Source organism: Natroniella sulfidigena (genome assembly GCF_023223645.1).
Lineage (GTDB): Bacteria > Bacillota > Halanaerobiia > Halobacteroidales > Halobacteroidaceae > Natroniella > Natroniella sulfidigena.
This window is the reverse complement of the sequence record NZ_JALKBY010000019.1, coordinates 1-45,219: the sequence shown is the minus strand read 5'-3', so window position 1 is coordinate 45,219 and position 45,219 is coordinate 1. Positions and strand designations below refer to the sequence as shown.

The 45,219-nt window shown below is 35.4% G+C and carries 44 protein-coding genes, 1 pseudogene and 1 riboswitch; of the genes and pseudogenes, 43 read left to right on the top strand and 2 right to left on the bottom strand.

Translation table 11 applies throughout. The features are described from left to right. The first annotated feature begins 130 nt into the window (after positions 1–130). The 31 genes and pseudogenes from MWH28_RS11580 to MWH28_RS11435 all read left to right on the top strand — a co-directional run bounded on the left by MWH28_RS11580 (position 131) and on the right by MWH28_RS11435 (position 32,756). The gene (locus MWH28_RS11580; protein ID WP_248619541.1) at positions 131–1,087 is read left to right on the top strand and encodes a Na/Pi cotransporter family protein; all 957 of its coding nucleotides are present in this window, start codon (positions 131–133) and stop codon (positions 1,085–1,087) included. A gap of 199 nt (positions 1,088–1,286) precedes the next feature. Continuing rightward, the gene (locus MWH28_RS11575) at positions 1,287–3,686 is read left to right on the top strand and encodes an FtsK/SpoIIIE family DNA translocase (protein WP_248619540.1); all 2,400 of its coding nucleotides are present in this window, start codon (positions 1,287–1,289) and stop codon (positions 3,684–3,686) included. A 64-nt stretch (positions 3,687–3,750) separates the two neighbouring features. Continuing rightward, on the top strand, positions 3,751–4,488 hold the full coding sequence (locus MWH28_RS11570; protein ID WP_248619539.1) for a GntR family transcriptional regulator: 738 nt from the start codon (positions 3,751–3,753) through the stop codon (positions 4,486–4,488). Between the two features lie 347 nt (positions 4,489–4,835). Continuing rightward, positions 4,836–5,723, top strand: coding sequence for a helix-turn-helix domain-containing protein (locus MWH28_RS11565; RefSeq protein WP_248619538.1), 888 nt, complete (start codon positions 4,836–4,838; stop codon positions 5,721–5,723). Positions 5,724–5,785: 62 nt separating this feature from the next. Beyond that, on the top strand, positions 5,786–6,526 hold the full coding sequence (locus tag MWH28_RS11560; RefSeq protein ID WP_248619537.1) for a CPBP family intramembrane glutamic endopeptidase: 741 nt from the start codon (positions 5,786–5,788) through the stop codon (positions 6,524–6,526). A gap of 125 nt (positions 6,527–6,651) precedes the next feature. Then, a complete protein-coding gene (locus tag MWH28_RS11555) occupies positions 6,652–7,038 on the top strand; it encodes a TIGR04086 family membrane protein (protein WP_248619536.1) in 387 nt (128 codons plus the stop codon). A gap of 97 nt (positions 7,039–7,135) precedes the next feature. Next, positions 7,136–7,585, top strand: coding sequence for a hypothetical protein (locus tag MWH28_RS11550; RefSeq protein ID WP_248619535.1), 450 nt, complete (start codon positions 7,136–7,138; stop codon positions 7,583–7,585). 179 nt (positions 7,586–7,764) lie between these two features. Then, positions 7,765–9,276 (top strand): DEAD/DEAH box helicase, encoded by a 1,512-nt coding sequence (locus MWH28_RS11545; protein ID WP_248619534.1) that lies wholly within the window; start codon positions 7,765–7,767, stop codon positions 9,274–9,276. A 332-nt stretch (positions 9,277–9,608) separates the two neighbouring features. Further along, positions 9,609–9,788 (top strand): hypothetical protein, encoded by a 180-nt coding sequence (locus tag MWH28_RS11540; RefSeq protein ID WP_248619533.1) that lies wholly within the window; start codon positions 9,609–9,611, stop codon positions 9,786–9,788. Between the two features lie 125 nt (positions 9,789–9,913). Further along, complete coding sequence (gene argC, locus MWH28_RS11535; protein WP_345894775.1) at positions 9,914–10,951, top strand: N-acetyl-gamma-glutamyl-phosphate reductase; 1,038 nt, start codon at positions 9,914–9,916, stop codon at positions 10,949–10,951. 20 nt (positions 10,952–10,971) lie between these two features. Next, positions 10,972–12,183, top strand: a complete 1,212-nt coding sequence (gene argJ / locus MWH28_RS11530) for a bifunctional glutamate N-acetyltransferase/amino-acid acetyltransferase ArgJ (protein WP_248619531.1) — start codon at positions 10,972–10,974, stop codon at positions 12,181–12,183. A gap of 312 nt (positions 12,184–12,495) precedes the next feature. Then, positions 12,496–13,365: an acetylglutamate kinase gene (gene argB / locus MWH28_RS11525; RefSeq protein WP_248619530.1), complete on the top strand. Its 870-nt coding sequence runs from the start codon at positions 12,496–12,498 to the stop codon at positions 13,363–13,365. Positions 13,366–13,477: 112 nt separating this feature from the next. Continuing rightward, positions 13,478–14,665, top strand: coding sequence for an aspartate aminotransferase family protein (locus MWH28_RS11520; protein ID WP_248619529.1), 1,188 nt, complete (start codon positions 13,478–13,480; stop codon positions 14,663–14,665). 180 nt (positions 14,666–14,845) lie between these two features. Continuing rightward, positions 14,846–15,811, top strand: coding sequence for a 1-phosphofructokinase family hexose kinase (locus MWH28_RS11515; RefSeq protein WP_248619527.1), 966 nt, complete (start codon positions 14,846–14,848; stop codon positions 15,809–15,811). Further along, a complete protein-coding gene (locus tag MWH28_RS11510; protein WP_248619526.1) occupies positions 15,798–16,256 on the top strand; it encodes a CBS domain-containing protein in 459 nt (152 codons plus the stop codon). The genes MWH28_RS11515 and MWH28_RS11510 overlap by 14 nt, the downstream gene beginning before the upstream one ends. Beyond that, positions 16,253–17,536, top strand: a complete 1,284-nt coding sequence (locus MWH28_RS11505; protein ID WP_248619525.1) for a cation:proton antiporter — start codon at positions 16,253–16,255, stop codon at positions 17,534–17,536. The genes MWH28_RS11510 and MWH28_RS11505 overlap by 4 nt, the downstream gene beginning before the upstream one ends. Positions 17,537–17,769: 233 nt before the next feature. After that, a complete protein-coding gene (locus MWH28_RS11500) occupies positions 17,770–18,504 on the top strand; it encodes an alpha/beta hydrolase (protein ID WP_248619524.1) in 735 nt (244 codons plus the stop codon). A gap of 97 nt (positions 18,505–18,601) precedes the next feature. Then, entirely contained in the window at positions 18,602–19,057 is a 456-nt protein-coding gene (locus MWH28_RS11495) for a NusG domain II-containing protein (RefSeq protein WP_248619522.1), read from the top strand. 298 nt (positions 19,058–19,355) lie between these two features. Further along, positions 19,356–20,621, top strand: a pseudogene (locus MWH28_RS13005) (ammonium transporter); the annotation flags it as partial. 51 nt (positions 20,622–20,672) lie between these two features. After that, positions 20,673–21,608: a methyl-accepting chemotaxis protein gene (locus tag MWH28_RS13000; RefSeq protein ID WP_345894774.1), complete on the top strand. Its 936-nt coding sequence runs from the start codon at positions 20,673–20,675 to the stop codon at positions 21,606–21,608. A 393-nt stretch (positions 21,609–22,001) separates the two neighbouring features. After that, positions 22,002–22,235, top strand: a complete 234-nt coding sequence (locus tag MWH28_RS11485) for a hypothetical protein (RefSeq protein ID WP_248619519.1) — start codon at positions 22,002–22,004, stop codon at positions 22,233–22,235. A gap of 35 nt (positions 22,236–22,270) precedes the next feature. Further along, positions 22,271–22,510: a MerR family transcriptional regulator gene (locus tag MWH28_RS11480; protein ID WP_248619518.1), complete on the top strand. Its 240-nt coding sequence runs from the start codon at positions 22,271–22,273 to the stop codon at positions 22,508–22,510. A 132-nt stretch (positions 22,511–22,642) separates the two neighbouring features. After that, complete coding sequence (glnA, locus tag MWH28_RS11475) at positions 22,643–23,977, top strand: type I glutamate--ammonia ligase (RefSeq protein ID WP_248619516.1); 1,335 nt, start codon at positions 22,643–22,645, stop codon at positions 23,975–23,977. A gap of 20 nt (positions 23,978–23,997) precedes the next feature. After that, on the top strand, positions 23,998–24,660 hold the full coding sequence (locus tag MWH28_RS11470; RefSeq protein ID WP_345894773.1) for an NAD+ synthase: 663 nt from the start codon (positions 23,998–24,000) through the stop codon (positions 24,658–24,660). A 149-nt stretch (positions 24,661–24,809) separates the two neighbouring features. After that, positions 24,810–26,147, top strand: a complete 1,338-nt coding sequence (locus tag MWH28_RS11465) for an ammonium transporter (RefSeq protein WP_248619514.1) — start codon at positions 24,810–24,812, stop codon at positions 26,145–26,147. Positions 26,148–26,164: 17 nt separating this feature from the next. Next, complete coding sequence (locus MWH28_RS11460; RefSeq protein ID WP_248619513.1) at positions 26,165–26,503, top strand: P-II family nitrogen regulator; 339 nt, start codon at positions 26,165–26,167, stop codon at positions 26,501–26,503. 343 nt (positions 26,504–26,846) lie between these two features. Further along, complete coding sequence (locus MWH28_RS11455; protein ID WP_248619512.1) at positions 26,847–27,944, top strand: class II glutamine amidotransferase; 1,098 nt, start codon at positions 26,847–26,849, stop codon at positions 27,942–27,944. After that, a complete protein-coding gene (locus MWH28_RS11450) occupies positions 27,941–29,443 on the top strand; it encodes a glutamate synthase-related protein (RefSeq protein WP_248619511.1) in 1,503 nt (500 codons plus the stop codon). The genes MWH28_RS11455 and MWH28_RS11450 overlap by 4 nt, the downstream gene beginning before the upstream one ends. 92 nt (positions 29,444–29,535) lie before the next feature. Beyond that, entirely contained in the window at positions 29,536–30,273 is a 738-nt protein-coding gene (locus MWH28_RS11445) for a GltB/FmdC/FwdC-like GXGXG domain-containing protein (RefSeq protein ID WP_248619510.1), read from the top strand. A 161-nt stretch (positions 30,274–30,434) separates the two neighbouring features. Next, entirely contained in the window at positions 30,435–31,289 is an 855-nt protein-coding gene (gene dapF / locus MWH28_RS11440) for a diaminopimelate epimerase (RefSeq protein WP_248619509.1), read from the top strand. Between the two features lie 225 nt (positions 31,290–31,514). Beyond that, positions 31,515–32,756, top strand: coding sequence for an LL-diaminopimelate aminotransferase (locus tag MWH28_RS11435; RefSeq protein ID WP_248619508.1), 1,242 nt, complete (start codon positions 31,515–31,517; stop codon positions 32,754–32,756). 53 nt (positions 32,757–32,809) lie between these two features. Here MWH28_RS11435 and MWH28_RS11430 read toward each other — a convergent pair whose 3' ends face one another. Then, a complete protein-coding gene (locus tag MWH28_RS11430) occupies positions 32,810–33,169 on the bottom strand; it encodes a four-helix bundle copper-binding protein (protein WP_248619507.1) in 360 nt (119 codons plus the stop codon). Between the two features lie 274 nt (positions 33,170–33,443). Here MWH28_RS11430 and nrdG point away from each other — a divergent pair, with 274 nt between their 5' ends. Then, on the top strand, positions 33,444–33,941 hold the full coding sequence (nrdG, locus tag MWH28_RS11425) for an anaerobic ribonucleoside-triphosphate reductase activating protein (protein ID WP_248619506.1): 498 nt from the start codon (positions 33,444–33,446) through the stop codon (positions 33,939–33,941). A 13-nt stretch (positions 33,942–33,954) separates the two neighbouring features. Next, entirely contained in the window at positions 33,955–34,614 is a 660-nt protein-coding gene (locus MWH28_RS11420) for a hypothetical protein (protein ID WP_248619505.1), read from the top strand. A 214-nt stretch (positions 34,615–34,828) separates the two neighbouring features. On the opposite strand, the gene MWH28_RS11415 is transcribed toward MWH28_RS11420, so the two are convergent. Beyond that, positions 34,829–35,107, bottom strand: coding sequence for a hypothetical protein (locus tag MWH28_RS11415; RefSeq protein WP_248619504.1), 279 nt, complete (start codon positions 35,105–35,107; stop codon positions 34,829–34,831). A 183-nt stretch (positions 35,108–35,290) separates the two neighbouring features. Further along, positions 35,291–35,434, top strand: a riboswitch (cyclic di-AMP (ydaO/yuaA leader). 126 nt (positions 35,435–35,560) lie between these two features. Between MWH28_RS11415 and MWH28_RS11410 the strand changes: the two genes are divergently transcribed. Genes MWH28_RS11410 through MWH28_RS11365 form a run of 10 tightly spaced genes read left to right on the top strand, consistent with a single transcriptional unit; the run spans position 35,561 to position 45,130 of the window. Continuing rightward, complete coding sequence (locus MWH28_RS11410; protein WP_248619503.1) at positions 35,561–37,408, top strand: sensor histidine kinase; 1,848 nt, start codon at positions 35,561–35,563, stop codon at positions 37,406–37,408. An 11-nt stretch (positions 37,409–37,419) separates the two neighbouring features. Continuing rightward, positions 37,420–37,782 carry a response regulator transcription factor gene (locus tag MWH28_RS11405; RefSeq protein ID WP_248619502.1) on the top strand — a complete coding sequence of 121 codons (363 nt, stop codon included), beginning with the start codon at positions 37,420–37,422 and terminating at the stop codon, positions 37,780–37,782. Positions 37,783–37,800: 18 nt separating this feature from the next. Next, entirely contained in the window at positions 37,801–38,493 is a 693-nt protein-coding gene (locus MWH28_RS11400) for a sigma-54-dependent transcriptional regulator (RefSeq protein ID WP_248619501.1), read from the top strand. Further along, complete coding sequence (locus MWH28_RS11395) at positions 38,493–38,897, top strand: potassium channel family protein (protein ID WP_248619500.1); 405 nt, start codon at positions 38,493–38,495, stop codon at positions 38,895–38,897. The genes MWH28_RS11400 and MWH28_RS11395 overlap by 1 nt, the downstream gene beginning before the upstream one ends. A 2-nt stretch (positions 38,898–38,899) precedes the next feature. Continuing rightward, positions 38,900–39,562, top strand: a complete 663-nt coding sequence (locus MWH28_RS11390) for a potassium channel family protein (protein ID WP_248619499.1) — start codon at positions 38,900–38,902, stop codon at positions 39,560–39,562. Positions 39,563–39,590: 28 nt separating this feature from the next. Beyond that, positions 39,591–41,069 carry a TrkH family potassium uptake protein gene (locus MWH28_RS11385; RefSeq protein WP_248619498.1) on the top strand — a complete coding sequence of 493 codons (1,479 nt, stop codon included), beginning with the start codon at positions 39,591–39,593 and terminating at the stop codon, positions 41,067–41,069. Positions 41,070–41,090: 21 nt separating this feature from the next. Beyond that, positions 41,091–42,425 (top strand): TrkH family potassium uptake protein, encoded by a 1,335-nt coding sequence (locus MWH28_RS11380; RefSeq protein WP_248619497.1) that lies wholly within the window; start codon positions 41,091–41,093, stop codon positions 42,423–42,425. A 17-nt stretch (positions 42,426–42,442) separates the two neighbouring features. Further along, positions 42,443–43,099, top strand: a complete 657-nt coding sequence (locus MWH28_RS11375; RefSeq protein ID WP_248619496.1) for a potassium channel family protein — start codon at positions 42,443–42,445, stop codon at positions 43,097–43,099. A gap of 55 nt (positions 43,100–43,154) precedes the next feature. Continuing rightward, positions 43,155–43,805 (top strand): potassium channel family protein, encoded by a 651-nt coding sequence (locus MWH28_RS11370; protein ID WP_248619495.1) that lies wholly within the window; start codon positions 43,155–43,157, stop codon positions 43,803–43,805. Positions 43,806–43,819: 14 nt separating this feature from the next. Beyond that, a complete protein-coding gene (locus MWH28_RS11365; RefSeq protein WP_248619494.1) occupies positions 43,820–45,130 on the top strand; it encodes a chloride channel protein in 1,311 nt (436 codons plus the stop codon). Positions 45,131–45,219 lie beyond the last annotated feature (89 nt).

Below are 45,219 nucleotides of genomic sequence, written 5' to 3'. Positions count from 1 at the left end.
AAGCCCATTCAAAAGTAGCTTAAAGTGGGACTATGAAATTATTTTTAGAAAATACTTGATTTATCAGAAACAATGCAATAAAGAGTAATAGATTAACTTCCTATATAATATGGTTAGAAAGGAGTGATAGTTGAAAGGGGTCTTTAAATTGTTAGCTATATCTATAACTCAATTGTTAGGTGGACTTAGTTTATTCTGGTTCGGGATGCAGCTGGTTAAAGATAGCTTCTATCAGGCAGCGGGCGATAATTTAGAAAGGATAATGAGGCTATTAACGATTAATACATTGGCTAGTATTGTAACTGGGACTTTGATAACAATGGTTATTCAAAGTAGTAGTGCGACCAGTGTGCTTATTGTCAGTTTAGTTAATGCTAACTTGTTATCATTAGAACAAGCTTTTGGAGTGATTATGGGGGCCAACATTGGAACTACAGTGACTATTCAACTACTCTCTTTTCAATTAGAAGATTATTTGTGGCTAATTACTCTTAGTGGCTTGCTTATTTATTTCTTGTATTTAATAACTAAAAGAAGGTTTTTAAAGTATATTGCTAGAGGAGTATTGGGTTTTAGTATTTTATTTGTAGGGCTTGAGCTGATGGCTTTGACCATGACCAGTTTTAAAGAAGCAGAATGGTTTATTAACCTACTAGCAAAATCTACAGCTGTTCCTATGGTAGGAATTATTTTAGGGATTATAATTACAGCATTAATTCAAAGTAGTAGTGCTTTAACGGGAGTGATTATTGTGTTAGCCAAGCTGAATTTGATCAGCCTACCTTTGGCCATCACCTTATCATTAGGAAGTAATATTGGAACCTGTATTACTGGTGTTTTAGCTGGGGTGGGTAGCTCTCAAGCAGCTAAACAGACAGCTTGGGGACAGGTTTTATTTAATGTTGTGGGAGTAGTAGCTATATTACCAATTTTGCCGTTATTTATTCAGTTGGTTAGAGAAACAAGTACGAGCCTGCCCCGGCAGATTGCTAATGCTCATACTATATTCAATATCTATAATGTTGTTATTGTGTTGCCGGTTAAAGGATTATTTATCAAAGCAATAGTCAATTTAGCTAAGGATTAAATTGATTATTTTTGGTTTTACTTAAATTCAATCTTAGACTCAAGCTAAGTTGCCGGAGGAGCAACTTTTTTTATGTATATTTTATATCTAATGGGAAAATATATTATAGTGGAATATGAATAAATGGTTCAATTTGTAGGTGATTCAAGAAGGAATTTTTTAGTTAAAGTAGAAATAGTCAATGTGAGGTGAGAAATAGATGAAGGAGACATTACAAGAGATTTTTGCTAAAAGAAAATATGAGTTTTTTGGTATTATTTTAATAGTATTGGCTATTTTAAATGCAATTAATTTATTATCTCAAGATACAGGAATTATAGGTGATAGTTTAGCACGAGGGTTGAGATTTATAATTGGACAAGGTATCTATACTATACCTTTTTTGTTATTGATATGGGGAATTAAGATGATCTATAATAGCAAAATCAAGGTAAAGATCAGCTCTAGGATGGTTGGAGTTATGGTTATTGTATTAAACTTTTTAATTGCTTCTCATTTAGGAATTGAGCATCCCCAAGAGTTTGAAGCAGGTTTACAAGGTCAAGGTGGGGGTATAATTGGGGCTGTCTTTTTATATATCTTACGCAAGTTTTTTGCTGAAGTGGGGGCATATGTTGTTTTGGCTGCTCTCTTTTTGATAGGAATACTGTTACTAACAGATGTATTATTAATTAATTTATTATTAAAAGCTAAAGTTAAGATTGAAAAGATATTTACTATCTTTAAGGATAAATCTATTGCTAGAAAGGAAAAACTAAAGGATAAGCTCAGTAATTTTATTCCGTCAGTGAAAGCTTTTTTTGCTAAATTGAAGAAAAATAATACTACTTCTCAGCAGAATAAAGAAAAAACTGATTCTAAGTCAAAGCAGGCTGCTGGCTCAAATAAAAAAGAAAAGAATAAAAGTAGGATTAGCAAGCAGAAAAAGAAAGCTAAGAAGAAGCCTAAACGAGCAAAAAAGATTAAGAAAAAGAAGAAAGTAAAAAAGTCTAAAGATAAGACTGCTTCTAAGCAACCGACTACTAGTTCTAGTAATTTGCAAGCTAGACAAGAAGTAGCTGCTACAGCGGAGAAAGTAAAGCAGGATACTACTGAGCAAGAAGTTGTAACCAACAAGGACAACCAGCCTAAAAAGCGGATCAAAAAGAGATTAGAGACTGATTCGGCTAAACAAGAGCAGTTAGATTTTGATGAATATCAACTGCCAGATTTATCATTGTTGAACTTGGATGAAAAAGAGGTAGATGGATTTGTTGATAAGACTGAAATTTTAAAGGAGACACTCGATAACTTTGGGGTTCGAGCAGAGATTACAGATGTTAATTACGGGCCAACGATTACTCGTTACGAGATTCATCCAGCACCTGGAACTAAGGTGAGTAAGATCTTAAATTTAGCGGATGATATTGCCTTATCATTAGCAGCTACTGATATTAGGATTGAGGCTCCAATTCCTGGTAAATCTGCTGTAGGAATCGAGATTCCTAACCAAGAACAATCATTAGTTACTTTAGGAGCGATTTTGGAAAAAGAGGAGTTTCAAGCTGCTGAATCTAAGTTGACTATCGGTTTGGGGAAAGATATAGATGGTAACCCTGCTGTAGCTGATTTGGCAAAGATGCCTCATATGTTGGTAGCAGGGGCGACTGGTTCTGGTAAGAGTGTCTTCATTAATTCAATAATTAGTAGTATTCTTTATAAAGCTACTCCTGATCAAGTTAAGTTCTTATTGATCGATCCTAAAATGGTGGAGTTGACAATCTATAAAAAGATTCCTCACTTGGTTGCTCCAGTAGTGACAGATCCTAAGAAGGCATCATCTGCCTTGCGATGGGTTGTCCAAGAGATGGAAAATAGGTATGAATTATTTGCAGCTAGTGGAGCACGGGGGATTGATAGTTATAATAGATATCTTAAAGAGAAAGATAAAGATCCATTACCTTATGTAGTGGTGATTATTGATGAGTTGGCCGATTTGATGATGGTATCTGCTGCTCAAGTAGAAGATGCTATCTGTCGGTTGGCCCAGAAGGCTAGGGCAGCAGGAATTCATTTGGTCCTAGCTACTCAAAGACCTTCAGTAGATGTAATAACAGGTGTGATTAAGGCCAATATTCCAACACGTGTTTCGTTTGCCTTATCATCTCAAGCAGATTCAAGGACTATTTTGGATACTGGAGGGGCAGAGAAGTTGTTAGGTAAAGGGGATATGTTGTTTGCTCCAGTTGATGCTAATCAACCTCGTAGATTACAGGGGGCATTTATCTCTGATGCTGAATTGAATCAAGTTGTTGACTTTATTAAAAAGCAAGATACGCCAGAGTATGCTGGTAAGATAGCAAAAATAAAGAATAAAGATGTTGATATTAAATTAGAGGATGACAAAGATGAGCTGTATGAGAAAGCAGTCAGGTTAGTAGTTAATAATCGAGCTTCAATCTCTATGTTACAACGCAAATTGAGGATTGGTTATAACCGAGCTGCCAGAATGATTGATACGATGGAAGAAGAAAATATTGTTGGCCCGCATCGGGGCAGTAAGGCCCGAGAAGTCCTAATCAGTAAAGAGGAGATGGAAAAGATGCTAGCCGACGATTAATCTAAGTAAATATTACTTAATAGTAAAGACTAAATAAAAATAAAAAGGTAAGGAGAATGATAAGATGAATTTGATTAGAGAAGATTCTAGACCATTATATATACTAGTTAAGGAGAAGATTGATGAGAAGATTGATGATGGTACTTATCAACCAGGTGATCGTTTGCCATCGGAAGCAAAATTATCTCAAAACTTTGGGGTCAGTCGAGCTACTTTACGTGAGGCATTACGGGTTTTAGAAAAGGAAGGTAAGGTTAATCGGCGTCAAGGAGTAGGAACTTTTATTACAGAGAAATTGGCATTATTTAAAAGTGGGATTGAAGAGTTGATCAGTATTACTGAGACGATTGAAGCAATGGGTTTAAAAGCGGGAACGATAGATTTAGGGGTTAAATTAGATTATCAAGAGAAAGATTTAGCTAAAGAACTTGATCTAAATGAAGATGAAAAACTGACTGTTTTACAACGGACTAGAACTGCTAATGAAGAGCCGGTAGCTTTTTGTAAAGATTATTTGCCACAAGAGTTATTACCGGATGACTTTAGTTCAGAACAGATGACAGTCTCTTTGTTTAATTATTTACAAAAGCAGTGTAATATTTATATTAGCTATGCTGTAACAGATATTGTTCCTGTAGTAGCTGATGAACTATTGGCTGAAAAGCTGAATTTATCAGTTGGCACTCCTGTATTGTTATTAAAACAGATGCATTATGATGATCGAGATAATCCTGTTTTATATTCTAGAAATTATTTTCGAAGCGATAAATTTGAATTTCATGTTTTAAGAAATCGAGGCTGATTTGGGATATAAGGTCGTAAATTGACGACCTTATATTTTTGTATGGATTGTGATTTGTTTAACAATAAACTCAATATTGTACTACTTTTGTGTCACAATATTGAGTTTGCGGTTTACAGTTGAAGGTCAAAATCTTAAGAGCTATGAAAAGCCTTAGAATTATAGCTTTAGATTGGTTTTGGGTTTAAGTTTTAAATGGTTTTAACTGTCAACCGTCAACTGTTCACTGTCAACTGATATAAAGTGGCAAAGTGCCACTTTATATCAATTTACTCTTTGTTAAAAAAAGGATTTTAGATGGAAATGTCGAAATATTAAGAGGAGTGCCAAGAGGAGGGATGGATAGAATGCCTGAATTTGTAAAAAAATTGAAAGATAAGAGAGAACAATTGGGAATCACTCTAGAGCAAGCTGAAAATGATACTAAAATCAGAAAGGATTACTTAAAGTCAATTGAAACAGGCAATTTTGAGCAGATAAAGCAGGAGACTCATATAAGAGGGTTTTTGAAGGTTTATTCTAATTATTTAGGTTTAGATCAAGAAGAGATTTTGGCAGATTATAAGAGCTTTAAGAAGGAGCTAGAAGGAGAAGTTGAAGAAGAGATTACCTTCAAAGAAAAGCTGGTTGATCGAATGGATAAAAATCAAAACATATTACTTATTTTCACTATAGTAATATCTGGGATATTAGCTGTAGGAGTGCTTGGTTTTGTGGGTAATCGGGTCTATCATTTGATTGATAATCCAGAAACTTTTAATTTCCAGCCGTTGCAAAGAATTCAGCAGGTTGTTGGTGACATTGAAGAAGAGGTTGATGAGGAACTTGAAGAAGAAGTTGAGCAAGATTTAGGAGATGATCTTGTAGATGAATTAGAAGAGCCAGAAGAAACTATAACTGAGTTAGAAGGAGAAGAAGAATATATAGAACAAGAAAATATGGAAGAGGAAGGTATAGAAGAAGAAAGAGAGTTTAGTCAAACTGAAGAGTTAGACTTAAAAATTGAGACTATTGAAGATACATGGTATCTAGTTATTGTTGATGGTGAAGAAGTTTTTGAAGGTTCTACAGTTACTGGAGAAGTAAATTCCTTTTTAGGTAGTGAAATTGAAATAAGGATTGGTAATGCAGCAGGAGTTATAGTAATTAAAAATGGAGAAGAATATGGGCCATTTGGAGAAGAAGGAGAAGTAATTACACAAACTTTCTCAGTTACTGAGGATGAAGAAGAATAATCAATTAGGGGCTAGAATATTATTGATATAAAAGGAAGTGATATTAGGAAGGCGGTATTTGGATGGCTGAGATGTTAACTGACTCTAAGGTCAAATGGGATTTAGCAGATATTATATTAATTTTATCATTAACATTTGGTCTAACATTTATAGTTTTTTTGGGCTTGGAATGGTTAATAGAAACTTTTTTGCAATTTGATTATTTGAGATTAATTAAGCCTTTATTGCTTAATTTAATTCAAGCTTTGCTGTTAGCAGGGTTGACATTGTTTTTGGCAGTAGTTAAATATGGAGTAACCTTACAGGAATTTGGCTTGAAAAATAAAAATTTTAGGGTTAGTTTGAAGTATGGTTTTTTAGGTGGGGTAATCATCTGTTTGATGATTATAACTATAAATAACTTCTTTTATGGTTTAGTATCTAACTTATTTGGAATTGAAGTTCCAGCTCAGCAAGTTATTTATAATTTGTTGAATTCTCAAACTCTATTATTTTTTTTATTACAGAGTTCTATAATAATTATCATTGCTCCAGTTACTGAGGAGATTTTTTTTAGAGGTTTTGTCTATCCTTATTGTAAGAGTAAAATGGGTAAAACTAGAGGTTTAATTTTAAATGGAGCTTTATTTGGGTTGGCCCATTTCAGCTTGTGGGTTTTTCTACCTACTTTTTTAGGTGGAGTTATTTTGGCGTGGCTATATGAAAAGACAAATTCACTTTATTCATCCATTATAGCTCATAGTGTTTGGAACTTATTAGTAGTCATTGTAATTTATATTGTTTGGTACCTAGATGTTATTTAAACTTGAATAGGATTAAATTTAGTGGCTAAGCAGCCACTTTTTTTAATTTGGGGAGGAGAAAAAATTATTTTAGAGTCATAATTAGTTTTTTGCTGAATATTTTATAATAAATGGAGGGGAGTATGATGACTAGATCACAAAATAATATGTCTTTTATAAAAACAAGTAGTATTCTGCGAGGTCTAATAGTAAGTTTGATTATTTTGTTGAGCAGTAGTATTTTTTTAGGAGTGATTATTAGTTTAACTAATATTACTAGTAATTCAGTTAATACAATTTTATTTGCTTTAAATTATTTGGCGTTATTTGTGGGAGGAGTTGCTGCATCTTATTCTGCTCAAAATAATGGTTGGCTCAATGGAGGGCTGGTAGGGGTAATTTATATGGCAGTTATTATTTTATTGGGGAGTTTATGGACACCTATTACTATTTCATTAGGATTGGTAACAAGAGTAGCAATTGGCTTTGCAGTTTCAGCTTTAGGTGGCATGATTGGGATCAATGCTGTTTAATATGATTAGATTTTGACTTTAGGGGTGTCAACTATCAATTATTAATTTTTAACTGTAAACTGTCAATTGTAAATTGTACATTGTACATTGATATGGGGTGGGGATAAGGATTAAAGATAAACATTTAGAGGTTGAAGTTAAATTAGAGGGCCAATTAGATGATGTTTCTGAAGTAGTGCAAGGAGGCTTTTTAAGTTTACAGAAAAAATCAAAAAAGCAGTTTGTTGAGAGTGAACAGGTATTATTGATTATAGTTAAGTATGTTTTAGGAGCAGTTAGTAGTGGTTTTTTAGAAGAATTAGGCAAAGAATTATGGGAAAGATTCAAAGAAATTTTTATTGAAGGTGATGAACAGCAAGTAGTACCTGATTTTAAAATTCAGTTTGATTATGCTGACAAATCAATTTTAGCAGAAATAAAGGCAGATCAATTTGCTAAATTGGAAGCAGCATTTAAAGAACTAGAGGGTATTTTAGATAATTTAGAAGAGGATGAGGATGAAGTACATTTTATCTTAAAAGAAGATGGTTGGGTCAGAAATAACTAACCCTAATGGATACTTATGTATCTATTGGGGTTAGTTTATTTTAAAGTATAGTTTATAAAGGTTGTTATAATAATCTTAATTTAAACTAAAATTAACTCTATTTCATTAATTTAAATTTATGGAATAAGTTTTTAAGGTAACAATAATAAATAATAGAAGCAAATATTGAGGTGAGAGAAATGGAAATAGATACACTAGAGCAAACAGAATTAGTAGCTATGGAGGAATTAGCAGACCATTGGCAGGAGAAAGAATTTGAACTCTTGCCTCATCAAGTTAAGACTGTAGATCGAGTAGTAAATGAAATGGATGGTAGAGCTTTATTGGCAGATGAAGTTGGTTTAGGAAAGACTATAGAAGCGGGAATGATTTTAAAGGAGTATCTTGCTAGGGAAGAAATAGAGACCTGTTTAGTATTGACACCAGCTTCTTTAGGGTATCAATGGTGGAATGAGTTAACTGATAAATTTAAGATTGATGTTTTTAATAATCGTAAAGGAAGAGGCTGGCATTATTTTAATGTAATTATCTCTTCGTTAGATAAGGCTAAAAGGGAGCCTCATGCTGACTTTATTTGTGAGCGAGGTTTTGATTTAGTGATTGTTGATGAAGCACAACGCCTTAAAAATTCTGAGACGATGAATTGGAAGTTTGTCAATAAAATTCCTAAAAAATATTTATTATTATTGACTGCTACTCCAATCCAAAATGATTTAGAAGAGTTGTATAACTTAGTATCATTACTGCGACCTGATCTTTTTGGAGATTATTCGCAGTTTAAAGAAGAGTATGTTAAAGATAAGCATCAAGCACAGAATTTAGATCAGCTGCAGGAGTCTTTATCTGAAGTAATGATTCGTAATCGTAGAGAAGATGCTGATTATGAAGCTACAGATAGAGATGTGGAGTTAATTTCACTCGATTTGACAGATGAAGAGAAGAAGCTTTATGATCAAATAACTGAGTTGATTAAAGTAGAGTACCAAAAGAATCCTAGTAATAATAGTATCTTTAACCTATTGACCTTACAACGTGAGGTCTGTAGTAGTGCTTATGCTGCAGCTCATACTTTAGAGAAGATGTGCAAAAAAAAGAGTTATAGTGCGATTCAAAGCCAACTTCAATCTTTGTTAGAGATGGCAATTGAGATTCAAGAGAATGAAAAGATCAAGGTTTTAGAAGAGATATTGAATCAAACTGAAGGAAAAGCAATCGTCTTTACTGAATATCGAGCTACTCAGGAGTATATCTGCTATTATTTATATCATAAAGGGTTTCAACCTGTTGTCTTCAGTGGAGGATTATCAGATAACCAAAAAGAACGGGCCAAACGCATGTTTATGGAAAATGGTGATGTTTTAATCAGTACAGAAGCAGGAGGAGAGGGGATCAATCTACAATTCTGTAATACGATCATCAATTATGATCTACCCTGGAACCCAATGAAGGTAGAACAGAGGATTGGTCGAGTGCATAGATTAGGACAAGATAAAGATGTACAGATTTATAATCTATCTACTCAAGATACAATCGAAGAAAAGATTGTAGAATTATTAGATAAGAAGATTAATTTGTTTGAAGATGTAATCGGTGATTTGGATCTTGTTGTCAAAGAGGAGACTGATCAATCATTAGAACAGAGCATTCTCAAAAGCATTATTGAAACTGAGATTAAGGATCAAATTTCATGATATAAAGTGGCATTGTGCCGCTTTATATCAGTTGACAGTAGACAGTTGACGGTTGACAGTAGATAGAAAAAATCTAAATTCAAAATCACTCTAACCCCCTAAGCATAAAATTTTTTAAAGGTCTTAAACTTTTAAGGTTTTGCTTTTCAACTGTAAACTGTACCTACGGGTCTTTATCAAGACCCTTCGTGAAAATCACAAAAATCGTATCCACCGTAAACTGTCAATTCAATATTGTGGCACGGAAGTGCCATAATATTGCATAATCCCTTGCACAGATTGAGGTCAAACTACATATAGTAATTATACCTCAATAAAAAGGTGGGGATATTATGCTAACTAAGCTAAAGAGGATGGTAACTCGTAATAGCTTGAAGGTAAGAAGTGGAGTTGGTTTCGTATTATGTTTAGTTGGAGCAGGTTTGATTATTAATTTAGTACCTAGTTGGGCGTTAGGGATTATTGCCGGTGGAGGGAGTCTCTTTTTAGGAATTCAGCTATTGAAGGGGTGATTTAAAGGTTGAACAGACTTTTGTTTGAAATTAATCTTAGTAGAAAGTGAGACTTTTGCTTGTATTTTTATTCTTTTTTCTGTATAATTATTAATAATTACTAGGTATGTACTAGGAGGGGTTAAATTATGAATGTAAGTGTAGTTGGAGCTACTGGTTATACTGGAGTGGAATTAGTTAGATTATTAGCAGATCATCCAGAAGTAAAGTTAAAGACCTTAACTTCTAATAGCTTTTCGGAAGAGAAGATATCAGATATATATCCTCATCTGTCTACTAAGATTGATATTGAATGTCAAAAATTAAATATTGAACAATTACAAGAAGAGTCAGATGTTGTTTTTACTGCTTTACCACATGGGATTTCGATGACAGTCGTTCCTAAGTTAGTTGAGGCAGGGCTGAAGGTGATTGATTTAAGTGGTGATTATCGTTATCAAGAACTTGCTAAGTATGAAGAATGGTATCAAGAACATAATAGTCCTCAGCTGTTGGAGCAAGGGGTTTATGGATTGCCAGAGTTGAATAGAGAACAAATTGCTACAAGTGAGCTAGTGGCCAATCCAGGTTGTTATCCAACGGCTTCTATTTTGGCCCTTGCCCCATTATTGGACAAGGGTTGGATTGATCAAAATAGTATCATTATTGATGCTAAATCAGGTACGACTGGAGCGGGAAGAAAGGTCAGTTTGGGAACCCATTTTTGCGAGGTTGATAGTAGCTTTAAGGCTTATAAAGTTGCTAATCATCGCCATACTTCTGAAATTGAAGAAAAATTATCTTTAGTAGCAGACAAAGAAATTAATTTATCTTTCACCCCACATCTATTACCAATTAAACGGGGGATTTTGGCTACTATTTATGCTGATTTGAAGGAGGATCTTTCTTCATCTACAATAATAGATTATTATAGACAGTTTTATAAAGGAGATCAATTTGTTAGAATTATGCCTGGAGAGAGATTACCAGAGATAAAGTTTGTAGCAGGTTCTAATTATTGTGATTTAGGGCTTGAGGTTGATCAAGCTACTGGTCGAGTGATTATTATTTCAGCTATTGATAATTTGGTTAAAGGCTCAGCGGGCCAAGCAATTCAGAATTTGAATCTAATGGCTGGTTGGAGGGAAGACTTAGGTTTAGAAGATGCTGGGTTATATTTATAAGTGACTGGGGGGATAAGTAAATGGCAGAAGATTATCAAGATGTTATAGGAGGAATAACTGCACCACAAGGTTTTTTGGCAGCAGGAGTTGAAGTAGGAATTAAGAGTGAAGGTAGGGATGTAGCCTTAATTTATAGTCAGAATTCAGCTAAGGTGGCTGCCGTCTTTACTACCAATCAATGCTCAGCAGCTCCGGTTAAGTTGAGTCGAGAAAATTGTGAAGATGGATTGGCCCAAGCAATAGTAGTCAATAGTGGGAATGCCAATGCCTGTACGGGAAAGAGAGGTTGGTCTGATGCTGAACGCATGGAAGAGTTGGCAGCAGAAGAGTTAAACCTAAAGCAAGATCAGATCTTGGTTGCTTCAACAGGAATTATTGGTGAGTTTTTGGAGATGAATAAGGTTGAAGAAGGGATTAAGAAGGCAGCAGCTAACTTGAGTGAGACGGGAAGTGCCCATGCTGCAGAAGCGATTATGACGACCGATACATATTCTAAGGAGTTAGCAGTAGAGGTTGAGATTGGAGGAGAAACTGTTACGATTGGAGGGATAGCTAAAGGTTCAGGAATGATAGAGCCAAATATGGCAACAATGTTATCTTTTCTAACGACTGATCTAGCTATTGATGCTCAACTGCTAGATCAAGCTTTGCGCAAGGCAGTTAACAACTCCTTTAATAAGATCATTGTCGATGGAGATCAAAGTACTAATGATATGGTATCTATTCTAGCGAATGGCCAGGCAGGTAATTCTTCAATTCAAGAGCAAGATCAAGATTATGAGAAGTTTGTAGCAGCTTTGCAGTATGTTACTAAGGTGTTGGCCCATCAGATTGTACTGGATGGTGAAGGAGCTACTAAGTTTGTAGAGGTAGAGGTAGCTGGAGCAAGAAATAAATCTGATGCAGAAGTAGTTGCTAGAAAGATAGCTAACTCCAATTTAGTTAAGACTGCTTTATTCGGTGAAGATCCTAACTGGGGAAGAATAGTAGCAGCAGTTGGAGCTAGTGGGATAGATATTGATTTAGCTAAACTGGAGATCAGAATGAATGACCTATTATTACTTGATCAAGATGAGACCGTACTTAATTACGAAGAGGAGCTAGAAGAGCTATTAACCACTGATGAGATCAAGTTAAAGGTTAATCTGAATTTAGGAGAAGCTGTCGATCGGGTCTGGACTTGTGATCTCTCTTATGAATATGTTGAGATCAATGGGGAATATCATACTTGAGTTTAAGTATGAGTCTAAGTTTAAGTTTGAGTAAGAATAAGAGCAAAAAAAGAGTTTAAGCCAAAATTAATTTTGTAGGGATCAATCTTTGTGTTAATTCTATTAGGAATAAGATGTTTGCTATATTAAAGCCTTAAGTTTAAGTATAAGTTTAAGGCTAAGTTTGAGTAAGAGCAAAAAAGATTTACAATCAAAAGAATGCTATTGTTTTATAAATAGAAGTAGAATTTTATTTTTATGAATTAAAGGTTTTTAACTGTACACTGTAAACTATACACTGTACACTAAATTAAGTAAGGATAGGTGAGATTAATGGAAGAGTTAATTGAGAAGGCGGATATTTTAATTGAAGCGTTACCATACATTAGAGAGTTTTCGGGCAAGACTGTCGTAATTAAATATGGTGGTAATGCAATGGTTAATCAGGATTTGATGGAATCAGTTTTAAAGGACATTACATTATTAAAATATGTAGGAGTCAATCCAGTGATTGTTCATGGTGGCGGGCCAGCAATCAGTCAGACCTTGGATAAATTAGGAGTTGAGAGTGAATTTCATCAAGGCTTGCGGATTACAACTAAAGAGGTTATGGAGGTTGTAGAGCAGGTCTTAATTGGACGAGTAAATAGCCAGATTGTTTCTTTGGCCAATCTAGCAGGAAATAAAGCAGTTGGCCTATCAGGTAAGGATAATAATTTGATCCAAGCTCAAAAATATAAGGTAGATGATGTTGATTTGGGTTATGTAGGAGAGGTTGAACAGATCAATCCTGAAGTCTTAAAGGCAATAATTAAGAGTGATTATCTACCGATAGTAGCTCCTGTTGGAGTTGATTTAGAAGGGAATAGCTATAATATCAATGCTGATCTGGTAGCTGGCAAATTAGCTGGAGCTTTACAAGCAGAGAAATTGATCTTATTGACTAATGTGGAAGGGATTATGACTGATCCTGAGGATGAGGACTCCTTAATATCAAGATTGACAATTGAGGAAGCAAGTAGAATGATCGAAGGTAATAGAATCAAAGGTGGGATGATTCCTAAGGTTGAGGCTTGCATGGATGCTTTAGAATCTGATGTCAATAAGACACATATCTTAGATGGACGAGTGCCTCATTCATTATTATTAGAAATATTTACTGATCGCGGAATTGGAACAATGCTGACGGATAAGAGCATTTAGTGACTAGTAATTAGTAATTGGTGATTAGTAAATATTAAAACTTAGAAAAGAAATTATGTTTTTAACTGTAAATTGTCAATTGTAAACTGTCAATTGTTTTAGGGGGGATATTATGCTAAAAGAAGATGTAATTCAAGCTGATCAAGATTATTTTATGAATGTTTTTGGAAAAAGATTTCCAATTGTTTTAGAAAAAGGAGAAGGCGTTTATCTATATGATAATGAAGGAATTGAATACTTAGATTTTGCTGCTGGAATTGCTGTTAATGCCTTAGGTTATAAGCACCCTCAGGTAACTGAAGCACTTAAAGAGCAGGTTGATAAGTTATTACATGCTTCTAACTTATATTATTTTGAGATTCAAGCTAAATTATCTAAGTTATTAGTTGAGAATTCTTGTGGAGATAAAGTGTTTTATGGAAATAGTGGGGCTGAAGCGAATGAAGGAGCGATTAAGTTAGCAAGGAAGTATTTTAAGGAGCAGGGTGAGGAGAAATACGAGGTTATAACAGCTAAGGAGTCTTTTCATGGTCGAACCTTATCTACCATAGCTGCCACCGGTCAGACTAAATATCAAAAGGCCTTTACTCCTCTGCCAGAAGGATTTAAACATGTTCCTTATAATGATCTAACTGCTGCTAAAGAAGCAATTACAGAGCAGACAGCAGCAATTATGGTGGAGCCGATTCAAGGTGAAGGGGGCGTAAACCCAGCTCAAAAGGAATACTTACAAGGTTTAAGGGAGTTATGTGACCAAGCAGGCATCTTATTGATCTTTGATGAGATCCAAACAGGAATTGGACGAACAGGAGAGTTATTTGCTTATCAAAATTATGGTGTTGAACCTGACATCTTTACTTTGGCTAAGGCATTAGGCAATGGTATGCCGGTCAGTGCTTTTTTAGCTAAAGATCAAGTTGCCCAAGCTTTTAAACCAGGCGATCATGCATCAACATTTGGAGGTAATCCATTGGCTTGTCAGGCGGCTTATACAACATTGCAGGTTATTTTTGAAGATAATATTTTGGAGAATGCAAAAGAGGTTGGATCTTATTTTAGGGAACAATTGGAGCAGTTGGTTGAAGAGTATGATTCAGTTGTTGAAGTCAGAGGGAAAGGTTTGATGATTGGGGTGGAGTTAGAGATTGATGGCAAGGAAGTTGTAGGGAAGCTGTTAGATGAAGGGGTGTTGGCCCTGACTGCAGGTAAGAAGGTACTTAGATTTTTACCGCCATTGATTATTACTACAGAAGATGTTGATCAATTAATTGGAGCATTAGATCAGATATTAGTTGAATAAAAATAATTTCAGAATCAAATAACTGTCAGAATAGCACTCTTCTAGAGTGCTATTTTGAGTTGTAAGCTTTACAAGAAATTAAAGAAGTAATATAATAAAAGGTAGTGAATAAAGATAAATTAGTTAGAGCTTAGTAATGTGAATTCACTAAATCAGAAAGATTAAGTGAGGTGGCCGACAATGATAACAACAGTTACTTTAAATCCAGCAATAGATAGGGAGTTTTTTGTAGAGCGGGATAATATCAATTTAAATCAATATATTTATCATGAGCAAAATATAAAAGTAACTCCTGGAGGAAGAGGGTTATTGAGTGCAATAAATTTAAAGAAGTTAGGCTATGCTGATGTTCAGAATATAGGATTTGTTGGTGGTAAGCAAGGGTTGTTCTTTGAAAAAATGGTTCAAGAGTATGGAGTTACTACCAATTATGTTTATACAGAAAATGAAATGAGAAATAATATTTTTGTTATTGGTAAGAATCCTGTAACGTATACTCATTATAATGATTATACTTATCGAGTTGAACCTAATGATATAGAAGTTTTACTGGAAAGATTTAAGCGTGGAATTGTAGATAGTGATTTAGTTATGATTGCTGGCTCTGTTCCAGAGGGAATTAATTTTGATATTTATCAAAAGCTAATTCAAATTTGTCATCAGGAAGGTAAAGAAGTTTATTTACATGCTAGTGGGGAAGAGTTAAACAGAGCTTTAAAAGAGGAGCCACAAGTGGTTGCACCTTATTTTAGACATATAAATAAGATATTAGATATCAGGACAGTGCGGTTTGAAGATTATTATCGTGTAGGACGTAAGTTACAGGAGGCAGGGGCAGTTCATGCAATAGTTCCATATCATAATAAGCAATTGCTTTTTGATAAAAGAAAGGTTTATATATTGAGTGCTAAGAATTTTAGGCAAAGGAATTTATTAGGAGCAAGTGATGCTTATCATGCAGCTTTCTTTAATTATATTTTTAGGAATGGATTTGATTTTGTTGAAGCTAATAGACATGCTGGAGCAGCAGCCTTGGCAGTAGCAGAGAGAAAAGAGATTTTTCTTGAGGATCGAGCTCAGGTTGAAGAAAATTTAGCTAGAATTACTATTGAAGAAGTGGAGGTCGATATAGATGAGTTTAGTTAAAAAGTATATGATGCGAACGCTTAATTCAGTCTGTGCTAATGAAAATGTTGCTGAAGTAATTAAACTTATGTATAAAATTGAGGCAAGTGTTTTGCCTGTAGTTGATAAAGATAATAAATTCTTAGGTACGATCTATAGTGAAAATATTTTAAAAAATGTTATTCCTGAACAGTATGGTGTCTTAAAGGTGCATAAGTTATTACCTGAAGTTAATCAAGCTGTACAAAATTTGCAAGAAATTAAGAGTAGGGAGATTAAGGAGTATATGTCTCCTACTAAAATAGCTATTAGAGAGACTGATTCGATGAATAATGTAGCTGAAATTATGCTAGAAAATGAAGAGTCTCGATTATATGTAGTTAATCATGAAGAAAAATTAAGAGGCTATATTTCACGAGCAGATCTACTATGTTATCTATTAGAAATGGAGGAAGTTGAAAAATGAATTTAGAAGCAGTTAGTACTTTGACAGAATTACAAAAATGGATGATGCTTAATCGAGCTAGTAATAAGGCGATCTATTTAATTGGTGGTTTGATGTTCTTAGGATTAATTATGGTACTTTTGACTAAGAGAATCAGGATGCCAATTATAGTTGGGTATGTCTTTTTAGGGATCTTTTTAAGTGTTAGTTTAGTGGAAAGGTTACCTTTTTTAACAGAAGTACAAAAAGAATGGTATGCTTACACAATTAGCAGTTTTGATTATGTAGGAGATTTGGCTTTATCATTTATTGCATTTACTATTGGAACGGAACTTTCAATTAAGATGTTTAAAAACTTTGGCAAGACGATTTTTTGGATAGTAATTATACAAGCTTTAGCAGCATTTATATTAGTAACTTCGGGTATCTTATTATTGGGCCAACCTATTTATGTTGCTTTAATTTTTGGAGGATTAGCTACAGCAAGTGCACCTGGTTCTACTGTAATGGTTTTACAAGAATATAATGCTCAAGGAATTTTGACATCAATGATTATGGCTGTTGTAGGTCTTGGAGATGCTGCAGCTTTGATTATCTTTAGTCTGGTTAAGCCAATTGCTCTGATTAAGTATTCAGGGGTAGGAGAGATTTCTTTTAGTAATGTTATTTTATTTCCTATGGTTGAAATAGTAGGTTCAGCAATCCTTGGACTTTTATTAGGATATATTTCTCAGAGGTTTATGGTTAGTTTGCATGATAAGACTAAAAAAGTACTGACATTAGTAGCTACAATATTTGGAGCTACGGCTAGTGCAACACTATTACACCTATCGCCATTGCTTACTAATATGGCGGTTGGTTTTGCTTATCAAAATTTTGCTCGTAAGAATTTAGAAATCAGTGCAGAACAGGAGACCTTAAGTATTCCATTGTATGCTATGTTCTTTATTTTAGTAGGGACTAAAATAAAGTTATCAACGTTAACTTCTGGTGTCTTTTTACTGGTTGCTTTAGTATATACTTTGTCTAGAGTTAGTGGTAAGATAGGGGGATCATATTTAGGAGCTTGGTTAGGTGGTGCCCAAGAGAAGATTAAGAAGCATATCGGAATGGGTTTGTTATCGCAAAGTGGTCTATCTTTGGCTTTAGCATATAGGGTACAACAAGATTTTGCAGATGATCCTAGAGTTGGCTTATTGATCTTTAATATTATCCTGTTTGCCAGTATACTAAGTGAAGTTTATGGGCCATTGTCTACTAAGCATGCAATTACTAAGGTAGAGGAAGCTAATGTTCAATAATATCGGCGTTAACTTAAGATAATTTTTTGTATTATAGGGATTCGAAGTGAAGCTTTATTACAATTATGTGTCAGTGTCCGTAGTCTGTGTCAGTAAAAAATCAAGGTCAAAATCCTTTGGTTTAGAAGGTTTAAAGGACTTGAACTTCACAGACACAGACACGAACCACTGACACTATATATCAATTATGTGTTAAGTTGACGCACATGTGTAATTATAGGGGTGTTAAGTTAATGGACTATCTTTCTGAATATGCGAAACCATTTTATTTTGAAGGAAATCAGACTGCTTGCTTGTTGATTCATGGATTTACAGGTTCTCCAGCTCATATGAGATTGTTAGGAGAAGCTTTACACCAAGAAGGTTATACGGTTAAGGGGATTTTATTACCTGGACATGGGACTTCTATGGAAGACATGGAGCAGACAGATTGGCAGGATTGGTTAGCAGCAGTTGAAGAGGAATATCAGAAGTTAAGAGCAGAATATAGTAAGGTGTATTTACTAGGTTTATCAATGGGTGGGATACTATCTTTATTATTAGCACAAAATTATGCTGTGGATAAGGTAGTCTCTATAGCTGCCCCAATCAAGATTTACAATAAATTGGCTTATTTGACTCCAGTCTTGAAATATTTGAAACGTTTTAACTATTCTAGCGGTGGAGAGAAGCTGGAATATGAAACATATGATGTTGGTTATTCGGCTACTCCGGTCAGAACTGTACCTTGTTTGTTGAAATTAATGAAGTTAGCTAAAAATAACTTAGAACAAGTAGAATGTCCTACTTTAATTATTCAATCGCACCAAGATCAGACGGTAAAACCGGTTAGTGCAGAAATGATTTATAATCAGGTAGCGAGCCAAGAAAAGGATATATTATGGTTAGAAGAATCTGGACACGTAGTTACCTTAGGGCCAGAGAAAGAGTTAGTTCACCAGCGGATAATTGAATTTTTACAGGATTAAATTATTCTTATCAACCCTTTATTTTAATGTGAATATGATATATAATGGTTAAATGAAGGATATGTGATAAAAATAATTATCTAAGATGGTGATAATAATGATAAAAAAGCTAGGATTGGATAAAATTAATAAGATAATGACTGTTGCGGACAAAGTGGTTGTAGTTTTAGTTATCTTGATTAGCTTATCAATGTTAGTATTAACTCCTAAGGTAATAACTAAGGAAGTTGATGGTAGTAAGGATGTCGTTGTTACGATGGATAATGAGGAAGTTTATCGGCATGAGTTACTTGAAACTGAAGAGCTAGAACGGGTAGAGTTTGACTTTAGCTTTGAAGGTGAGAAGTATCAAGGGGTTTTGCTGATGCAGGATGGGGAAGTAAGATTGGATCGCTTGAGTAGCGAAATTTCTCCGTTGCCGATTCATCATGAGATGGGCTGGATTAGTGAATCGTATGAGATGATTGTTTCAATGCCAATTAAGATGGTGGTTACAGTTGAAACAGTTCAGGAAACAGAAACAGAAGAGGATATTGATGCAATGACTTTTTAAGATTTATGGGACAAGCTAGGATTCAATCTGAATTCTAGCTTGTCTTTTTATTTTCTTAGGTATTGAGAAAGAAAATCATTATCAAACATATAATATAATTACCTATTATTTGCTTATTTAATCCAAATTAATATCTGGTTAACAGAGTATGATGTTAAAATAATGTAAAAGAGTGAAAAATAATTATCTAAACCCTTGATAAATATCTCTGTTTGGCTTATAATTAACACTAACATAACATTAACCTAACATATGACTTAAAGGAGTGAGTAGGGTGCAGAAAAAGGTAATTATATTAATGGTAGTATTGGTTCTACTTGGAGCGTTACCTATTACTGTTGAAGCAGTAGAGGAAGTAGGAGCAGCAGAAAGGGTAGCAATAGACACAATGTGGACATTGCTGGCAGCATTTTTGGTCTTCTTTATGCAAGCTGGTTTTGCAATGGTAGAAGCAGGTTTTAGTCAAGCTAAGAATACAGGGAATATTATTATGAAGAATTTAATGGATTTCTCAGTTGGTTCATTGATTTATTGGATCTGTGGATTTGCCTTTATGTTTGGAGCAGGGAATAATTTCATTGGTTTAGAAGGTTTCTTTTTGAGTGGGGGATTTGAGCATTTAGGCTTAGAGATTCCAATCAGTGCTTTTTGGATCTTTCAAGCTGTTTTTGCAGCGACTGCAGCAACAATTGTCTCTGGAGCAATGGCTGGCAGGACAAAGTTTAGTGGTTATTTAGTCTATAGTATTGTGATTACAGGGTTTATTTATCCAGTTGTTGGTCATTGGATCTGGGGTGGTGGTTGGTTATCAGAAATGATTGATTTTGCTGGTTCAACCGTTGTTCATTCAGTAGGTGGCTGGGCAGCATTAGCAGGAGCAATTGTACTCGGGCCAAGGTTGGGTAAGTATAATGAAGATGGCTCAATCAATGCCATTCCAGGTCATAACTTATTGATGGCTGCTTTAGGAGTCTTTATTCTTTGGTTTGGTTGGTTCGGTTTTAATGCAGGTAGTACAGTGGCAGGGACTGATTTGAGTATTGCTGAAATTGCAGTAACGACCAACTTATCAGCAGCTACTGGAGCAACTTTGGCGATGATTACTAGCTGGATTAAATATGGTAATGCGGATGTCAGTATGACTTTAAATGGTGCTTTAGCTGGTTTGGTAGGCATTACAGCAGGAACGGCAAATGTTAGTAATTTAGGAGCGATCATAATTGGTGGCTTAGCTGGAGTTCTTGTGATTTTTGCAATTGAGTTAATTGATCAGTTACATGTTGATGATCCAGTAGGAGCAATTGCAGTTCATGGTGTTTGTGGTAGCTTTGGTACTTTGATGGTCGGTTTATTAGCAGTAGAGAGAGGATATTTTTATGGTGGAGGAATTGAGTTATTATTGATTCAAGCTAGAGGGGTAGTCAGTGTAGCTATTTGGACATTTCTGACAGCTTTCTTATTATTCAAGGGGATTGATCTGGTAATTGGATTAAGAGTTTCGGAGAAAGAAGAGATAGAAGGGCTAGATTTAGCAGAGCATGGTGCTAGTACTTATTCAGATTTTGGAGCAGCGAGTTGGGAGACGATTGAGAAGGTGTTAGTGGGATTGAAGAAGATGGCTCAGGGAGATTTTAGTACTAGATTGGATACGACTGATGATGGAGAAGCAGGTTTGTTAAGTACTTTCAATCGGACTAATCAACGGGTCAGTTCATTAATTACTGATTTAACTGAATTGATTGAGATCTTATCTAACTCTAGTCAAGAGTTATCTACTTCAGCTCAAAAAGGTAATTCGATCACTGAAAGTACTGCTGGAAATGTGACTGAAATGGCTGCTAGTATTCAGCAGATTTCAGCGAGTAGTCAACAGGTCAGTAGTTTGGCTCAGCAAGCAGCAGCACAGACTGAGTTGGGGAGTGATAGTTTGTCTGCTGCTATTAAGCAGATGGAAGAGATCAATAGCTCAATAGAAGAAGGAGTTGATTTGATCAATCAGTTGAATAATAATTCTGCTGAAATAGAAGAAATTGTTAATTTTATTACTAATATAGCAGAACAGACTAATTTATTAGCTTTGAATGCTAGTATTGAGGCAGCAAGAGCAAGTTTTACTACGGAGAGTTCTGAAAGAACTCGTAGGGGCGAAGCTGGGAAAGGGTTTGCGGTTGTAGCTGATGAGATTAGGGCTTTAGCAGATAATACAAATCAAGCTACAGATAAGATTGCGAATTTAATTAGAGAGACATTAAATAAATCAGAATCGAGTTTGCAAGCTGTACTTGATATTGAAGAGAAAGCAGAGGAAGGTAAAGATATAATTGAAGATGCAGGAGAATCTTTTGAGGAGATTGAGGATTATATCCTTAATACTTCAGTTAATATTCAGCAGACTTCTGCTGATACACAAGAGTTGTCTATTAGAGGGGAAAAGATTAAAGATGATACAGATGAGATTAATCAAATCTCACAGGATTTAATGGAGTCTTCACAGACGTTAGCTGAGATGGTAGAGAAGATAGAGGTTTCTATAGCAGGTTTTAATGTTTAAGCAAAAGTCCGAGCCATTATGGTTCGGACTTTTTTGTGGGTTAATTACAATTCAGTTTAAGTTTGAGTCTAAGTCTAAGTAAGAGCTAAGACCTTATGTTTTTAATGGTTGACTTAAACTCACCTTCGGGTTTATAAAAACCCTTCGTAATAAAACCATTTCCTCAGCCTTAAACTTAAGCTATTTATCAATTTAATGTAATTTTCTACCTAGTGCAGTAGTTGATAGAGTTAAATAGCTAAGGCGAAGCTAACATGATATGTTATCTTCATGGTATAATCCTGAACAAAACTGAAAATAAATGGTATTATAACTTGACAAAGCCGAATACAAGGTTTATAATTAACATATAGTTAACATGAAGATAACATAAAACAGTGTGGAGGGGTTTAAATGTGTACTGAAATAGAAAGATCTAAAATGGAATATAAGGGTAGAAAATATATGAATCTTAAAGAGGTTGCTATTTTGGTGGGTAAGCCTCTAATTGTACTAGAAAATAGAGTTAAAAATGGAGAGTTGGCAGCGAAGAAGGTTAAGGGTGAGTGGTATGTACCCCAAAAAGAGTACAAGAAGCTGACATCATATGCGATGCTTAATCAGGGGAGGCATTATAAATCAACTTAAATTAAACAAATAAAATACAGTTAGGAGGGGATATAATGACTGGAGATAATCCTACAACTTCAATTTATTCTATTGGTGTTGCTGAGAAGAAGACTAAGTTAACAGCTCGGCGGGTCCGTTATTATGAAAAAGCTGGCTTGGTTGATCCTGAACGAACCCAAGGGAACCAGAGGCTTTATTCTCAAGAGGATATTGAAAAGTTAAAAGAGATTAAAAGCTTATTGGAGCAGGGGTTAAACCTTGCTGGGATCAAAAGAAAGTTGAAGGATAAGTGACTTAAATGTAAACTTTATGTTAAGAATAAAAACTTTTTATGTTTTTCTCTTGACAAAGTAAAGCTCAAAGATTATAATTAACACAAAGTTAACATAAAACTTACACGAAAATAATTTTAAGGAGGAATAAAAATGAGTCAATTATGTAAAGAAGATGTATTACAACAAGCAGAGGAGTTGGATGTTAAGTTTATTAGGTTACAGTTCACAGATATTTTAGGAGTTATTAAGAATGTAGCAATTACGGTAGAGCAGTTGGAGGAAGCTTTGGATGGACAGATAATGTTTGATGGTTCATCGATAGATGGTTTTACTCGAATTCAAGAATCTGACATGTATTTAAAGCCTGACTATGATACTTTTACTATCTTTCCGTGGAGGCCAAAAACTGGTGGGACAGTTGCTCGATTGATCTGTGATGTTTATACTCCAGATGGAGAACCGTTTATTGGCGGGCCAAGAAATGTACTGCAAAAAGCATTAGAAGAAGCAGCAGAGATGGGTTATGAGATGTATGTTGGCCCGGAACCAGAGTTCTTCTTATTTGAAAAGGATGAAGATGGGAATCCGACTACAGTTACAAATGATCAAGGTGGTTACTTTGATTTAGGGCCAGCTGATACAGGTCAGGATGCTCGTCGAGATATTGTATTAGCTTTAGAGAAGATGGGTTTTGAGATGGAGGCTTCACACCATGAAGTAGCTCCTGGTCAACATGAGATTGACTTTAAATATTCTGATGCATTAACGACAGCAGACAATATTGCTACTTTTAGATTTGTTACTAAGGCGATTGCTAATGAACATGGATTGCATGCTACCTTTATGCCAAAACCAATCTTTGGAGAAAATGGTTCTGGAATGCATATGAATCAGTCATTATTTAAAGATGGAGAGAATGTATTCTATGACCCAGATGATGAGTTAGGGTTAAGCCAAACAGCTTATTATTATATTGGAGGGTTATTAAAGCATGCTAAAGCAATTACTCCTATAACTAATCCAACAGTTAATTCTTATAAGCGGCTAGTACCAGGTTATGAAGCTCCAGTTTATTTGGCGTGGTCTGCTTCGAATCGAAGTGCGTTGATTAGAATTCCTGCTGCTCGAGGAGCTGGGACTAGAGTAGAGATGAGAAATCCAGATCCTTCTGCAAATCCTTATCTAGCAACTGCTGTGATGTTAAAAGCTGGATTGGATGGAATCAAGAATAAAATTGAACCACCTAAAGAGATAGTAGAAAATATCTTTGCTATGGAAACAGGAGAAAAGGAAGAAGCAGGAATTGAAAGTTTACCAGGTAATATTAATGAAGCAGTTCAAGAGTTATTGGCAAATGAATTAATTCAAGATGCATTAGGAGAGCATGTACTAGAACATTTTGTTGAAGCTAAGCAGATAGAGTGGGATATTTATCGAACTCAGGTTCACCAGTGGGAATTAGACGAATATTTGAAAGTCTATTAATTGATGAGGAAGGTCAAAATATGTTCAACAAAGATTATGAATTGACGGTAGAGAAGCTAGTAAACTGGCTTAGACAGAAGGTGGAAGAAGCTGACTGTAAAGGTGCAGTAGTTGGATTATCAGGAGGGATAGATTCTTCAGTAACTGCGATCTTAGCTAAGAAAGCATTCTCTGAGAATATGTTGGGAGTGATTATGCCTTGTGTTAGTAATCCTCAAGATCAGAAGGATGCCCAGTTAGTAGCAAAGCAGTTTGGAATAGAGACAGAAGTGATTGATCTAATTGAAACTTATAAAAATTTAGTAACAAGGTTAGATACCCAACAGAAAAGTAAATTAGCTTTAGCTAATATTAAACCTCGCTTGCGAATGACTACATTATATTATTATGCTAATTTAAGAAATAGTTTGGTTGTGGGGACAGATAATCGCAGTGAATTGAAGTTGGGCTATTTTACTAAGTATGGTGATGGGGGTATTGATTTGGCCCCCTTGGGTAATTTGGTTAAGACTGAAGTTAAGGAAGTAGCAAAGATATTAGGGATTCCCGAGAAGGTTATAAGTAAACCGCCTTCAGCTGGGTTATGGGCCAACCAAACAGATGAAGAAGAGTTAGGAGTAAGCTACAAAGAGATAGATCGTTATATCTTAACGGGGAAGCTGACGAGAAGGTTCAACAAGTAGTAGAGCAGTTAGCAGCTAAGAATGAACATAAGTTACAGCTACCCCCAATACCTAATTTTTAATTGATTATTAGTTTAATGGTTGACTCAACCTCAACCTTAAACTTAAGCTATTATTTATAAGTAAACAAGAATAGAGGAGTGGAGAAGATGAGAAGGAATTTATTTGTTTTGAGTTTGGTGGTTATGGTAGTGGCATTCAGTTCTACAGCTTTTGCAGCAGAGGTGACTGCTGAGAGTAATGCAGTAGCAATTAATACTATTTGGGTCTTATTAGCTGCATTTTTAGTCTTTTTTATGCAGGCAGGATTTGCAATGGTAGAAGCTGGTTTTACTCGGGCCAAAAATGCAGGAAATATCATCATGAAGAATTTGATGGATTTTTCTGTAGGTTCCTTGATTTACTGGGCAGTTGGTTTTGCTTTTATGTTTGGAACAGGCAATCAATTTATTGGACTAGAGGGTTTTTTCTTAAGTGGAGGATTTGAACATCTAGGACTGGATATCCCGATTAGTGCTTTCTGGATCTTCCAAGCTGTCTTTGCAGCGACAGCAGCTACAATTGTTTCAGGAGCAATGGCTGAACGAACTAAGTATAGTGGCTATTTAGCTTATAGTATAGTAATTACTGGATTTATTTATCCTGTAGTTGGTCATTGGATTTGGGGTGGTGGTTGGTTAGAAGGAATGGGTATGATCGATTTTGCTGGTTCGACCGTTGTTCACTCAGTAGGTGGCTGGGCAGCTCTAGCAGGAGCTATAGTCTTAGGGCCAAGAATTGGTAAATATAATGAAGATGGTTCAATCAATGCTATGCCAGGTCATAACTTATTGATGGCTGCTTTAGGTGTCTTTATCCTCTGGTTTGGTTGGTTTGGGTTTAATCCAGGTAGTAGCTTAGCTGGGATCGATCTAAGCATTGCTGAGATTGCAGTAACAACTAATTTAGCGGCAGCAGCAGGAGCAACTTTGGCAATGATTGTCAGTTGGATTAAGTATGGTAATGCAGATGTCAGCATGACCTTAAATGGTGCTTTAGCTGGTTTAGTAGGGATTACTGCTGGAACTGCAGATGTGAGTAATGTTGGAGCAGTAATTATTGGAGCATTAGCTGGAATGATTGTAATTTATGCAGTAGAGTTGATTGATCAATTACATGTAGATGATCCAGTAGGAGCGATAGCAGTTCATGGGATTTGTGGAGCTTTTGGAACCTTAGCAGTTGGTTTTTTAGCAGTAGAAGGTGGATTGTTGTATGGTGGAGGATTTGATCTGTTAGTTGTGCAGGCAATCGGAGTAATCAGTGTAGCAGTGTGGACATATACAACAGCCTATATTTTATTTGAAGTGATAGATGCTGTGATTGGATTACGTGTCTCCCCTGAAGAAGAGAAAACAGGTTTAGATTTGACTGAACATGATTCAATTTCCTATCCTGACTTTGTGTCACCACATTGGAAGACTGTTGAAGTCAATAAGAAAGAATAAGAAAGGGGAGCTGACTGATGAAAAAAGTAGAGTGTATTGTTAGACCAGAGAAGTTGGAGGAGTTAATCCAGGGTTTTGAGGAATTGGGGATTAATGGATTAAATATTACTCAAATTACAGGTTATGGTGAACAAAAAGGAGCTACTAAGATCTATCGTGGGGTTAAGTATGAAGTTAAATTAAAGGAAAAATTAAAGATAGAGATTGTTATTTCTGATGATAAAGTTGAAGAATTGATTGATACGATTGTCAAGACGGCAAGGACAGGTGAGGTTGGGGATGGTAAGATCTTTATCTATGATATTGAAGAGGCGATTAAGATTAGGACTGGAGAAACAGGGCAAGATGCTGTTTAGTGGTATGAGCATCTGACTTCAAAGTTAAGCTTAATTACAAAATAGCTTAAGTCTAAGGTTGAGTAAATGGTTTTTATTACGAAGGGTTTTTATAAACCCGAAGGTAAGTCTAAGTCAACCGTTAAAAGCATAAGGGCTTAGGTTTTACTTAAACTTAGACTTAGCCTTAAACTTAATATTAATAATGCTGGAACAGGTTTAGCTACCTGTTCTAATTTTTTTGATTTTTATTGCATATCATGAAAATTTACTTGCATATCATGAAAATATATCATATAATATTTATACAATATGAAAACTGACTTTTATATAATGAAAATATAATTCTAAGGGGGGAAGGCAGATGAAAGGTAGTAGAGCAGAAGAGAAGATTATGTCTGGTTGTGCTATCAGTGGTATCTTAAATAGAAAAGGTAACAGATTTTCTGGAGAAGAGATTATAGATTCGATTGCCCTGATGCATGATCGTTCTAATGGTTTAGGAGGTGGATTTGCAGCATATGGTATCTATCCTGAATTTAAGGAGCAATATGCAATTCATATGTTTTATGATGATTTAGATGCTAAAGAAGAAGTGGATTATTTTTTAAATCGCCACTTTAATATTGTTGTAGCAGAAAAAATACCAACTAGAGAGGTAGATAAGGTTAGTAATCCACCGATTATTTGGCGTTATTTCGCTACACCAAATGAGCAGAAATTAGCAGAGTCTGGCTTAGCAGATGATGAGTATGTTGCCCAATCGGTGATGAATATCAATGCCAATTATCGGGGAGCCTTTGTAGTTTCAAGTGGTAAGAATATGGGAGTCTTTAAGGGAGTTGGTTATCCTGAAGATATAGGGGAGTTTTATAAGTTAGAGGAGTATGAAGCATACCTCTGGACTGCACATGGAAGATTTCCCACCAACACTCCAGGTTGGTGGGGAGGAGCTCACCCGTTTACCTTATTAGATTGGTCAATTGTCCATAATGGAGAGATTTCATCATATGGGGCCAACAAGAGATATTTAGAGATGTTTGGTTATAAGTGTACGATGCAGACCGATACTGAAGCAATCACTTATCTATTTGATTTGATGTTAAGAAAGCATAAATTATCTTTAGAATCAGCTGTTAAAGCAGTGGCTGCACCTTTATGGAGTCAGATTGAAAGGATGGAGCCAAAGGAGAAGAAGATAGTTACTACAATCAGAACCATTTATGGTAATGCTTTATTGAATGGGCCATTTTCAATTATCTTGGGCCATAAAGATGGCTTTTTAGCTTTGAATGACAGAATTAAGTTACGACCTTTAGTCGTTGCTGAGGATAAGGAGAGAACATATGTAGCTAGTGAAGAGTCAGCAATTAGGGAGATCTGTCCTGAACCAGAAAAGGTTTGGACTCCTAGAGGTGGAGAGCCAGTGATTGGATTACTAGAAGGGAGGAGAGGAGTATGAGTTTAGACTATAAAGTTCCAGAATTTATAATTGAGCGGGATCGAGATAAATGTATTGATTGTCAAGTCTGTGAACGGCAGTGTGCTAATCAGGTTCATATTTATGATCAAGATTTAGAGAAGATGGTAGCTCAAGATATCGATTGTGTCAACTGTCAGCGATGTGTGAAATTATGTCCTACGAATGCTTTAACAATTAGAGAGAATCCATCTGAATATAAGAAGAATAAGAACTGGACTGGAAATATGATTGAGAATATTCAAAAGCAGGCTGCTAGTGGTGGAATCTTATTGACGGGGATGGGAAATCCGACTGCTAAAAAGATCTATTGGGATCATATCCTATTGAATGCTAGTCAGGTAACTAATCCATCAATCGATCCATTAAGAGAGCCGATGGAGTTGAAGACCTTTTTAGGTCGTAAGCCTGATCAGATTGAGTTTGATGAGAGTGGAGAGCTAAAGGATTTACCACCGCAATTAGAGTTGGATATTCCGATTATGTTTGGTGCGATGTCTTTTGGTTCGATCAGTATCAATGCTTGTAAGTCATTAGCTCAAGCAGCTAGTGATTTAGGATTGATGTATAATACCGGTGAGGGTGGATTCCATGAAGATTTATACCAGCATGGTGAGAGGACTATTGTTCAGGTTGCTTCTGGTAGATTTGGGGTTCATAATGAATATTTAAATGCTGGAGCAGCTGTTGAGATCAAGGTTGGACAGGGGGCCAAGCCAGGAATTGGAGGTCATCTACCAGGTGAGAAGGTAGGAGCAGAGGTCTCTAAAACGAGAATGATTCCTAAAGGATCAGATGCTTTATCTCCAGCACCTCATCATGATATTTACTCGATTGAGGATTTAAGACAGTTAATCTATGCTTTAAAGGAAGCTACCGATTACAAAAAGCCAGTCTCTGTTAAGATAGCTGCTGTTCATAATGTAGCTGCTATTGCAACAGGAATCGCTAGTGCTGGTGCTGATATTATTGCAATTGATGGTTATCGGGGAGGGACTGGAGCAGCACCGACTATGATTCGTGATAATGTAGGAATTCCAGTTGAATTGGCTTTAGCTGCTGTTGATGATCGGTTACGTCAAGAAGAATTAAGAAAGAATGTTTCTTTGGTTGTCAGTGGGAGTATTAGAAATAGTGCTGATATTGTCAAAGCAATTGCTCTAGGGGCAGATGCAGTCTATGTTGCTTCTGCAGCTTTAATTTCTCTAGGATGCCATATGTGCCAAAAATGTTATACAGGTAAGTGTAATTGGGGAATTGCTACCCAACGACCTGAATTAGTGAAGAGATTAAATCCTGAAGTCGGTGCCCAGCGAGTTAAGAACTTGATTACAGGTTGGTCCCATGAGATTAAAGAGATTTTAGGTGGAATGGGGATTAATGCGTTAGAGAGTCTACGAGGTAATCGTTTAATGTTACGGGGGATTGACTTAACTGATAAAGAATTAGAAATTTTAGGAATTAAACATGCGGGAAAGTAATTGATAATTGATAGTTGACAATTTATAGTTAAAGATCAAAATAAAATTTAATCGCTTTTAAATTTTTAATCATAAAGAAAGGGTGAATGGTTATGGCTGTAATTGATGCCCAGGGGGTTTATTATAGAGAGTTGAATCAAAGGATTAAGGAGCTGTTGGCCCGAGGTGAACGGGAGATAACCTTGAATAATATCAATGGCCAACGATATATTGGTGATGGATTAACGGAGCAGGCTAAACTGATTATTAATGGTACACCAGGCAATGATCTAGCTGCTTTCGGTAATGGAGCAGAATTAGTTATTAATGGGAATGGTCAAGATGGGATTGCTAATACTATGAATGGTGGTCAGATCATAATTCATGGTAGTGTAGGTGATACATTAGGTTATAGTATGCGTGGAGGAGAGGTTTATGTCAAAGGAGATGTAGGTTATCGGGTTGGGATCCATATGAAAGGTTATCAAGACAAACAACCTTTGATTATTATTGGGGGTACAGCAGGTGACTTCTTTGGTGAGTATATGGCTGGAGGAAGAATGATTTTATTAGGATTAGACAGAGCTGAAGCTCAGGATATTGTCGGTAATTATGTAGGTGCTGGGATGCATGGAGGAGTAATTTATATTCGAGGGCAGGTAGAAGATTATCAGGTTGGTCAAGAGGTTAAAATCAGTGGTCTTGATGAAGATGATCGTAAAGAATTGAAAGGTTATTTGAGTGGTTATTGTCAGGAGTTTGATTATGATTTAGAAGAGGTATTGAATGCTGAGTTTTGTAAGCTAGCGCCTTGTTCTGCACGGCCTTATGGAAATTTGTATGCGTATTAAGTTAAGTTTAAGGTTGAGTCTAAGTCTAAGTAAGACTAAGGCCTTATGTTTCTAGTGATTGACTTAAACTCACCTTCGGGTTTATAAAAACCCTTCGTAATAAAACCATTTCCTCAGCCTTAAACTTAAGCTATTTATCAATTAAGAAGAGGAGGAGTCGGATGCAATTTACTAAAATGCACGGGCTAGGTAATGATTTTATTTTGATTAATCAATTAGAAAAAAAGATATCTAATCCAGAGCAGTTGGCTCAAAAAATGTGTGACAGGCATTTTGGAGTGGGAGCTGATGGATTGGTCTTGGTTTTACCAGCTAAAAAAGATGAAGCGGATTTTAGGATGAGAATCTTCAACCCTGATGGCAGTGAACCGGAGATGTGTGGTAATGCGATCAGATGTTTTACTAAGTATCTTTATGAGCGGGGCTTGACTGAGCAGACAAAGATTAAAGTAGAAACATTGGCGGGAGTTATAATTCCAGAATTAATTATTGAGAATAATAAGGTAGAGGCTGTCAAGGTCGATATGGGCCAACCCCGCCTAAAGAGCCAAGAGATTCCGATGGCTGGAAGTGAGCAGGAGCAAGTAGTTAAGCAACCTCTAGAGGTTGATGGCCAAGAGTATGAAATGACGGCTGTTTCGATGGGCAATCCCCACTGTGTAATCTTTGTAGATCAAGTGGATGAATTTCCGGTTAGTGAAGTTGGCCCGTTGATTGAGGAGCATCCTTTATTTCCTGCTAAGACCAATGTAGAATTCATAGAAGTAGTTAACTCTGGGGAATTAAAGATGAGAGTCTGGGAAAGAGGAGCAGGGGTTACTCTAGCTTGTGGAACCGGTGCTTGTGCTTCAACAGTAGCAGCTATCTTAAATGGGTTGACCGATAGAGAAGTAGTAGTCCATTTACTCGGTGGTGACTTATTGATTGAGTGGGCTGAGGATAATAATCGCGTTTATATGGTTGGCCCGGCTGAAGAGGTCTTTGTAGGAGAGTGGAAAGAGCAGTTGATAGTTTAAAATTGACAGTTGATAGTTAAAAAAATAAAGTCAAATACTAGATCTTTATTACAATTCAGTTTAAGTTTGAGTCTAAGTCTAAGTAAGAGCTAAGCCCTTATGTTTCTAGTGGTTGACTTAAACTTAACCTCAGCCTTAAACTTAAGCTTTATATCAATATAGGTTTAATTAGAAGAACAAGTATCAAATTTGACGTATATGAAAAAATAAAAAGAGGTGATTATTATGTCACAAGAAAGCTATATTCAACAATTATTTGCCGATAGAATCGGTGGTAAGCAGTTTGGTAAAGAAGATGTAATCTATAAATTTGAAAAGATAAAACGGGCCAAACAGGCAGCTAAAGAAGAACATCCTGATGTTGAGTTGATAGATATGGGTGTTGGTGAGCCGGATTGGATGGCAGATGAGGGAGTAGTAAAGACACTTTGTGAAGAAGCTAAGAAATGGGAGAATAGAGGTTATGCTGATAATGGAATCTTTGAATTTAAAGAAGCAGCAGCTGAGTATCTGAAAGAGTTCTATGGTGTTGAAGGTTTAGATCCTGAGACTGAAATAAATCACTCTATCGGTTCTAAGCCTGCTTTAGCTATGCTTCCAGCAGCCTTTATCAATCCTGGTGATATTACGATTATGACTACACCTGGTTATCCAGTAATGGGAACCCATACAGAATGGATGGGTGGTGAGGTAGTCAATTTACCATTATTGAAGGAGAATGAATTTTTACCTGACTTATCTACTTTGACTGAGGAGCAGATAGAACGGGCCAAACTCCTATATTTAAATTATCCTAATAATCCTACTGGAGCGGTAGCTAATAGAGAGTTCTTTACAGAGATAGTCAGTTTTGCTAAAGAGAATGATATTATAGTAATTCATGATGCAGCTTATGCTGGTTTAACCTTTGATGACTATCAACCTCTATCATTCTTATCAATTCCAGGGGCCAAAGAGGTCGGTATTGAGATTCAATCTCTATCCAAAGCCTTCAATATGACAGGATGGAGGATGGCCTTTGTAGCAGGCAATCCTTTAGTAGTTAATGCTTTCGCTACAGTCAAGGATAATAATGACTCAGGTCAATTCAAAGCAATTCAGCAGGCTGGTGTCTATGCTCTTAACCATCCAGAGATTACAGAAAAGACATCTAGCAAATACTCTAGAAGGCATGAAATGTTAGTGGAGGTTCTAAAAGAGGTCGGTTTTGATGTTACCAAACCTAAGGGTTCTTTTTATCTCTATGTTCAGGTTCCCAAAGGGGTCAAAGGTGGAGTTGAGTTTACAACGGCAGAAGAGTTTTCCCAATACTTAATTAAAGAACATCTGATTTCGACAGTTCCCTGGGATGATGCTGGGGCTTTTGTTAGATTTTCTGTGACTTTTGTAGCTGATGATGAAGAGGAAGAAAAAGAGGTGATTGAAGAGATTAAAGCTAGACTATCTAGCGAAGAATTTATCTTTTAATCATTGAAACGAGCAGACTGGATGATAATTTCAGCCTGCTCGTTTTGGTAAACTTAAAATTGATGAGCTTCTGCCATATTACGACATTCAGCAGCACAGTCACGACAGATTTGAGCACAGGTTTGACAATGAGTATCCTCGAACTTTTCACATTCAGCTGCACAAGCATCACAGATCTCAGCACATAATTCACAGATTTGACTAGCAAATCTACTATTACCTGCCATATATTTAGCAGAGATAGAACAGATCTCAATACAATCCTTTAATAACTCTATACATTCTACTCTCTTATCCACATCAGGTGCATGCAAGCAAGCATCCAAGCAGAATTCACACTCTGTGATACATTGGTTACAGATATCGATACATTTTTGATACTTATCCATATGAGTTTTCATCATAGTTGGCATTAATGAAATTCCCCCTTTTAATTTTAGTAGCCTATTATTATTATTTGATAAGCTATTATGATTTATTATTGTAATTAAAAGGAGGTTTTAAGGTTATGTCCACCTTTAGTTTTATTTACTTATTTCACTAAAAGTTCAATAAAAACATCATTATTAGGCAGGGAAATTGAACTTTATCTTTAATTAATAATCGAATACTGGCTTATTTTTAATTAGCCCCAGAGGAATTATCCTCTGGTTTTTCGTTGACACTATTAATTGAGGAGTGAGATTGATGAAACTTAGATTAGCAGGAATTACACCTGAGAGTGTAGTAGATGGCCCAGGAGTGAGATTTACTATCTTTGCCCAAGGATGTGAGCATCAGTGTTCAGGATGCCATAATCCAGCCACACATTCTTTTACAGGAGGTAAGTTATTTAAGATAGAGGAGATAATTGAGCAGATTAAGGAAAAAACATTGATTACTGGAGTTACCTTTACGGGAGGAGATCCTTTCTTTCAGGCAGCAGAGTTTGCTCAGTTAGGACAGGAGATTAAAGAGCTAGAGCAAGAGCTTGATATTATTACTTATACAGGTTTTTTATATGAAGATTTGATTCAAGATCAAGAGTGGTTAAGCTTATTAAAAGTGACTGATATCTTGGTCGATGGTCTCTTTGACGAAGAGAAAGAGGATTTAAATTTAAACTATCGTGGCTCTTCTAATCAAAGAGTAATTGATGTTAAGGAGTCATTAGCAACAGATAAAATTATAGAATTAAAATTGTAAAGGAGTGAATGATTTGAAAGAACTGAAAAAATTAACAGAAGATTATTTTATTAACTATAATGTTCCAGATCTGATCAATCAGGAATCGATGCTTACTTTTATCCTTGAATCACCCCATACTCAAGAGATGAAGCATGGCTATCCAGTTGCAGGTAGTTCGGGAGTGGAGATGACTAAGAATATTTACGGTGAGCAATCTAAAGAGCCATTCGGAAAACTGGTTAGCCAGAAGGAAGATTACCAAAAGCAGTATCAAAATTTAAGTAAGTTCAGTATTTTGAATGTAGCACCTGCTCCGATGCAAGAGGGAGGATTAAAGGAGTATGATTTGAGTACTGAAGAGCAAAGAGTCATTGCTATCTTAGAAAAATTACGAACTAATTATAAGAGTAGACGCCATCAAAAGGAGGAGTGGAATCAAGTCAAAGAGGTCTTGCTAGTTAATTTTAAGGAGCGGTTAGTGGAAGCCTTAAATGAGTTGTCTGACAACCAATACTTAGTACCTTGTGGTAAGTTAGCAGATGCTTATTTAAACTTAGTTAAGAATGATTCAAAATTAATTCAAGAGCAACAGATTATTGAGGGAATTCCTCATCCTTCGTTTAATCAGTGGAGCTATAATGACGCAATCGATAAGTTAACTGTAACTATAAAAGCAGTGAATAGTGGATAGAAAAAATCTAAGAGCGGATTTTTTCATCACGAAGGGTTCGAAGAAACCGAAGGAATAGTGAATATCCACTGGTAGTAAATTACATTTTTGAAGAAGTGAGTTATCAGCGGCTTAGGATAGTTTTTTTGTTATAATGTTTTTGATTTTAAGGATCTGCTCTTTAACTGTACACTGTAAACTGTACACTGTAAACTAAAGTTGCCATTAGGCAACTTTATTCCTCACACTCAACTACATATCTCATCGCAACATCTAATCTAACCAAGTTTTCTTCGGGATTATCTTCAATTCTGATCATTCCCAATAATCCTTGATCATCTTTCCAATCAAGGTATTTTTGGGTTAGGTGTTGGGCTGCTTCTTCGCTGAAAGGTTCGTCATAATTATCTAGCTTATCTAGGTATAAGTTGCGAGGGACTTGTAAAGTCTTATGTTTAACTTGGAAGCATAAGCCTTCAGCATCTGTCTCTTCTATCTGTTCGAGGTAGTCCATTTTAATCCCCTCCTTGCTAAGTAGGATGAGCAAATTTTCAACAAAGAATACAGAGTGCTAATTGGGAATTTTTGGACTATGGTGTTATAATTTTTTGACATTAAAATAATTTGATTTCTAGCTTGACAAATAGAAAAAATTATAGTTATAATAGCAGTAGCATGAAAAACTGAATAATACATATCTATGTAATCGCCTAATTCTAGTATTTGGAAACGGGGGACCCATTTTTTGGGGCGAATCTGAATTCATTGACAGTGAATTTGGTAAGGTGACCTTTTGACCTGAGCCCGGCAGCTAACCTCGTAGGCGTTCAAAAGGGTAGAAGGTCTTTTATTTATCACTTAGGGATAAGTGACTTAACTTATAAATAAGACTATGGCTACCTGCTGTAGTCTTTTTTTGTTATATTAAATCTATTTATTAGTTAAAATAAATTTATGGGGTGTAGAAATGAAGGTTAAGGATTTGAGTTTAAAGACTAAAATTTTATTAGGATATATTTTAGTAATCTTAATTACTATTGGAGCTATAGGGTGGTCGATTAATAATTTTTTAAAATTAAATGAAGCAATAAATGATATTATGGTAGAAAATTATCGCAGTGTTGTTGCTTCTGAAGGAATGATGGAAGCATTAGAAAGGCAAGATAGTGCAGAGTTACTCTTTGTTTTTGGGCAGCAAGATAAAGCGTTGGATATATTTCAAGAAAATCAAATGGAATTTATTAGACACTTATCAAGAGCTGAAGACAACATTACTATTAAAGGAGAACAAGAGATTATAGAGAGGATTAAAGAAGAATACCAAGATTACTTAGAAAAATTTTTGATCTTACGACAAACCTTTAATCAAGATGATTTTGAAGTAGCTCAAGATTATTATTTAGAAGAGATTATGCCTCAATTTGAAGATATAAAAGAGCAAACAAGAGATCTATTAATTATCAATCAGGATCAAATGAAGTTGGCCCAACAGAAAGCCAATGATGATGCAGAACAGGCTATTTATTCGACAATGTTTTTTTCAATAATAGCAGTTATAGTCGCCTTAATTAGTGGAAATTATATCTCAAATTTGATTATTAAGCCGACTAAGAAGTTAACTGAAAAAGTAAAAGAGGTAGCTGATGGTAATTTAGATCAATTGATTGAAGTTAGTACTAAAGATGAAATAGGTCAGTTGGCCCATGAATTTAACAGTATGACTCAACAGCTTAAAGAATATGAAGAGATGAATATCAATAAATTAGTTGGTGAGAAGAAGAAATCGGAGGCAATTGTAAAGAGTATCTCCAACCCGCTATTAGTTACTGATAATCAAAATAAATTATTATTGATGAATTCTAAAGCAGAAAAATTGTTTGCTTTAGATGAACAAAAGGTAAAAGGTAAGCATTTTTTAGAAGTAATTAAAGAAGAAAGAATCTTTGAGTTAATTACTAGAACCTTAACAACAGGTGAAGAACAAAAGATAAGGGATGTTGAAGCATTAAGGTTTGTTCAAGATGAGGAAGAATGTTATTTCAGAATGACAACTACTCCAGTAAAAAATGAAAATAATGAAGTTAATTTAATAATAGTTTTACTAGAGGATATTACTCATCTGAAAGAGGTAGATCAAATGAAGTCTGAATTTGTATCGATGGTTTCTCATGAATTTAGGACTCCTTTAACATCAATGGGTATGGCAGTGAGCATGTTATTAGAAGAAACTATTGGTCAATTAAATGAAGAACAGAATGAATTGTTGACAGTTGTTAAAGAGGACTGCGAGCGATTGAATCATTTGGTTGATGAGTTATTAGATCTTTCTAAGATAGAGTCTGGAGAGATAAACCTTGATTTTAATTCAATTAAAGTTGCTAAGATTTTTGAGGTCTCCCTTCGACCATTTACTGAACAGGCTAAAGAGAGTGGAATAGATTTAGTAGCAGAAGAGGCAGGAAATTTAGAGGTTTATGGAGACTTAAGTAAGATTAGTTGGGTGATTACAAATCTAATTGGAAATGCTTTGCGTTATACTGAGCACGGAGGAGAGATAAGATTAAGTGCTGAGAAGAAAGGTCATAAGGTTCATATTACGGTTAGTGATACTGGAAAGGGAATTCCTAAGGAATATCAAAATAAAGTATTTGATAAATTTGTACGGGTCAGTGATGATCAAGATGAAGATACAGGTACAGGTTTAGGGTTAGCGATTGCTAAGGAGATTATTGAAGCTCATGGTGGACGGATCTGGGTTGATAGTGAAGTAGGAGCGGGAAGTAAATTCACCTTTACTCTTAAGTTACCTAAGTAAGGATGGGGTTAATGATGGTTAAGATATTATTAGTTGAAGATAGTAAAAATATAATAACTGTTTTAAAGTTGTGTTTAAAGAATGCTGGATATCAGGTTAAGGTGGTCTGTAATGGAGTTGATGCAGTGGAGGCTGCTTTTGACTGGAAACCAGATTTGATCTTACTTGATATCAAGATTCCTAAGATGAACGGTTTTTTAGTTTGTGAAACACTTAGAGATGATGAAATGATGAATGATACTCCCATTTTAATGTTGAGTGCTAAAGCTGAAGAAGAAGATATCCAGAAAGCATCTGAACTAGGAGCAGATGATTATTTAATTAAGCCTATTGAACCTAAAGATTTATTAAATAAAATTAAAGAATACTTATAACTAAAGGAGAGGATTAAGATGGCTAAAGTATTAGTGATTGATGATGAAAAGAATATTAGGATTACTTTGACAAAATGTTTAGAAAAAGATTATGAAGTAGTAACGGCTGTCAATGGAGAAGATGGGCTGGAAAAAATTGAAGAAGGTGATTTTGAGATAATATTACTTGATATGAAATTACCGGGGATAGATGGAATGGAAGTTCTAAAGAAGATTGAAGAGTTAGATAGTGAAGCTAGTGTAATTATGATTACAGGCTTTGGTACTGTTAAAACAGCAGTAGAAGCTATGAAGTTGGGAGCCCTAGATTACTTAAGGAAACCGTTTAGTTCAGATGAGATTAGAGGGGTTGTGCAAGAGGTATTAGAACGTAGAACTTCAAAGCTGCAAGAAGAAGAGTTAAATAGCTATGAAGATTATCTGAATTATGCTAAGTCGTGTATAAATCAAAGAGATTTTAAAAAGGGTGAGAAATATTTACAAAAGGCAGTAGCGTTGGATACTTCTAAACCTGAAGCATTTAATCTGTTAGGAGTAATTTTAGAGTTAAGGGATAAGATTTTAGAAGCTCAAAAGAAATATCGAGCTGCTTTATCATTAGATCCAACTTATCAGCCAGCTAAGGATAATTTAAATAGAACAACTAAATTCAATTATGAAAGAAAAGGAATCAATTTAGGGGATGAGAATCAAGAGGGAGATGGAAAGTAATGTATATTCTAATTATTGGTTGTGGCAAAACAGGGTCTTATTTAGCTAATTTATTATCGAAAGAGGAAGAGAATGTAGTTGTAATTGATAAGGATGCTACCTCATTCGAAGAATTATCAGCGGAGTTTACCGGCTTTACTGTTGAAGGTGATGCTACAGAAATAGAAGTCTTAAAGGATGCTAAGTTGGCTAAAGCAGACAGTGTTGTTGTAACGACTGATGATGATAATGTTAATGCTATGATTGCTCAGATAGCTAGTGAATTATATCAAGTACCTAAGGTATTGGTTAGGGTCTTAGATCCACAAAAAGAGGTTATCTATAAAGAATTAGATGTAATTACAATGACTCCTACTAGTCTATTGGTCGATAAATTTAAAGATAAAATTGTAAGGAGCGTTTAGCAATGGAGATTATAATTGTAGGTGGAGGAAAGATAGTCTATTTTTTGGCTAAGAACTTTCTGGCTAAAGGTTATCAGGTTTCAGTTATTAATAAGGATCAAGAGTATTGTATAAATTTAGCTAAGAAATTAAACGCTGTGATAATACATGGTGATGGTTCTAAGTTGGATTATTTGGAGCAAGCTGGGGCAAGTAGGGCAGATGCTATTTTAGCTTTAACTGATAATGATCCTGATAACTTATATATTTGTCAGTTGGCCCAGAGAGAATTTGAAATTCCTAAAACTTTTTCCGTAATTAATAATCCTGACAATGAAGAGATATTTAAAAGTTTAGGTGTGGATACAATCTTTAATACAACTAAATTAATTTCATTATTAATTGAACAGCGGGTAGAAACAACTGATGTAAATAATTTATTATCTATTGAAGAAGGAAGGCTCAATTTGTCCCAAGTTATTTTAAAAGAAGATTCACCAGTATTAGGTAAGAGATTAAAGGAACTTCATCTGCCTGATGAGATTGTCTTTGGTTGTGTTATTAGAGGAGAAGAGGTCGTAATTCCTAAAGGGAGTACAAAGTTATTGAAAAATGATAAGGTATTAATTATTACTTTACCAGAAAGGCAAGCAGAAGCTTTTGATGTTTTGACTGGTGGGGAGTAATAAAGTTGACTAGTTGGAGGAATAATAGATGAGGTATAACAAAATAATTAAGAATAGATATAAGTTGATTATAAAGTATATTGGTATTTTAATCATGGCAATTGGGGGATTTTTACTATTACCTTTATTAGCTTTGCCTTTTTATCCAGATGAAATTATTTATTTGAGGGCATTTGTGGTCCCTTCAATTATATTTACTAGTGTCGGTTATCTTCTATATAAGAAAATAGATTCTAAAGATGAATCAACTCTTTCGTTAAGAGAAGGTGGAATTATTGTTTTAATCTCTTGGCTTGTGGCAATTATTGCTTCAGCTTTACCATTTGTGATTACAGGAGAGCTTAACTTTACGCAAGCGGTCTTTGAAGCGACAAGTGGTTGGACGACGACTGGATTATCAGTTGTTGATGTAGCAGAGAGTCCACATGTTTTTCTGTTGTGGCGTAGTATTATGCAATTTTTTGGTGGGGTTGGTTTAGTTGTTGTGATGTTATCTTCAATTTTACATCCGTATGGTTTTGGATTATATAATGCTGAGGGAAGAAGTGATCAGTTATTGCCTCATGTAAGGAGATCAACTAAGGCCATTATGTATATCTATTGTGGTTATACAATTAGTGGGATAATCCTATATGTATTGGCTGGTATGGGATTATTTGATGCTATCAATCATTCTATAGCAGCCTTATCAACTGGTGGTTTTTCTACTAGGGTTGATAGTTTAGGTTATTGGGATAGTTTAGCTATAGAGATGGTAACTTGGGTATTAATGATTTTAGGAACAATTAATTTTGCAACTCACTTTGCCTTGTTAAAGGGTAAGTTTAAAATATTCTTTAAAAATGGTGAGATTAGATTGTTAGCTACTTTAATTGCTTTATTTGTACCAATAGTTGCTTATTTTTCTTTGGTTGAGTTATATGATACTCTACCTAGTATCTTAAGAAGAGGGGTTTTTGAAATAATAAGTGCAATTTCTACTACTGGATTCTCTCTTGATACTTTTGCTAATTGGAATCAATTTGGGGTCTTTTCTGTGGTGATTTTAATGTTGATTGGGGGAGGAATTGGATCGACTGCTGGTGGAATTAAGCTATTTAGAATTTATTTAATGTTAAAATCTTTAATTTGGGAGTTACAAGGGTTCTTTTTGCCTGAAAATGTGGTCAGGGAGAATTATATTTGGCGAGGAGAGAGTAAGTTATATATTAAGCCAGAGTATATTAGAACGACAGCTAATTACATATTTATCTATATGATTACTTATTTTTTAGGGGTCTTAATATTTTTAGCCCACGGTTATCCTTTGTTGGAGTCAATGTTTGAATTTGCTTCTTCTCTAGGAACCGTAGGTTTATCAATTGGATTGACCAGTCCAGAGTTACCTAGTTTGATCTTATGGACTCAGACTTTTGGAATGTTTTTAGGAAGGCTTGAATTTTTAGTAATCTTCTTTGGAATTGTGAAAATAATTAAAGATACTAAGTATCTAATGCCTCAGAAGTGATAGTTAACGGAGGGATAAGTGATGAAGCAAAAATTTGATATACATAGCCTTTCTCCAGCTCAGATATTATCATTAGGTTATTTGATAATTATTGTGGTGGGGACAGGATTATTGAGTTTACCGATTGCAACTACTCAACAAGCGGGTATGAATCCATTAGATGCCTTATTTACTGCTACATCTGCTACAGCAGTAACAGGTTTGGCTGTAGAAAATACAGCAGAGTTTTTTACAACCTTTGGGCAAGTGGTGATTATGTTCTTGATTCAGATTGGTGGTTTGGGATTGATGACAATGTCTACTTTATTTGCGATGCTAGTCGGTAGAAAGATTACTTTAAAAGAGAGGCTGATTATTCAAGAGGATCTTGATCAGTTCAAGTTAGCAGGACTTGTTAAATTGGTTAAGTATGTAGTGACAGTAGCTTTAAGTATTGAAGCGATTGGTGCATTCTTATTATTTCTTAGATTTGTCCAGGATATGCCTGTAGGGCGGGCACTCTATTTTGGGATCTTTCATTCAGTATCAGCTTTTAATAATGCTGGTTTTGATATCTTTGGTAATAGTTTGGAAAATTTCACTGGAGATATTGTGGTTAATTTAGTGATTAGCAGTTTGTTTATTATTGGTGGAATTGGTTTTGCGGTTATTGCTCAGATTTATAATAATAGGAATTTCAAGAGGTTTTCATTACATACTAAGATGGTTTTGAGTATATCTTTGATCTTAATTATTGCCGGTATGATTGTAGCCTTTGCTTTGGAGTACAATAACCCTGCAACTTTGGGTCAGTTAACCTTAGGTGAAAAGACATTAGCTTCTTATTTTCTAGCTGTTACCCCAAGAACTGCTGGGTTTAATACTGTGCCGACAGGGGGATTACGCAGTTCTACTCTATTATTTATGATTATCTTGATGTTTATTGGAGCCTCACCTGGATCGACTGGTGGTGGAGTTAAGACAACTACCTTTGGTGTTTTAGGGGCGGTTTTATATGCTCGGGTAACCGGCAGAGATGATATAGATGTTTTTAAACGAAGGCTAGATAAGGATGATATCTATAATGCTATTTCGATCGTTTTGATTGCTATGTTGTTAGTATTAATAGTGACTATGATCTTAAATATCACTGAACAAGCAGAATTTTTGGATCTCTTGTTTGAAGCAGTTTCTGCTTTTGGTACTGTTGGTCTGTCGACGGGGATAACAGGTGGTTTATCGAGAATAGGAAGAGTTTTGATTATTATTACAATGTTTGCTGGTAGGGTTGGCCCGTTGACAATTATAGTAGCAATTGCTCAAAGAAAAGTTAAAGCTAATTATAAATATGCTAAAGAGAGAATTTTGGTTGGGTAAAGAAGGGGGAATAGGTTATGAAGCAGTTTGCAGTAATAGGAGTAGGTCGTTTTGGTACTAGTGTAGCTAAAACTTTAATAGATAAAGGTTATGATGTACTAGCAATAGATTATGATGAAGAAAGGGTTCAGGATATAAGCAGTTATGTAACCCATGCTGTGCAAGCAGATGCAACAGATGAAACAGCTTTGAAATCACTAGGATTGAATGAGATTGATAGTGCTATTGTCAGTATTGGTGATAATCTAAATGCCAATATTTTAGCAACATTGATCTTAAAAGAGTTAGGAGTAGAATATGTTGTTGCTAAGGCACAGGATAATTTACACGGGGTGTTATTAACTAAGATAGGTGCAGATAAGGTTGTCTATCCTGAACGGGATATGGGCCAACGTCTTGCTAACAACTTAATATCTGCCAACTTGTTAGATTATATAGAATTATCACCTTATTATCGAGTTGCTGAAATATTAGCAACAGGTGATTTGGTGGGACGTAGTTTAAAGGATTTAGATTTGCGAAGAAGGTATGGAGTTAATGTAATAGCAGCAAAGACGGAGGATGGTTTAAATGTCTCACCAGGGCCAGATTATGTGATAAGTCAGGATGACTTACTGGTAGTTATGGGAGAGAAAGATAAATTAGAAAAGGTTGTTAATGTAATGTGTAAATAAATTGTTTGAATTTAGCTGAAAGTATTAATTATATATAATTAAAGGGGGATTAATAATGCATATTATAATTGCGGGTGGAGGAAGTACTGGTAAAAAAATGTTAGATTTATTTAAGGGGCATTCACAGCAGTATAAAATAACTGTGATTGAGAGTAATAAAAAGACTTGTGAGTATATTTCTGAGGTTTATCCTTATGTTGAGATTGTCTTTGGAGATGCAACCGACCCTCAGATTTTAGAAGAAGCTAGAACTAAGAATACAGCAGCATTCATAGGTGCTACTGGAGATGATCAAGCTAATCTTTTGGCAGGAAAAGCAGCTAAGAAAATGGGAATTCCAGAGATTATTTTGACGGTAGTAAGCCATAAATATAGAGAATTGGCTAAAGTTATGGAGTTAGATAATATAATCAATCCATCTGATTCTATTTCTGCTGAAATAGTTACTCGCTTGAATGGAGCTGATTTTGCTGAATTGATCCATGATCTTCATCTTGAGATTGAGTTTAAGAAGATAGTTGTTGATCAGTGGTCAGATCTAAAAGAAGTACCAGTTACTCAATTTGAAGAAGAGGTTGCAGGTAATGCTTATCCAATTCTTATCCTGCGCCATCAAAGCTATCATTTACCATCAGAGATTGATATATTTGAGATAGGAGATGAAGTAATCTATTGGCATAAGCCAGAGAAAAAAAGTCTTTTTTAAGAAGGGGGAGGTAAATGTTCACTTTAAAAACCAGGAAATTTTTTGAAGATACCTCTTTATCGATCAAGTATATTTTGAAATGGTCAGTATTGGCTGTTATGATCGGGGTAATTGTGGGGATGGCAAGTGTTATCTTTAAAAGTAGTTTGAATTTAGGAACGAGACTATTGGCTTCATTGACTGAAACTCACTTAGTATATATATTGCCGATTATAGGTCTGTTTATGAGTGGGTTAATTACTTCAACCTTTGCTTCCGAAGCTGCTGGCCCTGGAGCAGATGCAATCATTAAGGCTTATAATGAGAACTGGGGAAAGGCTGATATTATTGTTGTTCCAATTAGGCTGATTTCTAGTGTCTTTACAATTGTATTTGGAGGTTCAGCTGGAATGGAGGACCCAGCAGTTCATATGGGAGGAGGAATTGCTTCCTTTGTTGGTGACAAGTTGAATTTAAAGTTGACAGACATTCAAAAGATTACTATTTGTGGAATGAGTGCTGCTTTTGGCTCGATCTTTACTGTGCCTTTAGCTGGTGGAGTCTTTGGCCCTGAGATTATTTATCGAGATGATCTAGATTACGATAACTTATTTATCAGCTTTATCTCTAGTATTACTGCTTATTTTGTCTATGCTATTATGTTAGGACAGACTAGAATCTTTAACTTTCCAGTCCCTTTAGAATATACTTTTGTACCGACTAGAGATATTTTACTATTTATAGTAGTTGGTGTTATCGTTGGGTTGACCAGCCTCTTATTTATTAAGATATTACATGGCTATGAACACTTTAGTGAAGGGTTGAGTTTGCCTCCTTATTTTAAGACGGCATTAGGAGGAGTCCTTGTAGGAGTAACAGCCTTAATTATATCTCCTTATATTCTTGGTTCAGGATTGTCATTACTTGAGCTTATAACTATAGAGGGTAAATTTACAACACAAATGCTCTTTTTAATGATTATAGGTAAGATAGTAGCTACTTCTTTTACACTTGGCTCAGGAGCAAGTGGAGGGGTTGTGGTGCCAAGTTTAGTAGTTGGTGGATTGACAGGAGCATTTTTGGCCCAGGTTTTTAACTTTCCTTATCCGATTGCCTTAATTTCAGCAGGAAGTGTAGGAGTGTTAGGTAGTGCGGCTCATATTCCAATTTCGATGACTTTAATGGCTGCTGAAGTTTTTGGTATGGAATTGATTAAGCCAGCTACGATAGTCTGTTTTATTGGAACATGGATTGCTAGAAATGATACTATCTATCAGGAATCTTATGTTAGTAGAATTGAATCTTTGAAGGCTCCACATTGCTATGATAATTTTGAGGATAAGTAATTTAGAGTTTAATTTATAAGGTTAGGCTCAGAAAACCCCTTATGCTTGTCTTAGGGGCTGAATGAGCCTTTAATTTTAAGGTTCGATAC

Coding starts and splice junctions, on each gene's coding strand:
- MWH28_RS11575 (WP_248619540.1), top strand. CDS start 1,287: ATGAAGGAGACATTACAAGAGATTTTTGCTAAAAGAAAATATGAGTTT.
- MWH28_RS11570 (WP_248619539.1), top strand. CDS start 3,751: ATGAATTTGATTAGAGAAGATTCTAGACCATTATATATACTAGTTAAG.
- MWH28_RS11565 (WP_248619538.1), top strand. CDS start 4,836: ATGCCTGAATTTGTAAAAAAATTGAAAGATAAGAGAGAACAATTGGGA.
- MWH28_RS11560 (WP_248619537.1), top strand. CDS start 5,786: ATGGCTGAGATGTTAACTGACTCTAAGGTCAAATGGGATTTAGCAGAT.
- MWH28_RS11555 (WP_248619536.1), top strand. CDS start 6,652: ATGACTAGATCACAAAATAATATGTCTTTTATAAAAACAAGTAGTATT.
- MWH28_RS11545 (WP_248619534.1), top strand. CDS start 7,765: ATGGAAATAGATACACTAGAGCAAACAGAATTAGTAGCTATGGAGGAA.
- MWH28_RS11540 (WP_248619533.1), top strand. CDS start 9,609: ATGCTAACTAAGCTAAAGAGGATGGTAACTCGTAATAGCTTGAAGGTA.
- argJ (WP_248619531.1), top strand. CDS start 10,972: ATGGCAGAAGATTATCAAGATGTTATAGGAGGAATAACTGCACCACAA.
- argB (WP_248619530.1), top strand. CDS start 12,496: ATGGAAGAGTTAATTGAGAAGGCGGATATTTTAATTGAAGCGTTACCA.
- MWH28_RS11520 (WP_248619529.1), top strand. CDS start 13,478: ATGCTAAAAGAAGATGTAATTCAAGCTGATCAAGATTATTTTATGAAT.
- MWH28_RS11515 (WP_248619527.1), top strand. CDS start 14,846: ATGATAACAACAGTTACTTTAAATCCAGCAATAGATAGGGAGTTTTTT.
- MWH28_RS11510 (WP_248619526.1), top strand. CDS start 15,798: ATGAGTTTAGTTAAAAAGTATATGATGCGAACGCTTAATTCAGTCTGT.
- MWH28_RS11505 (WP_248619525.1), top strand. CDS start 16,253: ATGAATTTAGAAGCAGTTAGTACTTTGACAGAATTACAAAAATGGATG.
- MWH28_RS11500 (WP_248619524.1), top strand. CDS start 17,770: ATGGACTATCTTTCTGAATATGCGAAACCATTTTATTTTGAAGGAAAT.
- MWH28_RS11495 (WP_248619522.1), top strand. CDS start 18,602: ATGATAAAAAAGCTAGGATTGGATAAAATTAATAAGATAATGACTGTT.
- MWH28_RS13000 (WP_345894774.1), top strand. CDS start 20,673: ATGGCTCAGGGAGATTTTAGTACTAGATTGGATACGACTGATGATGGA.
- MWH28_RS11485 (WP_248619519.1), top strand. CDS start 22,002: ATGTGTACTGAAATAGAAAGATCTAAAATGGAATATAAGGGTAGAAAA.
- MWH28_RS11480 (WP_248619518.1), top strand. CDS start 22,271: ATGACTGGAGATAATCCTACAACTTCAATTTATTCTATTGGTGTTGCT.
- glnA (WP_248619516.1), top strand. CDS start 22,643: ATGAGTCAATTATGTAAAGAAGATGTATTACAACAAGCAGAGGAGTTG.
- MWH28_RS11470 (WP_345894773.1), top strand. CDS start 23,998: ATGTTCAACAAAGATTATGAATTGACGGTAGAGAAGCTAGTAAACTGG.
- MWH28_RS11465 (WP_248619514.1), top strand. CDS start 24,810: ATGAGAAGGAATTTATTTGTTTTGAGTTTGGTGGTTATGGTAGTGGCA.
- MWH28_RS11460 (WP_248619513.1), top strand. CDS start 26,165: ATGAAAAAAGTAGAGTGTATTGTTAGACCAGAGAAGTTGGAGGAGTTA.
- MWH28_RS11455 (WP_248619512.1), top strand. CDS start 26,847: ATGAAAGGTAGTAGAGCAGAAGAGAAGATTATGTCTGGTTGTGCTATC.
- MWH28_RS11450 (WP_248619511.1), top strand. CDS start 27,941: ATGAGTTTAGACTATAAAGTTCCAGAATTTATAATTGAGCGGGATCGA.
- MWH28_RS11445 (WP_248619510.1), top strand. CDS start 29,536: ATGGCTGTAATTGATGCCCAGGGGGTTTATTATAGAGAGTTGAATCAA.
- dapF (WP_248619509.1), top strand. CDS start 30,435: ATGCAATTTACTAAAATGCACGGGCTAGGTAATGATTTTATTTTGATT.
- MWH28_RS11435 (WP_248619508.1), top strand. CDS start 31,515: ATGTCACAAGAAAGCTATATTCAACAATTATTTGCCGATAGAATCGGT.
- MWH28_RS11430 (WP_248619507.1), bottom strand. CDS start 33,169: ATGCCAACTATGATGAAAACTCATATGGATAAGTATCAAAAATGTATC.
- nrdG (WP_248619506.1), top strand. CDS start 33,444: ATGAAACTTAGATTAGCAGGAATTACACCTGAGAGTGTAGTAGATGGC.
- MWH28_RS11415 (WP_248619504.1), bottom strand. CDS start 35,107: ATGGACTACCTCGAACAGATAGAAGAGACAGATGCTGAAGGCTTATGC.
- MWH28_RS11410 (WP_248619503.1), top strand. CDS start 35,561: ATGAAGGTTAAGGATTTGAGTTTAAAGACTAAAATTTTATTAGGATAT.
- MWH28_RS11405 (WP_248619502.1), top strand. CDS start 37,420: ATGATGGTTAAGATATTATTAGTTGAAGATAGTAAAAATATAATAACT.
- MWH28_RS11400 (WP_248619501.1), top strand. CDS start 37,801: ATGGCTAAAGTATTAGTGATTGATGATGAAAAGAATATTAGGATTACT.
- MWH28_RS11395 (WP_248619500.1), top strand. CDS start 38,493: ATGTATATTCTAATTATTGGTTGTGGCAAAACAGGGTCTTATTTAGCT.
- MWH28_RS11390 (WP_248619499.1), top strand. CDS start 38,900: ATGGAGATTATAATTGTAGGTGGAGGAAAGATAGTCTATTTTTTGGCT.
- MWH28_RS11385 (WP_248619498.1), top strand. CDS start 39,591: ATGAGGTATAACAAAATAATTAAGAATAGATATAAGTTGATTATAAAG.
- MWH28_RS11380 (WP_248619497.1), top strand. CDS start 41,091: ATGAAGCAAAAATTTGATATACATAGCCTTTCTCCAGCTCAGATATTA.
- MWH28_RS11375 (WP_248619496.1), top strand. CDS start 42,443: ATGAAGCAGTTTGCAGTAATAGGAGTAGGTCGTTTTGGTACTAGTGTA.
- MWH28_RS11370 (WP_248619495.1), top strand. CDS start 43,155: ATGCATATTATAATTGCGGGTGGAGGAAGTACTGGTAAAAAAATGTTA.
- MWH28_RS11365 (WP_248619494.1), top strand. CDS start 43,820: ATGTTCACTTTAAAAACCAGGAAATTTTTTGAAGATACCTCTTTATCG.